The sequence below is a fragment of the Borrelia duttonii Ly genome (assembly GCF_000019685.1).
Classification (GTDB): Bacteria; Spirochaetota; Spirochaetia; order Borreliales; family Borreliaceae; genus Borrelia; species Borrelia duttonii.
In genome coordinates this window covers 634,386-692,056 of the sequence record NC_011229.1, presented here as the reverse complement: position 1 = coordinate 692,056, position 57,671 = coordinate 634,386, and the positions used below count along the sequence as shown (strand labels likewise).

Genomic DNA, 57,671 nt, shown 5'->3' with positions numbered 1-57,671 from the left:
GTAAGGAATAATAAGTATGAATAAAATAATGTTAACATTATATAGTCTCTTCTTATTAATCTTCATTATCTTCCCACTAGTCATAATAATAACTCTAGGGTTTCTTAATGAAAGAAACGAATTTACATTTGCAAATTTTATAAGATTATTAGAACCAAGTTACTTAAGAATTTTTTCAAGAAGTATAAATTTTGCATTAATTACAACAATTTTTTGCATATTAATTGGATATCCTACAGCATGGTTTATATCTATGTCAAAAAAAAGTACTCAAAACAATTTAATTATAATGATAATACTCCCTATGTGGATTAATACCCTACTTAGAAGTTATGCTTGGATTAGAATACTTGGAAAAAATGGCATTATCAATAATTTATTTATAGCAATGGGATTTAAACCCATGGATTTACTTTACAATGAAAAAGCTGTAATAATTGGTATGATATACAATTTTTTACCATTTATGATTTTACCAATATATATAGGGCTCTCAAAAATAAAATATGAATACATCGAAGCAGCAAGGGACCTAGGAGCTAGGATGTGGCAAATATTAATCTATATCAAAATACCATTAACATTATCATATCTTGCTACAGGAATAATAATGGTATTTATTCCTTCAATCACAGTGTTCATTATCTCAGATCTTCTAGGAGGTTCTAAACAAATTTTACTTGGAAATTTAATTGAAAAACAATTTTTATTTGTACCAGATTGGAATACAGGATCTGCTATATCATTTATTTTAATGATAGTCATAGTAATATTTAATTTAACAATAATTAAATTAATGCAAAAAACAGAAAAAATATGAGGTATTAACATGCTTAAAATATTTAAAAATACTTTTTTATTTTTGACACTTAGCTTTATTTATGCTCCCATAATAATTTTAATAATTTATTCTTTCAACGCAGGAGACAATGGATTTTTTTTTGAAGGATTTAGCTTAAAATGGTACAAAGAAGTATTTGCATCAAAACAAATAAAAATTGTTATATATAATACCTTGCTGGTAGCAATAATATCATCTTTCATTTCTATTATAATTGGAATTTTAGGAGCCTACAGTATCTATAAAATAAAAAATAAAAAAATAAAAACTATACTCCTATCAATAAATAAAATACCAATAATTAATCCTGACATTGTAACAGGAATTAGTTTAATGACATTTTATTCTTTAATTAAAATACAACTAGGATTTTCTACAATGTTAATGTCACATATAATCTTTTCAACACCTTATATAATAATAATAATTCTACCCAAGCTATATTCTCTCTCAGACAATATCATTGATGCAGCTCGTGACTTAGGAGCATCAGAAACCCAAATTTTTACAAACATAATACTCCCAGAAATACTTGGAAGTATAGCAACAGGGGGACTTATTGCATTTACGTTATCAGTTGATGATTTTTTAATATCATTTTTTACAACAGGGCAAGGATTTAATAATTTATCAATATTAATAAATTCTTTAACTAAAAGAGGAATCAAACCCATAATTAATGCCATTTCCTCCATACTATTTTTCGTAATACTTAGTCTTTTATTCATTATCAATAAATGCGTAGGAATTAAAAAATTAACGGTAGATACAGAAATTTAATTAAAAGGAGTTTGATTTTGAAAAAAGTTTTAATACTTATAATAATTTTAATTATTGTGTCTTGTTCCTCACAAAAAAAACAAAATGTTCTGAATATCCTTAACTGGGCAGAATATATTGATGAAAATTTATTAGCTCAATTTGAAAAAGAACATAATGTAAAAATAAATTATGACTGTTTCAACAATACGGAAGAAATGATGGCAAAATTTAATAACACAAAAAATTATTATGACATCATAGTTCCATCAGAATATCTTATTGGCGATTTAAAAGATGAAAACAAAATTGAACTTTTAGATCATTCAAAACTACCAAATGTAAAAAAAAATATACTAGATGAATTAAAAAACCTAGAATATGACCCTGGAAACCTTTATTCCGTGCCTATTTTTTGGGGAGTACTAGGAATACTTTATCATAAAAATAAAATTGATATAAATGATATGAATGAATTTGATATATTATTTAATGAAAAATATAAAAAAGAAATTGCAATGTTAGATTCTCCAAAAGAAAATATCGGGGTTGCACTTAAAAAACTTGGTTATTCATTAAATGAGCACAGCATACCTATCATAAAAGAAGCTGAAAAACTACTAAAAAACCAAGTCTCCTTAGTAGTAGGCTATTTCTCAGATATTGCTGCAAAATCACTAATGCTAAACGGTGAAGCATCTATTCAACTAACATGGGGCGGAGAAGCCATAGATGCTATGCTTAAAGATCCAAATTTAGATTTTTACACACCTAATAGTACAAATCTTTGGTTTGATGTCCTTGCAATTCCATCAGACGCACCCAACAAAGAGCTTGCTTATAAATTCATAAATTTTCTTTATGAAAACGAAGCATCTTATGCTAACTTTGAAGAAACAAAATATAATTCTCCAAATAAAAATGTTCTTAAAAGACTAAAATCAGAAGCAACAAATAAACCTGAAATGAAGCTATATTTGGATGATAGATTTGTTCCAAAAAATTTTTCAAAACATGAAGTATTTAAAAGAATATCTAAAAAAGTGAAAGAAGAACAAATGAGAATATATGTAGAAATATCATCTTAACATAGGCACTTTAAAAAAGTGCCTATTACATTTAAAAACTGATTTTTTTCAATTTAAAAAAGGCTATAGAAAAAATAATAATAATACCTAAAAAAACCTGATAAAACAAAAATGGCATAATATCAAGTGGAGATATGGCTCCCTTTGCAATATTCATAACACTTATCATATGCATTCCATATGGCAACGCACCAATTAAAGCACAAGAAGAAATTGAAAGCAATGCTGCACAACGTTTAGGGCAAACAGAATTGGCCTCAGATATTCCCTTAGTAACAGTCCCATTAACTAAAATTGCAAGACCACTATTTGATAAAAATCCTGTTACCATAATTATTAAAAAAGTAATTGTAAATTCAGCACTTCTTCTACATCTAGCTAAATATTTTAATTTGGTTAAAATCCACTCAAAACCTCCATGATTAATAGTCATATAAGAAATTCCACCTGTAAAAATAACAATAATAAGCATCTCACTTAAATCCAAAAGTCCTTCATTAATCTTTTGAGCCATTAAAAGCAAAGTTAAATCACCATTAACAATGCCAATAAATCCAGCAATCAATATTCCAAAAAATAAAACTAAAAAAACATCTACTCCTAAGAATGCAAAAATCATAACAAAAAGATAAGGAATTACTTTAAAATAATTTATATCACCAAGTTCAAACTCAGCACCAATACCACTCATATAAGAACCTAAAATAGCAAATGCTACGGTTGATAAAATAGATGCAGGAAATGTAAAAAAAGCACCATTTCTAAAAACATCTATAATTTTGACTCCCTGGGTACGACTTGCAATAATAGTTGTATCTGATATTAAAGACATACTATCACCAAAAGCACCACCTCCAAGAACAGCTCCTGCAACCACTGGCAATGGAATGCCGCTCTTATCCGCTATCTCAAATCCAATTGGGGTAATAGCAACAACAGTTCCAAGAAAACTACCAGTTGCCGTAGAGAGGAAAAGACATATTAAAAATATTCCAGCCACTAATAAATTGGCAGGTATATATTTAAGACCAATATTTGCCACAGTTTCAACGCTACCTATTTCTTTACAAACAGCAGAAAAAGCACCTGAAATCATAAATATAAAAGATATAAATATAATATCATTCTGTGCACACCCTTCAACAAATTCATTCAATTTATCTATAAATGAACCTTTAAATAAAAGAAATGCCGTGACAACAGCTAATAACATAGCAATTATTGGTGGCATTTGATAAAAAGCCATCTCTACACCTTGAATCTCTAAAACTATTCCTGTTCCTACATATACAACAATAAAAACAAGAAAAGGAACAAGCCCAAAAAAGTTTGGTTTTATATGACTATCTGTGTTCATTTTAACCCCCTATATAATCCACAAATTGATGTAAATTACTATTTAGATCTCTTTCTTTTTTAATTTTAAGAAATCTCAATAAATTTAATTTTTCATAAAAAATCAAAAAATATCTTTATTTATCTCAAAATAAACTATAAGTAAAATCATAAAAACAATTAATAAATAAAAACTATAATTACCTAATAAAAATTTGAGACCTGTAAAATGCAAATAAACACTTCTTAGAAAGAATAACTCATATCAATAAGAAATATTATCAATAAATATCACCTTGTCTTCTTACTACAAACATGTTAACAAATAAGAAAATATTATCTCACTATAACAAAACAAAATGATCATTATACAAACCTTGTCAAGTCACCATCCCATCCTCACTCTTAACAATTTACTCTAACCATTTATTTATTCATCATAATAAAAGTGTGCTCTTCAATAACATCTAGATCATAACTCAGACTTACAACGTTTCCTCTAGCTAATTTGCATAAGCTTGCATAAGATATAAAGGATCACAAATCTATACCAAATTTCAATATATCTATAAATATTTCCCTGCAATATCTCCCATCCAAGAAAAAGTAAAACAAATAATTCAAACATGAATAAAAACAATTCATATGAAATTAACATATACCTTAAGATTAAAAATATTAAAGAATTACAATAATACCCATTTTGATAAAGAATCAAAATTTAACAAAACTACACTTAACTTCATAATCAATAAACCCTAATCAAATCCTAAAACCAAATAATAAACTCTAGATATATATTTCTAATATTATAGCATAAAACAAAATATTAATGGGCTTTAATTGAAAAATTCATATTAAATCTAAAAATTAATGCAAAAAAGAGAATAAATTAAATTTATATAAAATTATTACTTTACATAAGATTAAATACCATATATAATTACATTTTGCGCCAAAAATGATCCTTTTCCAATATCAAATTGGCTTCAATTGGTCCTTCAGATCCATAAAAATAATCCATATTCTCTATATTTCCCCATTTATCAAGAATATCTGACACAAATTCCCAAGAACTATCAATCTCATCATTACGAGCGTACAAAGTTCTATCACCTAAAAAGGCATCAAAAAGTAATCTCTCATAAGACTCACCAAAAAATTTATTAAATGAAGCATGATAAGAAAATTCCATATTAGCTTCTTGAATTTCATAATTATAACCTGGTTTTTTAGTATTAAATTTAATTTCAATTCCATCTCTCGGTTGTATTCTAAAAACCAAAGCATTTGCAAGATTAGATAGTCCAGTATTAAAAATAGTAAAATTAGGCTTTTTAAACTGAATATATATCTCTGAAAATTTCCTAACAAGTGCTTTTCCTGTTCTAATATAAAAAGGAACACCAGACCAACGCCAATTATCAATAAATAATTTCATAGCCAAATAGGTTTCCGTATCTGAATTACACAAAAAATTAGCTTCTTTCCTATATCCCTTTCTAGAAACACCTTGTACTTTAGAACACACATATTGACCTTTAATAATATTATCTTTCATAGTATCTTGATTAAACTTTCTTAAACTTTTCAAAACTTTAACCTTTTCATCATGAATAAAATCAGCATTAAACCCAATAGGAGGTTCCATAGCAATAAGACTTAAGAGCTGCAAAATATGATTTTGAACCATATCCCTTAATGCTCCAACAGAATCATAATATTCAGCCCTACCATCAATACCAATTTCTTCTGCTACTGTAATTTGAACAAAATCTACATAACGATTATTCCAAATATTCTCAAAAATAGAATTCCCAAATCTAAATGTAAAAATATTCTGAACTGTTTCTTTCCCTAAATAATGATCTATTCTATAGATTTGCTCTTCTTTAAATACAGAATAGAGAAGAGAATTTAAAAACCTAGCAGTATCAAGATCACTGCCAAAAGGTTTCTCAAGAATAATCTTAGATAAATATGAAGTATCATCACATAAATACAACTTTAAATTTTCAATTATTGATTCATAAAATTCAGGAGATGTCGCAAGATAATATATTTTCTCTCTATTACTCAAAAGAGATAATAATTTCAAATAAGCATTTTTATCTCTAAAATCTCCTGATAAATAAATAACAAATTGTAAAAAATTATCAACCAAAGCAGTAAACTCTTCTTGCCACAAAGCGTCCTTAATATAATTTTTAAGTTCTTCATCGGTAAAATTTTTTCGTGCAAATCCAATAATTCTAAAATTACTAATATAACCATCTTTATACAAATTAAAAAGCGAAGGAATAAGTTTTTTTCTAGCCAAATTACCAGTAACACCAAAAATTACAACATCAAAATTAGATACATTCTTTCCACTCATAAAACAGCTCCAACAAGTAATTATACTATTATTGCTATATTAAAAACCATTTAAATAATCCCATTTTAGATACTAATAGTTTATTTACTTTTAATCCAACCAAAAAGTTGATTAAAATAGACAGTATAAAACACACAAATCAAATATCTCTTGGTGTATAATGTAAAACAATGAATAATTTATCACTCTTTACAGACTTTTATGAACTATCAATGATGAATGCTTACTTTACAAAAAATATCAATCCAAAAGCAAAATTTGAAATGTTTTTCAGAAAAACACCATTTAATAATGGATATATAATTCTATCAGGAATCCACACACTAATTAATATTTTAAAAGAATTACACTTTAACAAAGAAGAGATTGAATACCTAGAAAGCCTTAACTATTTTGATAAAAAATTCTTAGAATATCTAAAAACATTTAAATTAAATATAAAAATAAATTCAATTGCAGAAGGGAGAATTGTTTTTCCTCATGAACCCATACTAATCATTGAAGGAAACTTAATTGAACTTTTACTAATAGAAGGACTAGTATTAAACACAATAAACTTTGAAAGCTTAATTGCAACAAAAACAGCAAGAATTAAAGAAGCTGGTGCTAAAAATCTAGCAGAACTTGGACTTAGAAGAGCACAAGGAATTAATGGCGCACTCTCAGCAAGCAAAGCTGCTTATATAGGAGGTGCTAATTTTACAAGTAATGTGCTTGCAGGATATAAATATAATATTCCTATAATTGGCACAATGGCTCATAGTTGGGTAATGAGTTTCCCAAACGAAGAAGAAGCTTTTTGGGAATATGCAAAAACATATCCAAATAATGTCAATTTATTAATTGATACCTATGACACTCTAAAAAGCGGACTTAAGAACGCAATAAAAATTTTTAAACAATTACAAAATCAAGGGAAAAAAAATTTTTCTGTTAGAATTGACAGTGGGGATCTTGAATATTTAAGCAAAGAAGTTAGAAGAAAACTTAATGAAAATGAACTATTTGATGTAAAGATTATAATATCAAATGAACTTGACGAAGAAATTATTATGTATCTAAATTCAATTCATGCTCCCATTGACTGTTGGGGAGTTGGAACAAATTTGGTTACAGCAAAAGGAGAATCTAATCTTTCGGGAGTATATAAAATGATATCTATTCAACAAAATGGCAAATTTATCCCCAAAATGAAAATATCAAATAACATTGATAAAGCAACACTACCTTCTCAAAAAGGAGTTGTTAGAATATATTCAAACAACCAAATGATTTTTGACCTAATTTTTTTAAAAGAAGAAGAAGAAGAAATAAAAAAAATTTTAAATTTAAAAAAACAATTTACAATCTTTCATCCTACACAAGATAATACTTTTAAAGAAATAAAAACTTACGATAGTTTCGAATTTTTAATACATACAATTTTTGAAAACGGCAATATCCTCCAACCCGACGAATTAAAATTAGAAAATATAAGGGTAAATGTTCAAAATGATCTTAAAAAAATTGATCATACCTATAAAAGACTCATAAACCCACATATATACAAAGTAAGTATTACTGAAAAATTAAAAAATCTAAAAAACACACTTGCTAAAGCAAATAATATAATTCCATGTACAAGATATATAAAACAAACAAAATAAGCAATATTTACAATAAAGTTAACGAGCTAATTCGAAATGACAATTTATTTAAAAAAGAAACTATTATCCTTGTCAAAAATAACATTTTAAGTGATGAAATCAAAAAATATCTAGCAACCATAAATGGGATTTCATATAATCTCAATATCAAACACAACACTATTAAAACGATATATAATATTTCAATAGAAAATCCAAATATAAAAAAATTTTTAGAAAACAATACTTTACTTTTTTATACAGAAACAGAAACATTAGTTTTATACTATATATTAAAAGATAATCAAACACAAAACACCTCACAATTTCAATCAACAAAAAACAGATATGCATTTGCATCAAAAATGATTAACCTATTTCACAAATACTACTCTAAATTTTCATATCTAATTGATACTTGGAGATCAAATAACTTTTTATTTGAAGATAAAAATAAACATTACTATGAGTCAATACAAAAAGAAATATTTGAAAAACTATTTGTAAATCAAATCAATATTCTTGATTTACAAGAAAAAATCGAAAAAGAAATAACAAATATCAAACAAGATATTGAAACAAAAAGAATAATAATAATTGGAGAGAGTAGAGAAATTGACAGGAAAATTCTTCACTCTCTGCAACAAATTTTCAACATTACAATATATGAATTAGTACTCGAAGACATAACACAAATTCACTCTAATCTTATAAATGAACTAATACCAATAAAAATCACCAAATTGCAACCAACCATACAATTCACAAAAGAAATTGATATTCAATCATTTAACGAAATAAACTTCTTATCAAGTTTAAAAAATAATATTATTAAAGATACACCTCTATCAAATTTGGACGATAGTTTTAAAATCATACAAGCAAAAACAAAAAAACGAGAAGTAGAAATTTTAATAAATAACATCCTACATTCAACACAAAATAACAATATTAACATAAATGATATAGTGATAACCTATCTTGCAAAAGATATGGACATGTATTTACCATATATCGAAGAACTTTTAAGTAAATACGAACTTGCTTTTACTATTCTAGATTCTCAAGATATCTTAAAGAGCAAAAGCATAATAGCATTAAAACAATTAATGAAATTATTCATTTCAAATAGAGGAACTATTAGTAATTTTAACAGAAAAGAAATAATTGAATTTTTAAGTAACATAAAAGTAATGAATAAATTTAATATTTCAACAAATGAATTAGAATATCTAATCAAATTTAGTGATGCTATGAATATAAATTTTGGCATGAACAAGACACATAAAGAAAAATTATCCTATGACCAAAATTTTTTAAACTCATGGGAAGATGGATTTAATAGATTTTTAATGTCTTTAATCTTTAATGATAAATATGAATGCAACAATTGTAATGAAAATACAAACTTTCAAGATCCAGAATCAATAATAAAATTAATAAGCATAATAAGAAGCCTATATGAAGATATCATGTATTTTAAAGACCAAAAATACACAATACATGAATGGGCAGAAATAATAGATATATTTATAGACAAATATATTAAGCTTGATGACGAAAATAGAATTGATGCATATATAAGTACAAAAATACAACACCTAAAAACTTTTTCAAAAGATGCTAATGAAAATCTTTATAAAGATTACATAATAAAAATCAAAGAAAAAAAAGTTGATTTTTCACTATTTAAAGCAATCTTTGAAGACACCATAACACAAAAAACACATCAATTAAATAATAAAAGTACAGGTATACTTGTAGCAAGCTGTGATAAAATTGAATATCTACAAAAATCCGAAATTCATTTTTTAGGAACTCACGAATTAGACTCAAATATTTATTTTGATAATATGGATTTATTAAATGAATACTATGATTATATAAATCTGGAACAAGAAAATATTTCAAACCTAATTAAAATAATTTTTGCAGCAACACAAAAATTGTATCTTTATTACTCACAAAGCCAATATCTAAATCCAGATATCAATAATCCTAAAATAATAAACAAAATAATAAATCACATCAAAGATACAGGATTAGATATAAAAATCGAAACACACCCAAATGAAAATTATGATCCTGAATATTTTAAATGTAACAAAGCCAATTACCTAATTAACTATGACACAGAAGCTTTTAACATTGCAAAATCACTACAAAAAGGTCAATCTTCAAATTTCAAACAAAAAAGACTTACCTTAAATAAACAAATTACACTTGATATAGAACATATCAATAAAGCCATAACCAATCCATACAAATATTTTTATGAAGAAATACTAAATGTACAAATTAAAGATACAAGTTATATTAATGATATTAAAGAGAAACAAGAAGAACAAATCATTGATATTGATAATTTCAACTATAAACTAATGAGTATAATATCAATACATGAATATATCAAAAATAACACTAACGAACACATATTAGAAAGAATAAATAATATAATCGAAAACCAAATTCAAAGAGGAATAATTCCCATAAACATCAAAAAAACAAAAATAAAAGAAGAATTCATAACAAAATTATTGCAAATCAAAAATAATATTGATATTAATTTTCAAGATTTTTTTAAAATGCAAAAGACTGATATTACATTAAATAAAAATATATTTATTGATTTTGAAGATAAAACAGTGGAATTCAAATTAAATGGCAAACTTAAAAATATATATAAAATAGACAATCAATATTTTTACATCTATCTAGAAAAAAAAGACTATGGTCAAGACAAAATTATAAAAAAAATAAATCTATACATGCTAGGATTAATGATAAAAACTGCAATTACAAATATAAAATCCATTAAAGAAATAAAAATAAATTACGAAACTTCTAAATTATCAATTGAAAATCAATACACAAATGAAGAAATAAATCATCTAGACATTGAAAATTTATTAAAACAAATAGCATATATTTCAAGCCACCCTACTCCCATTTACAAAGATTTAATACAAAAAAGTTTGCTTAAAATAGAAAACATAAATGAATTACCCATAGCACTAAAAACACAAATAAAATATCAACAAAAAAGTATTAGTATCAACAAAAATATGGAATTCATTCTTAAAGATAAAGACATTACATGGTGTCCATATTACAATCGCTTTAGAGACACTCATGATTTAAATATAGAAGCTAATTTAGAAACATTACTTCAAAATTTTTATGCTAAATTTATTAAGGTATAAAATAATATGAAAGAAATAATAGATAAAATCAAAAACAACGACAAAATATTAATTGAAGCTTCAGCAGGAACTGGAAAAACATATACACTAGAACACATTATCACAAATTTACTTACAACTACAATGTATACTCCAAACGAAATTCTGGTATTAACATTTACAAAAAAAGCAACGGAAGAAATGCATACTAGAATATTAAAATCAATTGAACATATATATCAAAATGCAAAAACAGACAATTTATTAAAAAATATTTATGAACAATCAAACAAAATATTTATATCAACCATAAATAAATTTGCATTATACTCTCTAAACAATTTTCAAATAGAGACAGAAAATTTTTCAAAATACACAGTAAAAGAAAATTTTACATCAGAAATAGACGAAATAATTTATGAATTTTTAAGAAAAGAAAATTCACTCAAAAAAGAATTAAAAATTAAGGATGATGAATTTGAAATTTTCAAATCTAAATTTACAAATACAAAAGACATGATTCAAGCTTTAAGACAAAGTTATAAAAGACACAAGACAGAAGAACTTGGAGATTGGCTAGAAGCTCAAACAACTTTTAAACAAATACTTCAAAATAAAGAAAGATTACTTTGCAATTACAATACAATAATAGATGAATTAGAAGAAATGAGCACAGAAGAAAAAAGGACTTTCCTAAATAAACATAATCAAGGAATAAAAATATCAGAAATAGAATATAGCCACGCAACGGATATAATACACATTACAGAAATACTTACAAACAATAAATTTTTATGCAAAATAATAGAGGCTAATTTAAAGAAAAATGTTACTCTATCACCCAAAGAATTAAGCATACAAACTTCTCTCATACAACTTAGCAATGAAACAAACACAAATAAAGAAAATAAAAACACACTAAAAAGATTTGTTATTCTCAAAGTTGAATACAAAATACTTCAATATATAGAAAAAGAACTTGAAAATATCATTAATACAACAAACGTAATAGACCAAAAACATATAATGACAAACTTTAAAAAACATTTAGAATCTTCTGAACATAAACTATTAACTTCAATTAAAAATAGACATAAAATCATACTAATAGATGAAGCACAAGACTTAGATCAAACACAAATAAAAATATTTGAATTGCTTAACTCTTGTGGAATCAAAATAGTATTTATAGCTGATCCAAAACAAATAATTTATACATTTAGAAATGCTGATATATCATTTTACAACCAAGACATAAAAGATAAAATTAAAAAAGATGCAAGGATAACTCTATTAACAAATTACAGATCAAATAAAAAGTTAGTCAAACCTTTAAATATTATGTTTGAACGTATCTATAATAAAACACACACAGATAAAATTGAACAAATAGAATTTGTTCAACTGCAAACTGAACCTAAAAATGACAACAATAAAATCTTTATAAATGATCAAGAAATAAAAGCAATAAATATAATACAAGCTGAAGAAAATGATAATGTATTCCAAAAGACAGCATTAATAACAAAATATTTATTAATAAACGGAAAAATCTATGATAATAATCAACTAAGACAAATTGAAAAATCAGATATAAAAGTACTATGCAGAACAAGCAAAGAAATAAATTTCATAGACAGAGAACTTAAAAAGAATAATATAAAAACTCATAAAACCAAAGAACCTTTTTTTAAAACAAAAGAATTTAACGAAATTTTCTATCTAGTTAAATGTTTAAGTAGAAAGCAAGACTTTAAAACTTTAAATTACGTCTTAACTAGCAAAATGATCAATTTGCCATGGGAACTACATCTCAATTTAATTCAAAATAACAAAATAAAAAATATAGAAGAAGCCATTAGTGACATAATATATTTACTTGAAAATCAAGAAATAACATTAATGCAAGCAATAGATGAAATCATCTCAAAACAAGATTTATGGATCAATCTTGCAAAAGATCTCAATAATGATGAATTCACTAAATTTGCACAATCAAAACAAAATTACAAAGAAAATTTGATAAATGAAAATAAATTTGAAGAACTTCAAAACTATGAATCAAGCCTAAATTTCATTTTAAAAACTTACTATAAAGACAAAAACATAGAATCACTAATTTGTATTCTAGAAGATCTAATACTTGGAAGAGATATTGAAAATATTGAACAATATGAGGAACAAACTAATAATGACAATCAATCCATAGAAATTTTAACCATTCACAAATCAAAAGGTTTGGGTTTTAATATTGTATTTTTAATAGGTGATACTCAAAATAACGATACTCTAATAAAAAAAACAGACATATTTTACAAATATTACTTAAACAATAAAATAAAATATGATTTTTTGAAATTAAAAGAAAATCAACAATTGGCTAAAAATAAAATTTTAAATGAAGAAAAAAACATTTTTTATGTAGGAACAACAAGATCCAAGTTTGCACTATTTATTATCAATCAAGGCACAATAATAAATAAAATGTTAAGATTAGCAGAAATAAATACAATTGATGGAATAAATCTAAATTTTAATATACCTAACCTAAATAACTATAATCAATATAACCAATCAGACATCAATAATGATCAACAAAAAGCAATAACATTAATCCCTCCACCACCAATAAATAAATATCTATTTAGACAAGAATATATACATAGCTATACAAGTCTTACATCAAGCTATAATACTGTAAATCAAAATATAACAGATGATGAAACTTATGATAATGACGCAATTCACAATAAAAATACACTTCCAAAGGGAAAAGATATTGGAAATATTTTACATGAAATAATGAAAGACATAAATTTTAATGATGCAAAAGACAGTTTAAGCAATTTTAAAAAAAACAATAGTATGCTTATACAACAAAAAATAGAATATTTCAATTCAAAATTAAATACACCTATAATACAAGAACTACTGATAAAGATGATTTATAATATGCTAAATAAAAAAATTAATTTTATTGATACAAAATTATGTGAAATTCAAGAATTACAAAAAGAAATGGAATTTTTAATCAAAATAAATACAAAAATTTATAAACAAATGTCCCTATTCAAACAATATAATAGATTAGATTTTATGTTAAATAACGGATATATAAAAGGAATTATTGACCTAATATTTAAAATAAACAATAAAATATATATTTTAGACTATAAAACAAACTATCTGGGAGAAAATCTGCAAGATTATCGATTATCCCACTTAACAAAAAAAATGAAACAAGAAAATTATGACTTGCAGTACAAAATCTATACATTAGGAATAAAAAAAATACTCTTTAAAAATAAAGAAGAATATGAAAAACATTTTGGGGGAGTAATATATCTCTTTACAAGAGCATTTCAAGAAGACATTCAAACACAAGATCAAATACAAAATGGAATTTACTCTACCATACCAAATTTTCAAGAAATAGAATTAGAACAAATATATTTACAACTAAAACATTAAAGGAACATATGAGAAATTATTTAGTCTTAAGAGAATTCCTACAAGAAGAGCAAAAAAACTACTTAAATCCAGAACTCAAAATTTATGAAATAATTGAAATTTTAAATATAAATGTAGAACAATATTACAAATCACATTTACTTACACAAAAAATACAAAATGACAAATATGAAGAACTTACCATTTTTTTAATATTCATATTTAATTACTTCTCTAAAGGACACTTAAGAGCAAATATTGATCTACTAATACAAGATATCCAAAACACAATCGACTGTGCTTTACTCGAACTAGAAGAAGAAAATCAACACTATCAAAAATCAACACACATATTACAAGAACTTACAAAATTTTCAAAAGAAACTAAAATAAAAGAAATGATATTATATTTAGAAAAAAATAATATAATAAAAAATTACAATCAAAATGAAAAAATAACAACTCCTTTAATATTAGAAAATAATATTTACATTTACACTCAAAAAAATTTTAGAGAAGAAGAAGAATTAATAAAACAAATAGACAAAAGACTTAAGAACAATAAAACAGAAATAAGTGATGATAGAATACAGAACATCATGGATCACTTAAATATTACAAATTTAAGTAAAGAACAAATAAACTCAATTAAAAAAGCTTTAAAAAGTAATTTTTTTATATTAAGTGGTGGACCAGGAACAGGCAAAACAACAACAATTAACTATATTCTCAAAGCAATTGACATACATTTAGATTGTAAACAAAACGTAGCTCTTGTAGCACCAACCGGAAAAGCAAGTCAAAAATTGAAATCAAGTATTAAAGAATCATTTAAAAACCTTGAAACACAACATAGCACAATACAAAAACTATTAAAAATGTCATTCATAAATAAAGACGACAAATATGATGAGAATAATCCTTTAGAATTCGAAATAATTATAATAGATGAAGCATCTATGATAGATGCAAATACCTTTTTAAGATTATTAAAAGCATTAAAGATAAATACAAAAATTATAATAACAGGAGATAAAAACCAACTTCCATCAATAGCTGGAGGAAATGTGTATTCCAGCCTTACAAAAATAAAAAAAATAAATGATGATAGTGTAGAAATACTGAAAAAAAATTTTAGAAGCAATGATGAAATAAATTTATTAGCCAAAGCAATATATAAAGAAGATATGGACTTAATTGAAACTCAATTTAATGATAGCAAAAACATAATTCTAAAAAACCTAAATAAAATAAATATTGAAAATGAATTACTAAAACATACAAAAAAATTATACAATAACATTCCCAATTTCAATCTTAACTCGTTAAATGACAAAGAAATTGAATCAATAATTCATACACTGCTTAGTAACACAATTTTATGTTCAAAAAATCTTGGAAAATTTGGCACACAAAAAATAAATGAAATAATTAAATTTTATTTAAAAAAATTATATGGAAATTTAATTGGACAAATAATTTTAATTACTCAAAATGATTATAAAAATGACCTATTTAATGGGGAGAGAGGAATACTTTTTAAAGAAAATTCTAAAATTTATGCTCTATTTAAAAGAGAAAATGAAAAATACAAAAAAATAAACTTTAACTTAATAAATAAATATGAGCTGAGCTTTGCAACGACAATACATAAAAGTCAGGGCTCTGAATATCAACACATACAAATTATAATAGAAAATCACCCTTTCTTAACAAAAGAATTACTCTACACTGCAATAACAAGAGCTAGAGAAAGTATAGAAATAATATCAAACAAAGAGATAATTAAAAATGTCAGTTTAAAGAAAATCAATAGAGACTCCAAAATTACAGAATACATAAACACGTTAAAATAAATTGACAAATAAAAAGAAAAACAATATAATCATAAGGTATTGCATTTGGGGGTGTAGTTCAGCTGGTTAGAATGCCTGCCTGTCACGCAGGAGGTCGCGGGTTCGAGTCCCGTCGCTCCCGATAATGAATTTCTAAGGCACAAAAACTTTAACAAAGATCATATAAAAAATTAATGTTTATGAATGCTTAAATTAATCTAAAGAAATCTTTTCAAGATTTACCTTGCTTAAAATACCCTTAACATCATCCAAATTGCAAAGTTGTCCCTTAAATGCTGTTGCGGTACCTGATGCAACTGCAAACTTAAAAGAATCGCCAAAAGAATGTCCCTTGTGATAAGCATATACAAATCCAGCAACAACAGAATCTCCTGCACCAATAGTACTCAAAGAATCAATTTTAGGCACACTAGCTATATAAACATCCTGATTATTTATAAAAATAGCCCCCTCACCTCCCATTGAGATTATGATATTTTGAACACCCTTTTCTACAAGTTTATGGCCAACATTAATTAAATCTTTATCAGAAGTCAAATTTATACCCAAAAGTTCTTTAAGTTCATTAATATTTGGCTTTATCAAAAAAGGCTTAATTTTTATAATTTCTTGTAATGCAGGACCACTAGTATCAACAATAACCCTCAAATTACTTGACAAATTCTCAACTATCTCATTATAAGCTCTAAACCCAAGTGAACTTGGAATACTCCCAGACATAACTAAAATACCCACATCTAACTCTTTCAACTTCACAATTAAAGATCCAAAATCTTTCTCAAGAATAACAGGCGAATTACCATTAATTTCTGTTTCTTTTCCATATGACATCATTTTAATATTAATTCTAGTATTGTCAGATATATTAACGAAATTATGTCTTATTTTCATTAAATTAAGATAGCTCTTTATATAATCACCTGTAAAACCACCCAAAAATCCAAAAGCAATACTTTCCATTTGAAAATTTTTAAGCACATTACTTACATTTATTCCCTTTCCTCCAGCAAGAAAACTACTCTCAACAACATGATTAAGATGCTCCTGCTGAAACCCTTCTACAACTATCTTATAATCAATAGCAGGATTAAGCGTAAGAGTATATATCAATTAAGTCTCCTTTATTATTAAGTTGTTTAATTGTATTACTTAATTACTTAAGTAATACAATTAAACAACTTAACATATTATAATTATATGATATAATTGTAATATATAATTTCTATTATAATAGGAATTATACACTATATCAAGGAGCTTCCCTATGCAAGATTTATTTTCTAAAAAATTAATATTATTGAATTACGAAGCCAAAAGCAAAGATGACATAATTGAAAAAATGGCCGACATGCTAAATGAAAATGGATACCTAAGAAACAAAGAAAATTTTATAAAAGACATTAAAAAACGAGAAGAAATAAGCGGAACGGGTCTTGAAGAATATATTGCAATGCCCCATGCAAAAGGCAATTTTGTTGAAAAACATGGAATAGCAATATTAAGGGTTAAAGACAAAGGATTTGACTTTGGTGCTGCTGACTTAAAACCCTCAAAACTATTTTTTATGATAGCTGTTCCTGAAAATACAACTGGTAATGACCATATTAAAACAATTTCTTATCTTAATAACATATTTAATAACGACATCCTAAGACAAGAAATTATGAATACAAACGACAAAAATAGATTTTTAGAAATTATTTTAAATACTCCTAACAGTGATACAATAATGAATAAAACGAATCTTGAAAATTTTATTTTAGCAGTAACTGCATGTCCCACAGGAATTGCCCATACATATATGGCAGCCGATAGCTTAAAAAGAGCAGCAAACGAATTAAACGTCGAAATTAAAATAGAAACTAATGGCTCTAGTGGAATTGAAAATCCAATAAACGAAGAAGATATCAAAAAAGCAAAAGGAATCATTATTGCATCCGGTAAAGCCGTTAATAAAACAAGATTTAATGGCAAACCACTAATTGAAGTAGGGGTTAAAGACGGTATACATAAGGCAAAAGAACTCATTCAAGATATCATCAATAACAAAGCAAAAATCTACAGAAGCAACACATCACAAAAAACAGAAAGCTCAATAACAAATAATACAAGTAATACGGAAATATATAAACACTTAATGAATGGTGTATCTTTCATGCTTCCATTTGTAGTATCTGGAGGAATAATAATTGCAATATCATTCATGTTTGGTATTAAAGCTTTTGACCCAACCGATCCAAATTACAATAAAATAGCAGATATTTTAATGCAAATTGGTGGTGGTAATGCTTTCTTCCTAATGATTCCAATACTTGCTGGCTACATTTCATTTAGTATAGCAGAACGCCCTGGCCTTGCACCTGGAATGATTACAGGACTAATGATGAGTAAAGGAAATGCAGGATTTCTAGGGGGAATATTAGCAGGGTTTATTGCAGGATATGTCACATTAACAATAAAATCAATAAGTCAAAAAATAATACCAAAAAACATAAGCAGCATTAATCCTGTCTTAACTTATCCATTTTTCTCAGTACTAATAGCTGGATTTTTAACATATATATTATTAGCACCAATTGCATATCTTAATTCATCTATAACAAATATATTAAATTCACTAAGTGGAACAAATATGGCATTACTAGGTGCATTACTTGGAGGAATGATGGCAATAGATATGGGTGGACCGGTAAACAAGGCAGCTTATGCATTTGGAATTGCAATGATAACCGCAGAAAACTATATTCCTCACGCAAGCGTAATGGCAGGAGGAATGATTCCCCCAATAGGAATTGCACTTGCAACCAGCATTTTTAAGAACAAGTTTTCACAAGAAGAACATGAAGCTGGCAAAGTTTGTTATGTTTTAGGAGCATGCTTTATAACAGAAGCCGTAATTCCTTTTGCAGCATCAGATCCTCTAAAAGTAATACCTGCTTGCATAATAGGTTCATCTATTGGAGGTTTTCTATCTGCATTATTTCAAGTAAAACTTATGGCTCCACATGGAGGTATTTTTATTCTACCAATAATAACTAATCCATTAATGTGGATAGTATCAATCCTAATTGGAAGTTTAATAACAGGAGTATTAATAGGATTTATGAAAAGAGATAAGAAATAATTCTTATCTCTCATTTATATTTGAAATAAACATTTCAACAAAGTTAATAAACTAATCTCAACTTTATTGGTTTTTGAAGACTTACAGTCTTAATCATATCTAAATTAAGTTCTAAGGTATTTGAATTAATTTGATTAAATCCAAGCTGCTCTTGAATTTTTCTTGATGTCTTAATTTTAATTTTAAAGTTAGAATTATCAATCAGAGCACTTGCATTATCAGTAAAATCTGATAAAAAATACATCAACACATCTCTATATTCTTTTTCAGACATTGGTATTTCTTCTGAAGGCAATAATGCCGCAAGTGCATCATTTATATATTCTTTATTCTCATTAATCACCTTAGTAACATTCTTTAAATTTAAATCAATATCAATAATATTCTTCCCATTTTTATTTTCTATCTTAAACAAAGGCAGATTTTCTTTTGCAAGATAATCTCTTGCAACTTTTATCAAACTATCAAACTTAACAACTAATTTCAGAGAATCACCATTTGATTTAATATCTAAAAGTTTTAAACCTATTTTCTCCCCATCATCACGAAAATACTGCTTTATCTCATCAACAGGAAAAAGCGACATCTTGGCAACATCACCTCCTACAAGAGTTGTAACAAGCTCTCTTCTGATCCTTTCAAATTCTTTATTAACATTAAACACTACCGATATTGTTCCGCTAGAATCATCTTGTAAATCAATTTCTGAAGACGCCGTACAAGCAATAAAGATCAAAGTAAAAAATATCAAGTTATAAAATTTATCCATTTAACAATCTCCTTAGCACATATACACAAACCTATATACATGTACAAGCTATTATAATAAAATATTAAATATTAAAACAATAAAACCAAAGGGGAAAGAACAAATGCATGATGCAACATTAGATATATCACATTTTCAAAATTTACTAGATAAAAGCTTAACACCATACCATCTAATCAATTATATCGAACAAAAATTATTATATTATCTTAATGCCAAAGAACTTAAACTTAATGAAAAATGGAAATTAGAAACGGGATATTATTACATAAAAAAAGAAGGAACAAGTCTTATTGCATTCAATATTAACACCAATAAAATACACGAACCATTTCTAATATCATCAGCCCATTCTGACAGTCCTGCATTAAAACTTAAAATAGAATCTAGCAAAAACGAAGGTAATGTATTCTCTCAACATATTGAAATTTACGGTGGCCCAATAATCTCAACTTGGACTGATAGAGACTTAAGTTTAGCAGGAATTGTATATTTCATGAAAGAAGGAATAATTAATTCACAATTAATCACAATTGACAATATCGGTACTATACCAAATGTAGCGATACACCTAAACAGAAAAGCAAATGAAGGATTTACATATAACACTCATGAAAATATAGTTGTTATAACAAGTTTTAAAAAAAGTATTAAAGAAATTATCCTAGAAAAATTACAAATATCTCAACAAGATTTCTTATCATGTGATTTAATATTCACAGCCTCTGAACCTTCTAAAATTATAGGCAGTGAAGGTGAATTTTTAGCATCAAAAAATCTTGACAACAAATCAGGATGTCATGCCATAATGAATGCATTTGTTCACACAAATAACAAAAAAAACAAAGTGGCTGTATTTTTTGACAATGAAGAAATTGGATCTCTAACGTCTAGAGGAGCTAATTCAACACTACTAACAGAAATTTTAGAAAGAATAGATTATGTCTTAAATTTAGGACAAGAAGAACATATGATCAAACTCCAAAAATCATTTAATATCTCAATGGATGGAGCACATGGAATACATCCAGGATACACATGTAAACATGACCCCTACTACAAAACAAGTCTAGGGAAAGGTGTGGCTATTAAAAGCAATGCCAATTTTAAATATGCAACAACAGCAAATGGATGGGCAAAACTTAAAGCTTTAGCTATAAAAAATAATATTAAAATTCAAGAAATACTAATGAAAGCAGATACAAATTCCGGAAGCACAATTGGTCCAATTGCAAACTCAAAAACAGGTATTGAAACAATAGATATTGGCACTCCAATGTGGGGAATGCACTCTTTAAGAGAAACTATTGCAATATCAGATCACATAGAAGCAATTAAACTTTTAAGAACATTTTTTGAAAATTGGAATTAAAATCTGAAACACATAAAAGAAATAATTGTAGTTGAAGGCAAAGACGATGCTAAGAAAATAAAAGCTCTATTTAAATGCACTATAATTGAAACTGGTGGGTTATATCTACAAAGAGCAACTATTAATGTTTTAAAAAAAGCAATAGAAACAAATGGTATAATTATTTTTACTGATAGCGACAAAGCAGGAAGTATTATTAGAAAACAAATACTTAAAAGAACAGGTTATTTAAATGATAATAACAAAATTAAGCATGCCCATCTTAAAACTCAAAATCAAGAAGTTGAAATATCTTCTAAATCTGAACTAAAAGAAATTTTACAAAAAATAAGCACCTTTTATAATGAAAAACAAAAAGAAAATTTAAGTTTAAAAGACTTAATAGAACTTGGAATAACAGGACCCCAATCAAAAAAGAAAAGAGAACAAATACAAAAGCATTTTAACTTAGGAAATGGAAATAACAAAAAATTACTTGAAAGACTCAATTACTTTAATATAAAACGAAAAGACATAGAAAAAATAATTTTACAATAAAAAAACTCCCCCAGAAGGACTTGAACCTCCGGCCAAGTGGTTAACAGCCACCTGCTCTACCGCTGAGCTATAGGGGAATGAATACCTAAACATTATGCTAAATTGAAAATCTTTTGTCAAGTAGCCAAATTAATAACAAAAAATTAACAAATCTACAAAATTTTCAAAATGGCATCAGCAAGAATTTTAGAATCTAAATTTCTAAGCTTGGAAGACCTAATCGCCCAAGCTTCTTCATCAAACGCTAAATTTCTAACTTCAACCAACAATTTGGTTTTCACAATATTATTTTTCAACATGTAAAGATTTTGTCCTTTAATATAAGGAGGTCTTTTAAAATCTGCTGTCATTTTTTCAATAATACTCTTCGAATGAGTATCAAATCCTCCTTCATCCTCAGAATGATAATAAAATCCCATACATCTAGGAGCGCCAACACTATTATCAGCATGCAAACTAATATAAAGCATATCCTCTCTCTTAATATTTCTATATTTATTTACAAATTTATTTACAACAGATAATCTTTTCTTCAAACCTTCCAAAGTACCATTTATCCAAGAATCAACCGTATCTGTCTTATTTAAATCATAATCATTATAAACTTCATTCTTAACATTAACAAAAGTATTATTAGCCGTCACACTATCTCTAATTAAATGATCGGGAGATAAAATTGTCAGTTCAACATTAGCTCCATGTTCTTTAAGATAAACATAAAGCCTTAAAGCAATATCATAAACATATTCATCCTCAACAACAAAAATTTCATTATTAAGTCCATCTTTAGCCTTAACAATAGCACCAGGATCAAGTCCCCCATGTCCAGGATCAATTATTATTAATTTATTTTTTAAACTATTATTTTTAATCGGACGAGATTGAACAAGATTTTCAAAACTTTTAAAAAGCTGACTTGCTTTCTTATATGCATTAAGAGGAGAATGCCAATCCTCTGAATAAAATTCACTTGGCTGGCTTACTTTTTTAGGCTTATACCAATAATAAAAAATTCCATTAAATTCAAAGATAGGTATTTTAGGCTCAAGCACAACTAAAGAACTAATATCAAAGGCATTTCTATGCTCTAATACATTAGAAAAATCCAAATTCAACTTCTTATTCTTGGCAGAAACAACATTTGCAATAGCTTTAACTTTACTCTTAGAATTATCATCATCACCTACAATTCCATCTAAAACTTTATCATCAATAATTGAGCTTTTGCTCTTATCATAAATTTTAAGTTCCTGATTATACACGATATGATTTCCATTTAAATTATTCCAACTTTTTAAATCTTCAAGCAAAATTCCATATTGACGAGCAATACTATATAAGGTCTCACCAACAGACACTTTATGAGATATAAAAGTTTCATTATTTTTAGCCTTTTCCTCCAATTTCAAAACACTAGGAGTTGCTAAATCTGATTCTACCAATCTAGAAACATCTAAAATCGAATCTGCCTTTAAATTTATTGCATTATCTCCATTTAAACGAACAAGATGTTTTGCGGTAACACCATAAATATATGCTATCTTACCAAGTGTCTCCCCCCGTCTTACATAATGAAAATGCACATTGCTAGAAGCTTTCTTTAAATATAATTTTTGTCCAATTACCAAATTTTTACTATCTAAAAAATTAAATCGCATAATATCTGAAATACTAATATCAAAATCAACAGAAAGTTTTGAAAGTGAATCACCTCTCTTAACTAAATATGGCTTTAAAAAATCAGGCTCATCTAAATTCAACCTAGAACCAACCTTAAGAATTTTAGAACTTAAATTATTCCAAGCAATCAATTCCTTTTCTTTTACGCCATATTTCTTTGATATATCTTCAATAGTATCCCCAACTTTAACAATATAAATTTTACTATCAGTGCCATATTTAACAACCTTTGCTTTCTGATTATATTTTTTAGTATTAACCTTCTTAGTATTAAGCTTATTTTTAGATTTAGAAGAACTTGGAATAAATAATATACGTCCAATCTTAATATTTTCTGATTTTAAATTATTTGCAATTTTAAGTTCTTTTACTGATACCTTATATTTAATAGAAATTGAATATAAAGTATCTCCTTTGACAACTTCATGCTTAAAATTAGCATACAAATCAATAAAAGTTATTATATATAAAATACTCCAAAACCATTTAATTTTCAAAATAAAAGGCCTAGTATTTCTCCTTAATTCCAGTATTTTGAACAGTATAATCATAAATGATCCAATAATAATCATACTTTTTTAAAAAAAAGGTATATCGCTTGGCAACATAAAAATGACCATCCTCAAAATACACATCAGAGACAACTCTACCCGTAGAATCTGTATAAGAAGTCTCAACAATAGAAAATTTACTTGGAACTTTTGAAATATAAGAATTACCATTATTCCACAAATATTCCTTATATTCTTCAATCATATTGTTAGAACCCGATTTAAGCTCTTGTTTATAAAGATATGATTTATTTTGATCATTTAAAATAAGACTTTCAATATCAATATATAAAAAGAATTTTTCTCTCTCTCCAAGTCGCAATGCTGAAAACAAATATTCAATAACCTTATCAGGAGATAAATTTTCTCGTTTTAAAACATTTTGTACCTCACGATTGGAAGCTAAATTAGAAAAGTCAAATTCTTCTGCAAGATTATCCACTTTAGGTTTCAAAAATAAGGTAATAACATTAGATTCTACACGTTTTTGAGGGTCTGAAATATTTGGGAAAAATACACCTTTAACAAAGTAAACACCATCTTTATCAAATTGTACAAATTGATTTAAACTCATTACTACAGAAAATCTCTCATTAGGTCTTAAAATCAGAGTTCTAACAGGAATTGCAATATTTTTTGATCTATTTTTTACATATTCAAGTGATCTCTTAACCTTTATATTAGTAGTATCTGTAACATCAAAATCAAAACCAAAAGTATTAACATCTCCTACCTCAAGGGTAATTAAATCATCAGATGCATTACTAAGCAAAACTTCAATAGAAACATTACTATTCACACGATAAATTGATTGATTGAAAAATTTTATCTTAAAATCAAGCCCCTTATAATCCCTAGGAAAAAATATCGAAGGAATAATCATAAAAAATATAACAAACAATAGCTTTCTAAATTCCATAAACTCCTCAAAATCTAACTAATATTATACATAACGAAACAGAACATATCTATTAATATATAATATTATACTAAACTACAAAAACAAAAAGGTAAAAAATGAATATAGAAAAAGAATTGACCACCAAATTAAAAAACAATCAAAATTTACAAAAAATGCAAAAATTTATTGAACAAAATATACATTTTACACTAACAGGATACGAAAAATTTTTTAAAGCTTTCTTAATTCACAAAATAAAAAAATATAGTAATAATAAAGTTATACTAATAGTTAAAAATGAAAATATATCAGATAAAATTAAAAATGATTTAACACAAATCACAGATCAAATATACGAACTTAATTACTTCAGCCCTCTTATATACAAAGGAATTGGCTCAAAAAGTAAAGTTTTCTGTGATCGAGTAAAATTTTTAATCAACTTTTATGAAAATAATCCTGGCATATATATTGTTTCATTAAAATCCCTACTTAGTAAAATTCCTACAAAAAAGGATCTATTTAATAACATATATAAAATCCAAACAGATAAAATAATTAACATAGAAAATTTTGAAAAAAAACTTATAAAAATGGGATACGAAAAAACAATGAGGGTTACATTACCCGGAGAATTTACAATAAATAACAAAATAATAGATATACATTCATTTAATCACAAAGAACCAACAAGAATTTCACTTAATAATGACAAAATAAAGCAAATCAATTATTTCAATCCCCTAAATCAATTAAAACAAAAAAATGCTATTTATGAATTTAACATAATTCCAAAAAAAGAAATAATTTGGAACAAAGAAAACATAGATAAATTAAAAAACTACATCAAAGAATCTGAATATAAACAATTCTTTAAACAAATTGAAACAAAATACAACGCAAGAACAGAAGAAGTATTTTATCCATTCTTAGGAGAGACTCTCTTAAGTCAGGAAATAAATGAAAATACAATTACTATAAATTTTGAAATACCAAATTTAAAAGAAGAAATCAAACAGATATATAAAGAATACGATAGGCTCTACACTCAAGCAATAGAATCAGACATAAAAATAGTATCACCAAAAGAAATCTTTATAAATCCCAACGATTTAAAATTAAAAAGCAATATATATTTTATAAAAACTCCTATAAATCAGCAAACAGAAAAGCCTACAAAAGAAATTATAGAATTTAAAATTGAGAGCGAACGTAGATTTTTTTCAAATATTGTACTTGCAAAACAAGAAATACAAAATTGGATTGATAATGGATTTCAAGTAATTATTACAGCAGAATCCAACTCACAAAAAGAAAAATTAAAATACATTTTTCAAGACATACCTAAAATCAAAGTTGAAGTTATTAAGATATCAAGCTCTCTTATAATAAACGAAGAAAAAATAGCTATTATTACTGAAGCAGATATTTTTAACAAAAAACAAAAAACAAATAAAACTTTCGAATCATCAAAAACAAAACCTATAGATTCATTTATTGAGATTGAAAAAAATAGTCATATTGTCCATATAAATCATGGAATTGGAATATTTAGACAAATAAAGAGAATCAAAACAAGTCTTATTGAAAAAGACTATATTGAAATTGAATATGCTGATAATGAAAAATTATTTATTCCTATTGAACAAACACACCTTATTCAAAAATACATTGGAAATGAAACTCAAAATATAAAACTAGATAGAATCAGTTCAAAAACCTGGGAAAAGAAAAAAGTTTATGCAACAAAAAAAATTGATAAAATTGCAGATCAACTTGTTTCACTTTATGCAGAAAGAGAAAATATTACAGGATTTCAATATCCTCAAGATGATGAATGGCAATTATTATTTGAATCAGAATTTCCATATGATGAGACTCCAGATCAATTAACAGCAATATCAGAAATCAAACAAGATATGATGAGTTCAAAAGTAATGGACAGACTTTTATGCGGAGACGTTGGATTTGGAAAAACTGAAGTTGCAATGAGAGCAGCATTTAAAGCTGTTATGGGGAAAAAACAAGTAGCAATACTATCTCCAACAACAATTCTTACAGAACAACACTTCAATACATTTAAAAAAAGATTTAAAAATTTCCCAATCCAAATTGCAATGATTAGCAGATTTATAACAAAATCAAAAGAAAAGGAAATTCTTCGCAATTTAGAAACAGGAAACATTGACATAATAATTGGAACACATAAGATACTATCAAAAAAAATAACATATAAAGATTTGGGTCTCATTATTATTGATGAAGAACAAAGGTTTGGTGTTAAAGAAAAAGAAAAACTAAAAGAAATAAAAGTCTCTGTCGATTCTCTTGCATTATCAGCAACTCCAATTCCTCGTTCTCTTCACATGTCATTAATAAAACTAAGAGACATTTCTGTTTTAAAAACTCCACCCCAAAACAGAATTAAAATAGAAACTTACGTTGAAGAATTTAGTGAAATATTAATTAAACATGCAATCGAAAATGAACTATCAAGAGATGGACAAGTTTTTTTTGTACACCATAATATTCAAGAACTAGATTCAATAAAAGCAATGATAGAAAAAGTAGTCCCTTATGCAAGAATTGCAACTATCCATGCAAAACTTACGGGTGAGCAAATTGAAAACATTATGCAAGATTTTATAAATAAATCATATCAAGTATTACTAGCAACAACAATTATTGAAAATGGAATAGACATTGAAAATGCAAATACAATAATCATCAACAATGCAAATAGATTTGGGCTTGCACAATTATACCAACTAAGAGGAAGAGTTGGCAGAAGTTCAAAAAAAGCATTTGCTTATTTTTTATATAAAGAAAATTCAAATCTCAATGAAGGTGCCATTGAAAGACTAAGAGCAATATCTGAATTTTCAGAACTTGGAGCAGGATTTCAAATTGCAATGAAAGACATGGAAATAAGAGGCGTTGGTAATTTACTTGGAAGAGAACAACACGGAGAAATTGAATCTATTGGACTAGATTATTATTTAACAATGCTAAATAAAGCAATTGAAAAACGTATGGGAAAAAATTCAAAAAAAAACGAAATCAACATTGAAATTAATTACAATGGATTTATCCCTAATAGCTATATAAATAATGAACAACATAAAATATCAATTTACAAAAAAATTTCAGCAATTCAAAGTGAAGAAGAAAATAACAAAATAAGATCTGAAATTTATGATCGATTTGGACCAATTCCTAACGAACTAAATAGCCTACTTATTTTATCGGAACTAAAATTACTTGCACAAAAACTCAATATTACAAGCCTTAAAGAAAGAAATGGATTACTTGAAATTGAATATTTAGACATAAATAGCATTCCTGCAGAAAAGATCATGAAAATTATTAAAGACAATCCTAATATCTTAAAATTAAATCAAGAATATCAAAACTCGGTTTTTTTAAATTTAGGAAATATTAAAGAAACAGATAAAATAAATTGGATATACAAAAATTTATATCTATTATTATAATAATAATTAAATGAAAAATATAATAATACTAATAATAAACACGGGAAGTTCTTCATTAAAATTTACACTTTATGAATATCAATATCAAAGTGAACAAATATTAGCATCAGGAATAATTGAAAAAATCAAAACAACCCAAGCAATAATCAAAATTAAGTTTAAAAACAAATTTTTAGAATTAACAAATTTAAACATTAAATCTCACAAAAAAGCACTAAAACATTTGATTAAAACTTTAACAAACAAAAAAACAAAAATTATTAATTATTTAGATCAAATTCAAGGAATAGGACACAGAATTGTACATGGAGGTGCAAAATTTAAGAACTCAGTAATAATTAATCAAAATGTATTAAATGAACTAAAAAAAATATCTCATCTTGCACCTCTTCATAATCCAATTGCAATAAAAGTAATAGAAGAAATGTTTATATTATTTCCAAATGCAAAACAAGTCGCATGTTTTGACACATCATGGCACCAAACCATGAATCAAAAGGCATTCTTATATGCCACACCATATTCTTGGTATAAAGACTATCATATTAGAAAATATGGATTTCATGGTCTCTCATATGCATATATAACAAAAAGAACTGCAATAATACTCAATAAAAATATAGAAGATCTAAATTTAATAATATTACACCTAGGAAATGGAGCAAGTATTAATGCTGTTCAAAAAGGAAGATCTTATGATACAAGCATGGGCCTCACTCCACTTGAAGGCCTTGTAATGGGCACAAGAAGTGGAGACATAGATCCTACCATTATCCCCTTAATGAGCAAAATACTAAAAAAAACTACAAAGCAAATTGAAAATATTCTTAACAAAGAAAGTGGTATGCTTGGTATATCATGCAAATCAAATGATTTAAGAGATATTTGGATAGAAAGTAACAATAATGAATATAATTCTAAACTTGCGGTTGAAATAATGACTTACAGAATAAAAAAATACATTGGTTCTTATCTTGCAGCTTTAGACTTTAATATTGATGCAATAATATTTACAGCAGGAATTGGTACTAGCGATTATGAGATAAGAAAATTATCCCTTCAAGGATTTGAAAAAATTGGAATTAAAATTGACTTTCAAAAGAATAATTTAGCAATAGATAAAAACACAGAATATGACATATCAAGTAATCAAAGTAATATAAAAATACTTGTAATCCCAACAAACGAAGAACTAACTATACTTGAAGATACCTATGATCTAATCAAAGACAATTAATCATAAATATACAAAAAATGGCTCTTTACTATAAAACATTTTTTTAAATTAGACAAATAACATTAATAGCAATTACTTATTGCATATCTCATATTAAAGCAAAGCTTTATTTTTAACATCCTCAAGTATACCCTCTCCCTTAACAATCTTTAATAAAGCAAAAGCAAATTCAAAAGACGTGCCAACACCCTTAGAAGTAATAAAATTATTACTAATAACAACATCTTCATTAACAAATTCACCATCAGTAATATCATTTTCAAACCCTGGATAACACGTAAATTTACTCTCACCCAAAAGTCCCTTTGCAGCCAGAACAACTACTGGCGATGCACAAATAGCCGCAATCAACTTGCCCTGTAAATTCATATTTCTCAAAATACTATCTAAATCCTTAGATTCAAAAAGATTTATAGCACCTGGCATTCCCCCAGGAAGTATTATCAAATCAAAATGATCTGCTGTGCAATTTGATATCTTCTCATCTGCCCCAAAAACAAAACCCCTAGAACTTGAAACAAGTTTACTATCATTTAAACTTACAACTTTCAAATCAACATCACCACGCCTTAAAATATCCATAGGAACTACAGCTTCAATTTCTTCAAAACCATCTGCAAGTATAATTGCTACTCTCATAATACAAACTCCTTAATGCTGATGGAGGGATTTGAACCCACGACCTCTCGGATATGAGCCGAATGCTCTAACCAACTGAGCTACATCAGCCTGTAGCCATTAAAGTGTATAAATTCAAAGATATTTTGTCAATATAAATAGTACTATCAACAAACAAAACATTTGATATAAATTGGAAATAATAATTAATTTATAATTACAATATATTCAAAAAATTTTAAAATAATAAGGAACTTGAAATAAGTAAACTTAAAACAATATGATATACTTATGAATCAAAAAAAGATTAGTATGGTTTCAAATGAAAAAAATTATTTATATAATTGTTTTTTTAATTAATAATAATTGTTTTTGTTATGACTTTTGGAGTACAGAAAATAAAGAAAAACTAATAGAACAAATAGTAAGTCAAATGAATGACAAAGAATTATTGGGACAAATGTTTATGATAAGTTATCCAAAAGAAAAAATAACAAACTTCACCCTAAACTTCATCAAAGAAAAAAATTTAGGTGGAATCAAAATTTTTGGATGGAATGCAAAAAATTTATACAACTTAATAGAAAGTATAAATAAAGCACAAACAATTTCTCAAAAGAATAGATTTAAAATTCCCTTATTTATAGCAACAGATCAAGAAGGTGGATGGACACAACATATAAAACTTAAAACATCAAAAACAATAGGAAATCTTGGAATCACAGCAACTTTATCACCAAATGATGCCTACTTTACTGGATATCATATAGCAAATGAATTAAAACAACTTGGAATTAACATAAATTTTGCCCCAATAACAGATATTTACAGTAATGAAGAAAATTTCATAATAGGCCCAAGAACATATTCAAATAATCCACAAATCGTATCTCTATTTGCATTGGCTTTCTATAAAGGACAAAAACAAGCAGGCATCATCTCAACAGCAAAACATTTTCCCGGACATGGCAATACTGTTATTGATTCTCATATAAAAATGCCAATAATCAATTCCGATTTAAAAGAAATTAAAACAAATGAATTGCTGCCATATAAAATACTAATACAAGAAAACATTCCAATGATTATGAGCGGACACTTAGCATATCCAATGCTTACAAACGGAAAAGAAATACCTGCATCCTCATCAACTAAAATTATCAAGGAAATTCTTAGGCAAGACTTAAAATACGACAATTTAATAATAACAGACGACCTACTAATGAATGCAGTAAGATATCAAAATGAAAGCATTTATGACACAATTGAACGAATTATTAGAACAGAAACTGATATTTTATTAATATCATTAAATGAAGATATACAAAATAATGCTTACAATCAACTATTAAACCTCATGCAAAAAGACAATACAATAAAAGAAAACATTATTAAATCTAACAAAAGAATACTTAGAATAAAATTAGAATATCTAAAAGAAAAAAGAAACAAAGAAGAACTTTTCCCAAAATATGACAATGCTAAAGAAATACCTACTAAAGAAGCTGAATTTTTTTTTGAACAAAATACATTAAGAAGTATAACAAAAATAAAACTATCAAAAAAAATATCAAAGCATAAAAAAACGCTATTAATATCACCTTATAATACAATGATTAAAGAAGGTAAAAAAATATTTCAAAATAGTTATGGCTATTATTATAATTATTATCCACTAAATAGCATAAATACCACACAATTAAAAGAAATAAAAAATTTAATTGCACAATATGAACAAGTTATTTTTAATGTATCAACACCTGCTAGTTTAGAGTACATAAAAAATTTAAAAGAATATAAAAATAAAATAAGCATCATTGTATCTCTTACCCCCCAACACATTAAACAACTGAACTGGATAGAAAACATAGTAGTAGTATATGGAACTACAACACTATCATTTAAATCTGGATTTTTAACTTTAACAGAAGATTTTAATCCAAAAGGACAAATACCTTTAATGAATCTCAAGAATTAATAGCATCTTTAATATATGCAATTATTTGATTTTCTAAAAGGTTTAAAGCAGTATTTTTAATCTTAAATCCACTAGCATGTTTATGTCCCCCTCCTCCAAAATATTTTGCAAGTTCTCCCACGTCAAAATATTCCTTAGAACGAAGTCCTGCTAAAATAGAACCATCTTCTATTTCTTTCAAAATAATTAATATTTCATTATTTTCTACATTAGCAAGAAGTGAATAAAATAGTTCATTAACTCCACTAACATTATTGTCTCTCTTAGCATTAAAGGGTAAAACCGTTAACAATACCTTACCATCAAAATATGTTCTAAGATTATTTAGCATCATACTAAGCACATCTATTGAGGCTAAACTTTTAACAGATTCAATATAATTATAAATATCTTTAAGAATCAAGCCTTTAGATACAAGTCTAGATACCATTTCAAAGGGTGCAGGATCATCTCTTGAAATAAATCTAAAAAATCCTGTATCTGTACAAAACCCCACTAAAATATACCATGCCTCTTCCTTAGTAACTTCATATCCAAATGCTCTAATTAATTTTTCAATCAAAAAAGTTGTTGAAGGTGCACCAGAATCAATATATCCAAGGGTATCCAATTTGTCTCCTGAGGAATGATGATCAATAACAAGAATAGGCATATCTTTTACATAAAAAACAAATTCATCTCCAATGCGATCAAATACGGAGCAATCCAAAATAATAACAGCATAATCTAACAAATTAACATTCGGCCATTTAGACAAAAACTTCTCTTTAAAAGGAATTATTTCCTTTCTCACAAATGGACCTTCATTTAACAGAATAATTCCTTTGCCTATTCTGCGCAAAAAAGAAGCTAACGCCAAAGATGAACCTATACAATCAAAATCGGGATCCTTATGCCCAACAATGATAAAATTGTCATACTTTTTAATAAATTCAATAACATCAATCATAAAAAACATTAACAAACCTTTCACATAAATCAATAATTACATCTCATAATTAAACATTTTACAATATTTTAATATAAAATTATAAACATTATGTTATAATTGAATACGTTATAAATTCAAGAGGTTTTATAAATGAATGATAATGGACAGGATGCAATTATAAAAGCATTTCAATTAGCTGAAACTGCAAGAAATAACGCATATTCTCCTTACTCAAAATTTAAAGTTGGAGCTTGTATTAAAACTAAAGACAATTTATTTTTTCAAGGTTCAAATATTGAAAACGCAAGCTTTGGAGCAACTAGATGTGCAGAACAAGCTGCAATAATAAACATGATATCATCTGTTGGAGTCCAAAAAATAGATTTCATATTAGTCACAACAATCCCAGCAAGTGTCCCATGCGCAATATGTCGTCAAGTAATGTCAGAATTTTTTGAAGAAGATACTAAAATATTAATAACAGATCCTAATCAATTTAACATGAATAAAAAAGTTTTTAAAATTTACACACTCAACGATCTACTTAAATTTCCATTCAATAAAGAAGAACTATCAAAAATATTTAAAGCAAATAAAACAACATGACATATAAATCTTATATAAAAAATTAAGTCTCAATATCAACTCAAAATACCAAGAGAAACGATAGCCTTTGCAAACTCGCTTAACTGATTGGATTTCATAGTACATGCAGATGCATCAAAAATATCTAAAATAATTCTTTTCTCATCAAAATTAAATTCATGTTCCAAAATTTCTAATGACAAAAAATCAATCATTGGAATAAATTTATCAATAAAATCATATATTCCTTTATCAAAATCAAAATTTTCATAATAATAATTAAACATATTCTCTAAAGCTTTTTTATCAAAAACTTTAAGAAAATCGTAAAAAACATTTTCGACATTCTTTACATTATTCATTAAAACTTCATCTTTAGAAATACATCTTTTGCATTTTTTAACAAATAATTGAGATTGCAACATAAGACATCCCTCCAATTCCCTTTAGTGATATAATGAAATTAATTGAATATTAAAAAAAATAATGTTATCTTTACACATAATAGGATTATGCAATAAACTAAAGGAAAAGTGCAAATATGATTAAAATAATTAATAGCAAAAATATCAATAAATGCACTCAATTCAATCTTGAAAACCTACAAAAAAATGAAATTTATATAATTTATATAGAAAATAACGTTAATGCGATTTCATATTTAAAAGCAAAAATACAAGATAAAGAAATTCAAATCAATAATTTTTATATGGATCCAAATTTTCACTCAGAAGGAATAGAAAAAATATTAATTCGTAATCTAATCCACTATGGAAAAAAAAATAAAATACACAAGATATTATGCAAAATCAATGATATCAAAGAAGAGCTTAAAAATTTAGGATTTGTCAATAACAATAATGAATACGAAAAAGATTTAACTCATGAAATAAAAAAAGATACAATAATTATGAGAATAGGATTAATTTCAGTACTAGCAGAAGTAGCATCAATAACATCTAAACTTACCGTTGGCATTCTTTTTAATTCATTTGCTCTCATAGCAGATGCACTTCATGTTACATCGGATTTCATTTTATCGACAATTACATATTTTAGTTTAAAAATTACAAATAAACCAGAAACAATTCATTATCCTTACGGATATAAAAAAATGGAAAATCTAATAGCATTAATTATAGGAATCGCCATAATAATCTCAGGATTTACAATATTTATAAACTCAACAGGACTAAATCAAATAATCGATTTTCACAAAGAACCTGAACTGCATATGAATCATGAACATCATAGTAAAAAAAACATATTAGAAATATTTTCAAATAATTCTTTTAAAAAAAGCATTTGGATACCATTAATACCTTTTATATTCTTTTTAGTAAAGATAATCGAGCATGTAGTAAAATTCCAAATCGGTAAAAGATATAACAATTACTTACTTCTAGCATTATCATCATCCGACAAGAATTGCATATTCTCTCATGGAGGTACCACATTAAGTTTATTACTTGCAACTTATGTATGGACAGGTTTTGACAAAATAATATCCATATGTATTGGCTTTATAATGATTAAAGAAGGATTACACGTAATTATCGACAATGCAAATCATCTTCTCTCAAAACAAAACATAAACTTAAAAAGAGAAATAAAAAATACATTAAAAAATATTAATATCAATTTTAGAGAACTGAATTTTTATCATCAAGGAAATGAAATAAATCTTTACATCAAACTAGATTTAAAGTATGAAGATAACTTAGAAAAGTTAATACAAAAAGTAGATAAAATAAAACATACAATCAAAGAATGTCATCAAGAAATATGCGAAACACATATATTAATATAAGAATATAAAATTAATTGACACTACAAACAAAATTATGTTAGACTATGTTTCAAGACGCAGGGTGGAGCAGCTGGGTAGCTCGTCGGGCTCATAACCCGAAGATCGCAGGTTCAAGTCCTGTCCCTGCTATTTAAATGTGAGGAATTAATGAACAGGAAAAGTATAGCTAAAGGAAAATTGGTTAGACGATTTGGGGTTAATATCTTTGAACAGCCAAAATATGACAAATTACTAAAAAAAAAACCCAATCCACCTGGAATGCATGGAAGATCTAGGCGAACTAAAGTTACAGAATATGGAAAACAATTAATAGAAAAACAAAAGGTAAAGTTTACTTATGGTGTTAGTGAAAGGCAACTCACTAATGTTTTTAAAGAAGCAAGAAGACAACACGGAGTCACTGGTGACAATCTCTTGGCATTACTTGAGAGAAGGATTGACAATATTGTTTATCGAGCTGGATTTGCCATTTCAAGAGCTCATGCAAGACAAATAGTTTCACATGGCATTATTATACTTAATGGAAGAAGAGTTACAATCCCATCCATTACTTTAAGAGCAAACGATATAATACAAGTAAAGGAAAAAGATAGCTTAAAAAAATTAGTCAGGTCTAATATAGAAAAAACATCTACTCTTAGAAAATTACCAGATTGGATAGAAGTAAACGCTGACGCCCTCAATGTCAAAATAATTCGAACTCCATCAAGAGATGAAATACCTACTCTTGCAAATGAACAAATGATTGTAGAATATTATTCCAAGAGAGCGTAATGTAACAAATAGCATGACTCTAGTCATGCTATTTACCTTTCTTTTTTTTAGTAAAATTCTTACCAAAGTTGCTATTTGAAAAGTTTAAAAAGTTATTTTTTGTTGGGTTTTTAATAGTGCCTTGAAAATTCAAAGATGCCCTACTGCCTGAAGGTTTTCTAATTCCATCTTTCATAGCCCCTCCTTTAATAAATTTTATCACATAAACTTTAAATAATGTTTAAATAATCAAATACTTCTCTTAAATGAGAAACATACTTAACATCAATATTATCTTTAATATCTTCTGGAAGCTTAACATAATCTTTCTCATTATCTCTTGGAAGAATAATTTTATTTATACCATTTCTATAAGCCGCAAGAACCTTTTCTTTGATACCTCCAACAGAAAGAACTGAACCTTTAAGAGTCACTTCTCCAGTCATAGCAACATCCAAAGGTACTTTTTTATCAGATAAAACAGAAGCAATAGCTGTTGCAATAGTAATCCCAGCAGAAGGTCCATCTTTTGGTATAGCTCCCTCTGGAAAATGAAGATGAATTTCTGGAATTTCATTTATATCTAAATTAAGTTTTGAAGAATAAGTTTTAACAACAGAATACGCCAATTGTGCACTTTCTTTCATAACAGCTCCAAGACTACCTGTTAAAATAATGTCACCTTTCTTATCAAACTTAATAGCTTCAACAGGAAGTACAGCACCTCCATAATTTGTCCAAGCAAGACCATAAACAAACCCAGAAGAATCAATGCGCATCAAATTAAACCTACTTTCACAATTTACATAACAATGAAAGTTATGCATATTAATTATCTTATAAATACCACGAATATCAGGATCATGAGTAAAGAGTAAATTATTACCATGTATCAAGGAACTTGGAAAATAAAAATTGCCTTCAATAATATCTTCCTTGGAATAACTATAAAGAAATTCCCTTAAAACCGTTCTAAACAAATTGGTCAATACTCTTTTTAAATTTCTAACTCCAGATTCCATAGTATAGTTTCTAATTATATGTAAAATAACATCATCTTCTATTCTGATATAAACTTTACCTAAACAACTCTCCTTAATAATATTTGGTATCAAAAAATTTTTTGCAATTTCTAACTTTTCAACACAAGAATACCCTTCTATCTTAATAATCTCCATTCTATCAAGAAGAGGCCTAGAAATTTCATTTATCGAATTAGCTGTTGCCACAAACAACACATTAGAGAGATCATAAGGAATCTCTAAATAATGATCAACAAACCTGGTATTTTGTTCGGAATCTAAAACTTCCAAAAGAGCAGCTTCTGGATTTCCTTTATAAGTACTATTAATTTTATCTATCTCATCAAGAAGAACAACAGGATTGGATTTACCTGCAACTTTGATTGCATTAATAAAAACCCCAGGAAGAGCTCCAACATAAGACCTACGATGTCCTCTAATTTCTGTCTCATCTCTAAGCCCACCAAGCGAAATTTTTGCAAATTCTCTAGAAAGAGATTTAGCAATAGATAAAGCAACAGAAGTTTTTCCAGTTCCAGGTGGACCTACAAGACACAAAATAGGAGCTTGGACTTTAGAATTAATATGATAAACGGCTAAAAAATTCATTATTTTCTCTTTAGCCTCATTCATACCATAATGAGAATTTTTTAAAATAATCTCAATTTCTTTTAAAGAATTCTTCATCACAGTATTTTCATTCCAAGGCAACTCAAGCAATAATTCAATATAATTCCTAATAATATTCACATCTGGTGAATTTGCATTTGTACGAGCCAATCTAGATATTTCTCTCTCAATTCTAGATTTAATATCTTTAGGAATATCTTTTACATTCAATCTCTCAAAATAGTCAGTCTCATCTTTACCTAATCTTTTTTGAATCTCCTTAACTTGTTCAGTCAAAAAATATTCTCTTTGTCCTTTATCAAGCTTAGACTTAACTTTACTCTTAATATCTTTCTTAAGCATTAAAAGCTCAGTCTCAATATTTAAATTCATGATTAATTTTTCTATTCTAACCTTAACATTTAACTCTTGTAAAAGTTCTACTTTAACTCTATATTCCAAATTTACATTAGAAGCTATAACATCAACAAATTTAGCCGGACTATCAAAAAAATTTACATTCTCATCATCTTTTGATGTTGCAGGAGGCAAATAAGATTTGTAAGTATCATAAGTCTCTTTTAAAAATTTAGCATAAGTAAAAAGTTCACCATTAAATTCACATTTATCAGATATAAAATCAACTCTTGCTCTAAAATAATCATTTTTCTTTAAAATACTCTTAAGAACAACTCTATCATGGAAATCAACCAAAATTTTTACCAAAGTCTCAGTAACTTTTATAACCTGAATAATCTTTGAATAAGTACCAATAGAATATAAATTATCTAAATTAATCTTAGCATTAGCCGAAACAGATTCAAGATCCTTAACACAAAAAAATAAAATCAACCTGTCTTCTAACATAGACTGATGTATTGCATTAATCGAAGCATTATCATCAAGACTAACCCACAAAGACACATTGGGAAAAAAAACATTGTCTTTTACAAGAATAATGGGAAGATCATCTTTTTTAGCATTAATTAGATTTAGAATTGATTTCATAAAGTTCTTTTGCCCAAGGCTTATTAACATGCCTTCCCGTTAAAATTAAGGGCTCAACGTTAGTATTTAAAACAGAATCTTTAGTCACAATAACTTTTTTAATTTGCTTACTAGAAGGAATTTCAAACATCACATCTTTAAGTAATTCTTCTAAAATAGAACGTAAACCTCTAGCACCCGTATTTTTAAGCATAGCTTCTTCTGCAATTGCATCAAGAGCATCTTTTTCAAATAAAAGATCAACATTATCCATCTTAAACATATGATAGTATTGCCTTACAATAGAATTCTCGGGCTCAACTAATATTTTCATCAAATCTTTTTTTTCTAATTTATCAAGATAAGAATGCACAGGAAGTCTACCTACAAACTCTGGAATAAGACCAAATTTAATCAAATCTTCCATTTCTAAATATTTTAAAGAATTATCTCCACCTGTATCCTTACAACTAGAAGATGAAAAACCAATAAAACTCCTATTAATTCTTTTCTTAATAATATTTTCAAGTCCAACAAAAGCTCCACCACATATAAATAATATATCGTGAGTATTAATTGCAATAGTTTCTTCATAAGGATGTTTTCTACCACCTCTTGGTGGAACATTTGCAATAGTACCTTCAATTATCTTAAGTAAAGACTGTTGAACACCCTCTCCAGATACATCTCTTGTAATTGAAACATTCTCACCTTTTTTTGCAATCTTATCTATCTCATCTATATAAATGATACCTCTTTCTGCAAAACTCACATCTCCATTAGCAGCATGAATTAGTTTAAGCAAAATATTCTCAACATCCTCTCCCACATATCCAGCTTCAGTAAGAGTTGTAGCATCAGCAATTGCAAATGGAACATTCATCTCAGCTGCCAATTTTTTTGCAAGCAATGTCTTACCACTACCAGTAGGCCCTACAAGCAGTACATTAGACTTCTCAAGCTCAACTCCAGTCTCTCGCTTACTTCCCTTAAAGATCCTTTTATAATGATTATAAACAGCAACAGATAATACCTTCTTGGCATCTTCTTGCCCAATAATATACTTATCTAAATGACTCTTAAGCTGCTTAGGAGTTGGAAGCCCTCTTGGAGCCTTATTACTTGCTGGTTTGTCTGACTCTTCTTTAAAAAGATTATGACATATTTTAGAACATTCAAAACAAATGGCAACAGACTTTGCTGAAATAATCTTACCTTCAGCCTCAGCTCTAGTACGACCACAAAAAGAACACCCTTCAATTTTTTGACTTTTACTTCTTGCCATATAATCTCACCTAAAACTCAAATTAATTCCTCACCAAAATGCTATCAATGATTCCATAATTCAAAGCACCTTCTGGTGTCATAAAATAATCTCTTTCAATATCAAGAGCTAATTTTTCCTTAGAAACTCCTATTTTTTCAGACATAATATCTATTATTAACCTCTTAAGTCTTATAATTTCATTCGCTTGTATACTAATGTCACTAGCTTGGCCACCTATTCCACCCCAAGGTTGATGAATCATTATCCTTGAATAAGACAACGATTCCCTCTTACCTACAGCTCCTCCCGCAAGTAAAAACGCAGCCATTGAAGCCGCTTGACCAATGCAAATCGTTCTCACATCTGGCTTGATATACTGCATAGTATCATAAATTGCAAGTCCTGCAGTAATACTACCTCCTGGAGAATTTATATAAAGATATATATCCTTTTTAGAGTCTTCAGATTCTAAAAATAAAAGTTGAGCAATGACTGTATCTCCTCTTAAATCATTAATCTCACCACTCAAAAAAATTATTCTATCTCGTAATAATCTTGAATATATATCAAACACACGTTCATAATTTCCAGTATGCTCTACAACAGTAGGCACCAAATTATGCATACATTCTCTTATCATTATTCACCTGTTTTATAATTAACAAAATCTCTAAAGGAAACTTTTTCAAGCTTAATTTCTTCCAAATCTTGTAAAATTTTCTCTTTAACCTTTTGTCTCTTAATTTCATCCTTTAAAAGTCCAAATAAATTTCTTTCTTTATAAAATTTCTTAACATCCTGAGGAGCCATTTTTAAATTTTGAGCCTGCTTAATAAGTTCATTCTCTAAATCAAGCTCCGTAACTTCGCTTGAATCATTATCTACCATTTTCTGAAAAACTAATTTAGATTTCAATTTATTAAGTACATTTTCCTTAAAAACATCATTAACACCCTCTAAACCTGTAGAAGAATTTTGCAACTGAGTAATGTTAATCTTATTTTGATGTGAAAATTCATTAATAACATTTTTTAATTCAGCTTCAAACATAGAAGATGGTACATCTATATTTACTTTTTCTGCAATACCAGATAATAACTTTGAAAGCTTGAGAGAGTTGGTCTTTTCCTGAACAACTTTTAACATATTTTCTCTTACATAATCCCTAAGATCTTCCAAAGTATTCAAACTATCTTTAACATCTTTTGCAAAAGCATCATCAAGCTCAGGAATATCACGTCTCTTTATATCCTTAACACCTATCTTTAATCTCTTAGAAGTATTAGCAAGTTCACTAAACTTATAATCACTACCATAATTTTTTTCCACTATTTTCTCTTCGTCTTTTTTCATTCCAATAATATCATAACCAAACCCATAATAATCATCAGACTCACCAACGGTAAGAACAAAATCTTGTCTTTTAGTTGCTAAAATCTCATTTAAAGAATCATCAAGTTCCACAAAATCGACTCTAACAATACTACCTACTTTAACACTACCATTATCCTCAACAATTATTGAATTTTCAAATTGTAACAATTTAAGCTCATCCTCTATATCAGAATCAGAAATAACAACTTCTGGAATTTCCACTTTGAAATTTGAAATATCAGAAATTTCAAATTCAGGATAAGATTCATAAACAAAAGTAAACTCAAAATCTTTATCAAAATTTATTTCCAATTTTTCATCTAATATTTTAGGAACAGCATAACTTAATGGCTTATAAATTGCACTTTCAAAGAATTCTTCCAAAGATTTATGAATTAGATTCTCTATAGCAAGAGCCCTAATATTGTCAGAATATTTACCTTCAATAATACTAAAAGGAACTCTACCCGTCCGAAATCCTTTAACTTTAAGACGAGAAGAATAATCTTTCAAGATTTCATTATATTTTGCCTTAACAAATTCTTTTGAAATTTGAATAACAGCTTCAACTTTAGAACCAGGCATTAATTTCACATTACTAGTTAATATCACAATATTCCTCTAATTAAAATGATTTAACATTAATAATTCCCAAAATTAAGCGAAAGACGGGATTCGAACCCGCGACTTCCACCTTGGCAAGGTGATACTCTACCCCTGAGTTACTTTCGCACTTTTGCAGAAGGTGGGACTTGAACCCACATGCCTAAGGCACTAGATCCTAAGTCTAGCGTGTCTGCCAGTTCCACCACTCCTGCATACCTTAGGTAGTATACAAAACTTAAAAAGCTTTTGCAAGTACAAAACCAACACTTCACACCCAGCAGGATTCGAACCTGCAACCTCTGGATCCGAAGTCCAATGCTCTATCCAATTGAGCCATGGGTGTATTTAACAAAAAATAAAAGGTGACTGACGGGACTCGAACCCGCGACATCCGGAACCACAACCCGGCGCTCTAACCAACTGAGCTACAACCACCAATTACTCAATTACATGCAAATTTCATTTTATATATATTCAAAAATTAAGTCAACCAAAATATATATTCACAACCAAATAACATCAAAAAAACTCACATCTCACAAAGTTTCCAAGCTTTTCTTTAAAAAATCATAAACTCTAACAACTGAAGCAATATCAACACGTTCTCTTGGTGTATGAGGATAATTGATCCAAGGCCCAATTGTCACCGCATCTATTTCTCCAAATTTTTCAGATATTACTCCTGTCTCAAGACCAGCATGAACCATTACCGTCTTAGCTTCTTTCAAATACATATCTTTATATACATTTTTCAAATGACTTAGAAGTTTACTATGTTTCGATGGTTGCCAAGAAGAATAATCATAAATCATTTTAAAATTAGCACCTGCAAGCTTGCTAATAGATTTTAAATGACAACAAATATATTCCTTTTCAATATCTAATAAAGATCTTATTGTAAATACAAACTGATATTCATTCCCAACTTTCAACAGACTAGCAAAATTTAAAGATGTTCTAACAAGTTTTTCATCATAATTTTCAACCTTTTGAACTCCATGAAAAAACGCCATTCCCATATCTAAAAGTTTGCACTGATCTATGTCATCTAAAACATCACCACAAAAATTCACTCTCTTTAAAACAATTTCAAAACCAACATCAAGATTATGCATTTCGTGAACATAACACTTAAACATTTTTAATTCTCTCTCTAATAAAGAATAATCTTCATCTTCAATCAGTATTAATGCCTTCGACTCTCTAGGAATGGCATTACTTTTACACCCACCAGATATATGTCCAATCTCAAATGATATTTTTTCTCTAAGTGAATTTAATGCAAAAAAAATCAATTTCAAAGAATTAGCAAAATCAATATGAATATCTACGCCAGAATGGCCTCCTTGAAGTCCTGTAAATAAAATTTCAACACATGTCTTTTTTTTAGATTTTCTATATCGTGGCTCAAAATCAATATGAACAAGTCTAGAACCAGCACAACCAACCAAAAAATAGCCTTCTTCTTCTCCATCAAGATTAATTAACATCTTGCCACTGCATAAATTAGGATCAAGTCCAATAGCTCCTATTAATCCTATCTCCTCATCAACAGTAAATAGAAGTTCTAAAGCAGGATGTTTAAAAGCAGAAGATTCACTCATAATGGCAAGCATCATTGCAACCCCAATTCCATTATCAGCACCAAGAGTAGTACCTGATGCAAAAAAATATCCATCATCTTCGATGATCTTTATAGGATCTTTTTCAAAATCATGTACAACAGATTCATTTTTTTCACAAACCATATCTGTATGAGCTTGTAAAATAACAGGCAAAACATTATCACATTCATTAGCCTTAATCTTCACAACAATATTCCCAACATTATCTTCTTTAAAAGAAAATCCAAATTTTATGGCTTCTTGTTTAACAAAATTACTAATACCTTTCAAATTCTTTGAACATCTAGGAATTTGAGATATCTGCTTAAAATAATGTATTACAATATTTTCCATCTATTATTTCCAATAAAAATTTACAATTACGAACAAGTATAGTTACCATATATCAAATATAACACAACTTAAAAAATCAATTTTTAACAAAAACATACTAAATAACACATACTCAATTTATCAAGTTGATACATATTACAAATAAGATTTAAATATACACTAAATTGCATATAAAAAATTAAAAAACTTTAGCACCATCTGGATATTCAACAACAACCCTAAAATCCTCAGGATAAACAAAAATCTTTCTAGATTTAGAATGCCCCAAATCTTTAGCTAAAATTGGAATACCACATTTCTTTAATTCACTAAGTGCAAACGACGAATTTTCAACACCCACCTTTATTGTCCCTTTGGCCATAAAATTCGAACCTCCAAAAAGCTTGGCTTTAAGATTACTTTTTGATGCACCATTTTCTATCATAGCATCAATTAACATAGGAATAGCATAAACACCATACCTACCCTTTTTAAGGTCATCTACCACTAAATCGGATTTCACTAATACATAATGATTTAATCCTATAAGCTTACGAAATTCATCATAAAGAACAACAGAAACACAAGACCCAAGTATTGTAGATATAACCCTATCATTTGATACAAAAGCCTCACCCGGTATGATTATCGTAACATCTCTCTTTAATTTAAAATTAAAATGATTTAACATAAAATTAATCACTCTCTCAAAAAATTTTTATAAAACCATATAAAATACTGTTAAACGTTTTACTTTTCAAATACAATTAAACAAATAAACCTAATATTTATAATTGAAAAGTATTCAGGAATCAACCCTCTAAATCTTTAATCACTTCTCAATATAGCACGCAATATTTTAATGTTAGAATTTATTATCTAAAATAACCTCTCTTCAAAATCTATTCAAAACTATTTTAAAGAAAAAATAAATCACAACCCCATTATATCTTTTTTCATTTATTTTTGCCAATGCAAAAAAATTTAGAATAATGATCAAATCCATATTCAAACAATTTCTGTGCAATTAATGAACGTTTCTTCTCTCCAATATTATCAACTCCCTTACTAACCCCTAAAATAACAGCTATTAATCTTATATCATCTTTTTTAGCTGTGGCAACTAAATTTAAACCAGATGTCTTAATATAACCCGTTTTCAATCCATCAGCATAAGGATAATTCAATATCAAAATATTTTTATTATCTTGTTTCAAATTTAACATCTTTGAAGAAGAAGTACTACCCAAATTTTCAGGTTTTGGATAAATAAAATCTTTAAGAGAATGTATCTTCAGCATAAATTCAAATTCATCTATATAAGTTTTTGCAAATAATGCCATCTCTAATGCTGTAATTTTATTATTTTTACTATAACCTGATGTATCAACAAAACTTGTATTTATAAGTTTCAATTTAAAAACATTATCATTCATCAAATTAACAAAATTATTTAAATCTTTACCAACTATAAATTCTGCAATAGCAATAGCAGCATCATTACCAGAAGAAACTACAAGCCCCTTAAGCAATTCTTCAAAAGTTACCTTATGACCTTCTTCTAAAAACATTAATGAAGAATCTAAAGGCAAATTATAATATGAGGCAGAACTACTAATGGGAACAATAGCATTTAAATCTATATTTTGCTTTTTTGCCTCAACTAAAGCAGTATAAATAGTAACAAGCTTAGTAAGCGATGCTGGAGGAAAAACCAAATTTGGATTCTTGGAATAAAGAACGCATTTAGTATCACAATCAAGCAAAACGACTGACTTGGCATCCAAAACCACTTTTTCAATTTGCAACAAAGTAATTGAAAATAGTTTATAAGCATTAAATAAAAGAAACATGCTCATAATGATAAAAATAATTTTCATACAATAAATATTGTATATTATTGCATAAAAATTTGTTATAGAATTAAATGGTAAATAGAAAAAGGAGCTCACATTCAATTATGAATTTATATAATTTCATTAAAGCAGTAATTCCAATTATAATAATTATTATTGGGCTTGGAATAATAAAAAAACCAGCTTATTATGTCATACCAATATGTTTAATAGTTACTATTGCAATAGTTTTATTTGACAAAAACCTAGGAATAAGCAATACAAGTCTTGCAATTCTTGAAGGAACAATAATGGGAATATGGCCAATAATTATTGTAATAGTAGCTGCTATTTTTACATATAAAATGGCTGAAAGCCAAAATGACATGCAAATCATAAAAGCAATGTTATCAAATGTATCTTCTGACAGGCGAATAATCATTTTGTTGGTAGCATGGGGATTTGGTAACTTCTTGGAAGGAGTTGCAGGATATGGAACTGCTGTTGCAATTCCTGTATCAATACTAATAGCAATGGGATTTGAACCATTTTTTGCATGTCTTTTATGTCTAATCATGGATACATCTTCAACTGCTTATGGTTCGGTAGGAATTCCTATAATATCTCTAGCACAAGCAACAGAGTTAGACGTTAAAATGTTATCTTATGACATCTCTTTACAACTAATAATTCCAACACTTTTGATACCATTTATATTGGTTATTCTTGTAGGAGGAGGAATTAAAAGCCTTAAAGGAGGAATGTTTATACTAACACTACTATCAGGTGCATCTATTGCAATATCGCAAGTTTATGTTTCAAAAATCCTAGGACCAGAACTTCCTGCAATAATTGGAAGCATACCGGTAATGGCAATAATAATAATCTATGCAAAATTTTTTGACAAAGAAAATAAAACTTGCAATAAAATAAAAGTATCAAAAATGCAAGGATTCCTTGCCTGCATGCCATATATTTTAATAGTTTCACTTATAATAATTGTTTCCCCACTGTTTCACTCAATAAATAAATACTTATCAAACTTTAAAACAATTCTCGAAATTTATCCAGGAGCAAAGCCACTACAATTTAAATGGCTAACTTCACCAGGACTTCTAATTATTCTTGCAACCATAATATCTTATTCAATAAGAGGTGTCCCTATACTTGATCAACTAAAAACATTCCTCCTCACAATAAAAAAACTAGCATTGTCTTCATTTGTAATTATATGCATAGTATCAATATCAAGATTAATGACACATAGTGGAATGATCAAAGATCTTGCAGATGGCATCTCAACATTAACAGGCACATTATATCCACTATTTAGCCCATTAATTGGCGCTTTGGGGACTTTCTTAACAGGAAGCGATACTGTTTCAAATGTTTTATTTGGACCTTTACAAACACAAATTGCAACCAATATTGATATTAATCCATATTGGCTATCAGCTGCAAATACAACAGGAGCAACAGGAGGAAAAATGATTTCTCCTCAAAACATAACAATCGCAACAACAACTGCAGGACTTATTGGACAAGAAGGAAAATTATTATCTAAAACCATTATATATGCTATTGGATACATTTTAATATCGGGAATTCTGGTTTACTTCTTATTATAATAAATAATAAATTTAGATATATCATAATATTAACAAATAAGACTAACAAATAGTTGGTCTTATTTGAATAATCTATACATACCTTAAAATTACTTGAATTTTTACATAAGAATTAATATTATAAAATCATAAAACCCTTAATACCTAAAATATATAATAAATATATAATTATTAAAAGAAACTTCCAAAGAAGTTTATATCTTATAACAAAGGAGATATCATAATGACAAAAACAATAATATGTCTACTCGTAATAATATTAAGTCATATAATGGCTTTTGCTGAAGATAATGAGACTGATACTAATGGTAATAACTCAAACAATACAAATACAAGCAATAATACACCCGAACTTAATCAAAATCTCAAACTCCCTATTACATTAACTTTTGACAACAGTAGCCAATTTAGATTTGATATGGATGAACTTGTTCCTGGTTTAGAAAATAAAACCAATGTGGGAATTAAAATTACACCATATATAAATACAAAAGAAGTAGGTAATAATGATCCTCTCTCAGCTTATGTTAAAGTAGAAAGTCTATGCTTAAACGCTAGTGGAAAAAGTAATACACCAATAAAATTTAGCGTAGGAAATATTACAGCACAAATTAATATGTACGATTTTTACCTTAAAATGGAATCAATGACTGATTTTAACTTTAATCAAGAATCATTATTTAGTTTTGCACCAATAAGTAAAATTCAAAGCCAATATTACGGTTTTCCAAACAAGGAAAATGCAACAACAAGAACAATTCTTTCAAGAAGTACAGCTAAAAAAATAGGAACTCTTCAATTTGGATACAAACTTCCATCACAATTAGAACTCATACTATCAATTGGAGCAACAGGAACAGGAAATAGAAATAATAAAAAAAATGACAAAGATTCTGAAGAGGATAAAAAAAATAAAGAGGCAATTCCTTATAACGATACTTACAAAGGTATACTTTATGGTACGCAAGTCAAATGGAAACCAATACAAAACAATTTAACACAATATAATTCAAATATCAGTGTCAAAAATCCTCTTGAGTTAAATTTTGGAATATCAGGAGCAATCGGAAACTCAACATTCAATAATTCCTCAATAACATATGGTCTTAAAGATACATCTGTCACAGACTCAGATCTTGTAAATCCAACTCTATCAAATGCATCTATAATAACTTCCATTGGAGTTAGTTACAAACTTGGTCTTACAAAAATTAACAATAAAAATACTTATCTATTACTAAATGCCGGTTCCGATTTAGGAATAGACCCATTTGCAAGTGATTTTTCTATACTTGGACACATATCTAGAAAAGCAAACACAGATGAAAAAAAGCAATTTGATCCAGTAAGCAATAAGCTTCAATTCGATACAAAAAGAACCCCCAATTTTGAATTCTCTGTGGGAACTGGTATAGGACTTGCCTGGAATACAAATGAAGGAGAAGAAGAATCTTGGGAAATTAGTGGAAGTAAATCTTATAACAAACGAATATTTGGCGCACAAGATAAAAAATCCGGCATCGGATTTGGAATTAATTATGGAAAAAGTCTATATAGACCTACATCTTCAAATACGTTAATACAAAAAATCGCCCAAAAATCATTTCAAACATTGAATGCAGAACTTTCAACTTACGAAGATAATAAAAAAGGTATTATCCCTGGACTTGGTTGGATAGCCTCAATAGGAATTTATGATCTCTTAAGAGACAAACCTAAATCAGATGACATAATAGCAGCTCTTACTCCAAACACTACCACCACAAATAAAACCAACATTGAATTTGCTAGCGCAACTCAACTTGGAGGTGCATTATACCTTGATTATGCAATACCTTTAAAATCTATGTCACCAAATACATATATAATTCCATATGTAGGTGCTCATATGCTAGGAACCCTTAATTTTCCAAAAAACACCTTATATCTAAAAGCTGGACTAGAATTAGAAAACTTAATTAAATTAACAAACATAGTTATTGGATGGGATTCAAACAATATCCTGGCATCTAAAGATCAAAATGGAAGTGTATTTATACTATTTAAAATATCTATTTCTTAATAAAAAAAATTGTTTAAAGAGTAAATTTACTCTTTAAACAATTTTACCCATAAAATTAACAAAACCTACAAATTATTTAATTTATGCCAATTCATTCCTACTTTAAATTTCTCTCTTTAGAAATTTTTTCATAAGCATCCTGAATCCTAATAAATTTTTCATTTGCCTCTTTTTGTTTAACAGGTTCATTTTCAAATTTATCTGGATGGTATTGTATAACCAATTTTTTATAAGCTCTCTTTATATCATCATCACTAGCATCATATTTTAACCCCAATACTTCATAAGGACTAACAACCTTTATATCAACATTCTTATAAGAATCATAACTTTCAAAATCAAGTTCAAGAAATGAACTAACATATGAAATAAATTTATCACCTTCTAAACTTTTACATCTAGCTAAATTATTAATTTCTTTTAAAACCGACACAAGCCACACAAAAAGGTCTTTACGTTGAAAATAGCCAAGTTTTAGAGTATATAATATTTTGTCTGCATTCCTATTCTGTGTTACAGAAAAATGAAATAGATTATAAAGTTCACTCTTATCTCTTTCAGATAAATTTAATGAACTCATTATAAAACTAATATAATTTAATTGCTCACCGGTCATCGATCCTAAAATAGAAATTAATTTAGCCATTAGTAAAAATGATAATTTATAAAACTCAAATTCCCTTGATTTAGAATAAAAATAATCCCTTGTAGTAGTAGATATCCTAAATCCACCTAAAATGCTATAAATTATACTTAAAATAAAAAATATAAAAAATATGCCTAAAATAAAAGGACTAAAAATCAAAATAAATGGCAACAATAAAAAGATAATCTGAAATAAATTATACACTGCAACAATCAACCTATAAATGCAAACTAAGGCATATCAAAACTACTAATAAACCCTATAACTTCTTGTTTTATCTTTCTAAGTTCATCAGTAGATTTTGTCTTTAAAGCTCTAATAATAAAATGAGCAACTTTAATAGAATCATCTCTATTTAAACCTCGTGAAGTAATAGCAGGAGCACCAATTCTAATTCCAGAAGCTACAGAAGGATTTTTAGAATCAAAAGGAATTGCATTTTTATTAAGCGTAATATTTACACTTTCAAGAATCTTCTCAGCATCAGCTCCCGTAATACCTAAACCACTAAGATCAACCAAAAACAAATGATTATCTGTACCACCACTAACTATTCTAAGACCCTCTGAAATAAAATACTCAGCCATAGCTTTAGTATTCTCTATAACCCTAGAAATATAATCTTTAAACTCTTTATTTAATGCCTCTTTGAAAGCCACTGCTTTGCCCGCAATAACATGCATTAAAGGTCCCCCTTGGGTTCCTGGAAAAACACAAGAATTAACAGCTGAATCTAAAGTTCTCTCTTTATTATTATAATTGATCATTGTATTAAACTCTTTACCTGCAAGAATTAAGCCTCCTCTAGGACCTCTTAAAGTTTTATGAGTAGTACTTGTAGTTAAATGTGCAACATCAATAGGAGAATTATGAAAACCCGTAGCAACAAGACCTGCCGTATGAGCAATATCACATAAAAGATAAGCTGAAACTTCATTTGCTATTTCACGAAACTTCTTAAAATCAATTTCTCTTGAATAAGAAGATGCACCAGCAATGATCAAATTTGGTCTACATGCCTTAGCTATGTTTTTAACATCATCGTAATCAATCATCTCAGAATCTCTTGAAACACCATAAGAATATGCATCAAAAAACATACCAGAAAAACTAACCTTACTACCATGAGTCAAATGACCACCATGAGACAATTCCATCCCAAGAATTTTATCCCCAGGCTTAATAAGTGACATTATAGCAGCCATATTAGCTTGAGAACCACTATGAGGCTGAACATTAGCATAACTTGCACCGAATAATTCCATAGCTCGTGATATGGCTAAATTTTCAATATCATCAACAACAGAACATCCACCATAATATCTCTTTGAAGGATACCCTTCGGCATATTTATTGGTCAAAACACTTCCAACAGCTTGTCTAACATCTGATGAAACAAAATTCTCTGAAGCAATTAACTCAATATTTTCTCTCTCTCTTTTAGCTTCTCTTTCAATTAAATCAAATAGAATGTTATCTATCATTACTATTTTCCTCCAAAGTAATCTTATAATTCAAAGAATGATCATGACTTGTTAAGCTTTTATATTTAAACAACACCAAATCAACATATTCATCTAATAATAAATCATTATCATAATCTTCTCTATATCCATAATGGATATAATTCTCTGACATATTCAAAAAATAATTTGAGCTATCCTTAAATAATACTGCATTTATTATATCAAAATAAATAAAACCAATATGCTCTAAAAAAAACTCACACCAAATATGTTTTTGAAGTTTGGAAGACTTATTATCGAAATAAAATCCAACAGCATTTCTTAAAGGTATATTATGTCTAAAAAACAATAAATTAGTAAGCAAAATTAAATTATCAACTGAAATTTCTTTCATCTCAATAGATTTATCTAAAGCTAAATCATTATTTACAAGTGTAAAATATGATACTAAAGCATCAATAATAGATTTTGCTAATTCATAAGCGGAATCTTTATTATTGACATTCAAATTAATTGAAGTTAAATCAAACGAATCATAAGATAAATAATGATCTCTTTTATCTAAAACATAAGTTTTAAACTCACGTATATTAGCATCTGTACTTACCCTAATACCCTCCAAAGCTTTCACATCAAAAATATCTAAATTTAACTGAAAAGTCTTAACTTCAAAGTTAAAATGATACTTATCTGATTTCAAATTTTTAAAAAACAAATTATCTAAATTCAATAAAGTTCCATTATTATCTACAAACTGAATTTTTTGTCTTTCATTTTCAACTGGACTTAAATAAAAAATATTAAAATTAATATTATCTAATATTTCATTAGAACTATCATTCTTATTCTTTAAAAAAGAAATTTCATGGGAAATTTTAAAATTTCTACCCTTCTTTAAATTCCATGCAAAAAAATTTTCATTAAATTTAAAAGGAAGTTTATTGCTCTTAAGTTCATCAACCACTACAAAAATTTCACCATTAATATTCAAAGTTTTAGGGGGAATAAATCTTATCTCCATCTCACTTAAACTCAATATATCTCTAGAGAGCACTTTATAAAGTTCATGTTTGGTTTGAATAAATATCTCAACAACTCCAGAATCTGACGTTAAATTTTTACCCCTCAATACAATAGGAGTATTTGTCATTACAACTAAATTTTCCTCAAAAAAAAGAAAAGGACTATTGTCTTTTTCAAGTTTTATTGGCACTTGTCTACTAATAACAAGAAAAAGCTCATTACTAATACCTTGCCTATTTTTTATAAAAACAAGCCCAGAATTAATTTCATTAGTAATTTTAAAAACTACTCTCTCATTGCTCCAACTAATAATACTACTTTTCACTAAATAATGATCATTAATATTAACTTCTCCAATTTTATCACCCAAATTACGTCCTTTAATCACAATTACATTTTCATGAGAAGCAGGCATAGGTGATATTTCATAAATTACAGGCTTTAAATAAAACAAAAATCCAGAAAAAACAAATAAACCAAAAAAAATTAAAAAAATTAAACTTAAAATAAAATATTGTCCCCTAATAAATACTGCCAAAAACTATCCTCGCTTAACTTTAGTACCCTCTTCAGTATCAATTAATATAAAACCTTTAGAACGACAATATTCTCTAATCTCATCAGCACGTTTAAAATCTTTTTTCAATTTGGCAAGTCGTCTCTCTTCAATCAAAGAATTCATAACATCATCAATAACTATCCTACTCCTGTCAATTTCTCTCAAAATTTCTTCCCGTAATCCAAGAGACAAAACTTCATCAAATTTAAATGCAAGTTTAAGTTTTGCAAGAGAGCTTAAATTATTATCCCTCACAATATCCCAAAGCAAAGCCAACACTTTAGGAATATTCAAATCAAAAGCTATTCTTTCTAAAAAACTATCATAATATTTATGTTCCAATATAAACTCAATATTTTCATCATCCTGACTAAGTAAACTAATATCAAATTGACTTAATGAAGAATAACAAGAGGTCAACTTACTAAGCAAATTTTCTCTAGCCACTTTGCAAGCTTTTAAACTATGAAATGTAAATTTAAGTTGTGTCCTATAATGAGCAGTTAAACAAAAATATCTAAAATCTAAAGGTGAAAATCCCTCATCTTCTAAGTTTTTTATAGTAATAAAATCATTATTTGACTTTGACATCTTTTCATTTTCCATAATCAAAAATTCACCATGAATAAACATGTCACACCAGTTTTTACCTAAATAACATTCCATTATAGCTATTTCATTTACATGATGCACTCTAATATGATCAATACCCCCCAAATGAATATTAAGAGTACTATTAAAATAATTCAAATTCATTGTTGCACATTCTAAATGCCAACTTGGATAGCCAAATCCCCAAGGAGAATCCCACTTCATTTCTTGATTTTGAAATTTTGAATTTGTAAACCATAAAACAAAATCTGATTTATTCCTTTTTGAAAGATCTAACTCAACTCTAGAAACGGAATTTTCATTAATATCATTTAGATTAATGCCAGCCATCTGCCCATAATTTTTAAAACGAGAAATATCAAAATAAACATTACCATTTACAAAATAAGTAAATCCATTCTTTTCAAGAACTTTGACTACTTCTATCATATCCAAAATGTATTCACTTGCAACAAGTACTTTATCAGGATGTAAAATATTTAACTTTTTACAATCATCAAAAAAAGCTTTTGTAAAAAACTTGCCAATCTCACAAACAGTAAGACCTCTCTCTTTTGCAGCCTTTACTACCTTATCTTCTCCATCATCAAAATCACCTGTTAAATGCCCAATATCAGTAATATTCATTGCATAATTAACATTATACTTAAATAACTTTAAAGATTTAATAAGAAGATCCTCAAAAATATAAGTTCTAAGATTGCCTATATGGGCATAATTATAAACAGTAGGACCACAAGCATAAATCTTAGTTTCACTTAAGTTCTTTACTTCAGATAAACATTTTGTTTTTGTATTGTATAACTTAAGAAGCATAAATACCATCAAAAATTAAGTTTAAAATTCAAAAGATATCCTAAAAAAATTAGGACTGACACAATCTTTATATAACTTATTATAACAAGTCTATTACATTTGAAACAATTTGACAAATCTAAATTATTCTATATAACCATATTACATCTAAAATATAATTAAAATTTGAAAAAAATAATAATCCAATATAAAATGAATAACATGTTAGAGAACATAAATAATTTTCTTAAAAAGATAAATATTCAACCTCAAACAACAAATCTGGCAAATTATACAACTTATAAAATAGGGGGTATTTCTAAATTATTCTTAATCCCTAAAACAATCGAAGATGCAAAACATATATTTAAAACAGCAATACAAGAAAAAATTAAAATATTTATTTTAGGGGGAGGCTCAAATATATTAATAAACGATGAAGAAGAAATTAATTTTCCTATTATCTATACTAAACATTTAAATAAAATTGAAATTCATGACAATCAAATTACTGCAGAATGCGGAACCAATTTTAACGATCTATGTAACTTTGCATTGAAAAATGAATTAAGCGGACTAGAGTTTATATATGGACTTCCTGGAACACTTGGGGGCGCAATTTGGATGAATGCAAGATGTTTTGGAAGTGAAATTTCTGACATATTAGATAAAATCATCTTTATAGATGAAAATGGAAATTTTATATGTAAAAAATTTAACAAAAATGAATTTGCATATAAAATTTCGCCTTTTCAAAACAAAAATACTGCAATATTAAAAGCAACGCTAAATTTAAAGAAAGGTAATAAAAAACATATTGAAAAAATTATGAAACAAAATAAGCAAATAAGAATCAATAAAGGACATTACCTCTTTCCAAGTAGCGGAAGCACATTTAAAAACAATAAAAATTTTTTAAAACCCACTGGACAAATAATTGAAGAATGCAATTTAAAAGGACTTCAAATTGGAGGAGCAAAAGTATCACATTATCATGGCAATTTTATTATTAATAATAATAAAGCTACCTCTAGAGAGGTTAAAACACTTATTGATAAAATAAAAACTCAAGTTCAAATAAAAACAGGATTTTTACTTGAAGAAGAAATACTATATATAGGATTTAATCAAAAAAATTAAACTACACATCCCAAAATTCATTATTCATATTCTCAACAACATTTCTCATTCTAGCAATTTTTTCTTTAAACTCATTAATCAAAAGTATATGTTCACGCAAAGTTTCTAATGCATCTAAACTCATTTTAGAAACCTCAAATTCACTCAGATCACTATTCAAATTATGAAATTTGCCACTAATAACAAAATAACTATTAAATATTTCTTTACACATATTTTTAGTATCTTTAATTTTAATGTCATGAGCTAAATACTGCTCTTTAAATTCACCTATTTCTCTCACATGTTTAGCAAGAGTAACATTAATTCTCTCATGTTGCATAGAATTATTATTAATGTTATCTTGAATATCAATGAAATCTTTATAAATAGAATCAATTTCTGCACTTATAACTGAAATGATATTATTAACCTTTTTAAGTTCATCCTTGATAGTCGTTGAGTACTTACCAGAATTAATAGCAAGTTTTCTAATTTCTTCTGCAACAACCGCAAAACTCTTACCAGCATCCCCTGCTTTTGCTGCCTCAATAGCTGCATTCATTGCAAGCATATTAGTCTGAGCTGATATTAACACCAAAAGCTTATTTGCACTTTGAAGATTATTGGTTTGAGACAAAAGGTCGGAGAAATTTTTATTTACACTATCAAATACAGAATTCAATTCAGAAACTTTACTCTTTACTGTATCAATACTTGCAGAATTTGACACTACAACTTTATTAAAAACTTCTAAATTTTTATCTATTGAATAAAAAGCATTAGTATTCTCTTCAAATTTAGCAGCAATATCCAATATATTTTTATTATGCTCATTAATTGGATTAGATGTCGATTCAAAATCTTTTAAAATATTCATAACTGCTTTTTCAAATTTAGAAAAAGCATCTCCTATACCATCATAAGTAGTAAGACTATTATGCACTCTTTCTATACTTTCTTCTGGTATATTAATTTCGTTTAAACGTCCTCTTAATTCCTGTACATAAAATTTAATATTATTAACGATATTAGTAGTCTTTGAAAACAAATTATCAAATTCAGTATTAATATAAGAGAAGATAAAAGATTTATATTTGAATTCTGAGGTAGAATCAAGCTTTAAAATATCCTCTCTTTCCTTTTTTTGCTCAATTAACATTTTAAAATCACTAAAAAAGGGTAAAACAAACTTGATACATAGACAAAATATGATAAGACAAGCAACAAATACAAAACCTAAGAAAAATATTGCATTTGATTGAAATTTC

General features: G+C 27.2%; 41 protein-coding genes, 8 tRNA genes and 1 pseudogene (2 of these 50 cut by a window edge). 22 read left to right on the top strand and 28 right to left on the bottom strand.

Going from position 1 to position 57,671, the window contains the following annotated elements; genetic code table 11:
- The 4 genes in view from BDU_RS03210 to BDU_RS03195 are tightly spaced (at most 17 nt apart) and all read left to right on the top strand, a layout consistent with a single transcriptional unit that may run on beyond the window.
- Positions 1–11, top strand: partial view of an ABC transporter ATP-binding protein gene (locus tag BDU_RS03210; protein ID WP_012538383.1) — the 3' portion only. Its footprint begins 1,033 nt before the window's first position; only the last 11 of its 1,044 coding nucleotides appear in the window; its start codon lies off the left edge, out of view; its stop codon occupies positions 9–11.
- 5 nt (positions 12–16) lie between these two features.
- Entirely contained in the window at positions 17–820 is an 804-nt protein-coding gene (locus BDU_RS03205; RefSeq protein WP_012538382.1) for an ABC transporter permease, read from the top strand.
- A 9-nt stretch (positions 821–829) separates the two neighbouring features.
- Entirely contained in the window at positions 830–1,621 is a 792-nt protein-coding gene (locus BDU_RS03200; RefSeq protein WP_012538381.1) for an ABC transporter permease, read from the top strand.
- Positions 1,622–1,638: 17 nt separating this feature from the next.
- A complete protein-coding gene (locus tag BDU_RS03195; RefSeq protein ID WP_041177734.1) occupies positions 1,639–2,688 on the top strand; it encodes an ABC transporter substrate-binding protein in 1,050 nt (349 codons plus the stop codon).
- A gap of 31 nt (positions 2,689–2,719) precedes the next feature.
- Here the strand turns inward: BDU_RS03195 and BDU_RS03190 are convergent, their stop codons facing one another.
- Positions 2,720–4,045 (bottom strand): Na+/H+ antiporter NhaC family protein, encoded by a 1,326-nt coding sequence (locus tag BDU_RS03190; protein ID WP_012538379.1) that lies wholly within the window; start codon positions 4,043–4,045, stop codon positions 2,720–2,722.
- Between the two features lie 921 nt (positions 4,046–4,966).
- A complete protein-coding gene (zwf, locus tag BDU_RS03185; RefSeq protein WP_012538378.1) occupies positions 4,967–6,400 on the bottom strand; it encodes a glucose-6-phosphate dehydrogenase in 1,434 nt (477 codons plus the stop codon).
- A 170-nt stretch (positions 6,401–6,570) separates the two neighbouring features.
- Between zwf and BDU_RS03180 the strand changes: the two genes are divergently transcribed.
- The 5 genes from BDU_RS03180 to BDU_RS03160 all read left to right on the top strand — a co-directional run bounded on the left by BDU_RS03180 (position 6,571) and on the right by BDU_RS03160 (position 16,634).
- Complete coding sequence (locus BDU_RS03180; protein WP_012538377.1) at positions 6,571–8,046, top strand: nicotinate phosphoribosyltransferase; 1,476 nt, start codon at positions 6,571–6,573, stop codon at positions 8,044–8,046.
- A complete protein-coding gene (locus BDU_RS03175) occupies positions 8,016–11,228 on the top strand; it encodes a PD-(D/E)XK nuclease family protein (protein WP_012538376.1) in 3,213 nt (1,070 codons plus the stop codon). The genes BDU_RS03180 and BDU_RS03175 overlap by 31 nt, the downstream gene beginning before the upstream one ends.
- Before the next feature lie 6 nt (positions 11,229–11,234).
- Positions 11,235–14,678: an exodeoxyribonuclease V subunit beta gene (recB, locus tag BDU_RS03170; RefSeq protein WP_012538375.1), complete on the top strand. Its 3,444-nt coding sequence runs from the start codon at positions 11,235–11,237 to the stop codon at positions 14,676–14,678.
- Positions 14,679–14,686: 8 nt separating this feature from the next.
- Entirely contained in the window at positions 14,687–16,513 is a 1,827-nt protein-coding gene (gene recD, locus BDU_RS03165; protein WP_012538374.1) for an exodeoxyribonuclease V subunit alpha, read from the top strand.
- Positions 16,514–16,560: 47 nt separating this feature from the next.
- A tRNA-Asp gene (locus BDU_RS03160) sits at positions 16,561–16,634 on the top strand.
- A 71-nt stretch (positions 16,635–16,705) separates the two neighbouring features.
- On the opposite strand, the gene pfkB is transcribed toward BDU_RS03160, so the two are convergent.
- Positions 16,706–17,623, bottom strand: a complete 918-nt coding sequence (gene pfkB / locus BDU_RS03155) for a 1-phosphofructokinase (RefSeq protein WP_012538373.1) — start codon at positions 17,621–17,623, stop codon at positions 16,706–16,708.
- Positions 17,624–17,777: 154 nt separating this feature from the next.
- Here pfkB and BDU_RS03150 point away from each other — a divergent pair, with 154 nt between their 5' ends.
- Complete coding sequence (locus tag BDU_RS03150; protein ID WP_012538372.1) at positions 17,778–19,637, top strand: fructose-specific PTS transporter subunit EIIC; 1,860 nt, start codon at positions 17,778–17,780, stop codon at positions 19,635–19,637.
- A gap of 43 nt (positions 19,638–19,680) precedes the next feature.
- Here the strand turns inward: BDU_RS03150 and BDU_RS03145 are convergent, their stop codons facing one another.
- Complete coding sequence (locus BDU_RS03145) at positions 19,681–20,406, bottom strand: hypothetical protein (RefSeq protein ID WP_012538371.1); 726 nt, start codon at positions 20,404–20,406, stop codon at positions 19,681–19,683.
- A 103-nt stretch (positions 20,407–20,509) separates the two neighbouring features.
- Between BDU_RS03145 and BDU_RS03140 the strand changes: the two genes are divergently transcribed.
- Both BDU_RS03140 and rnmV read left to right on the top strand, forming a co-directional pair.
- Positions 20,510–21,778 (top strand): M18 family aminopeptidase, encoded by a 1,269-nt coding sequence (locus BDU_RS03140; protein WP_012538370.1) that lies wholly within the window; start codon positions 20,510–20,512, stop codon positions 21,776–21,778.
- Positions 21,779–21,781: 3 nt separating this feature from the next.
- Positions 21,782–22,315: a ribonuclease M5 gene (gene rnmV / locus BDU_RS07705; protein WP_081434519.1), complete on the top strand. Its 534-nt coding sequence runs from the start codon at positions 21,782–21,784 to the stop codon at positions 22,313–22,315.
- 5 nt (positions 22,316–22,320) lie between these two features.
- Here the strand turns inward: rnmV and BDU_RS03135 are convergent.
- The 3 genes from BDU_RS03135 to BDU_RS03125 all read right to left on the bottom strand — a co-directional run bounded on the left by BDU_RS03135 (position 22,321) and on the right by BDU_RS03125 (position 25,465).
- Positions 22,321–22,392 (bottom strand) — tRNA-Asn (locus BDU_RS03135).
- A gap of 75 nt (positions 22,393–22,467) precedes the next feature.
- A complete protein-coding gene (locus tag BDU_RS03130; protein WP_041177733.1) occupies positions 22,468–24,546 on the bottom strand; it encodes a LysM peptidoglycan-binding domain-containing protein in 2,079 nt (692 codons plus the stop codon).
- Positions 24,503–25,465 (bottom strand): hypothetical protein, encoded by a 963-nt coding sequence (locus tag BDU_RS03125; protein WP_012538368.1) that lies wholly within the window; start codon positions 25,463–25,465, stop codon positions 24,503–24,505. The genes BDU_RS03130 and BDU_RS03125 overlap by 44 nt, the downstream gene beginning before the upstream one ends.
- A gap of 98 nt (positions 25,466–25,563) precedes the next feature.
- On the opposite strand from BDU_RS03125, the gene mfd reads away from it, so the two are divergent.
- Positions 25,564–28,941, top strand: coding sequence for a transcription-repair coupling factor (mfd, locus tag BDU_RS03120; RefSeq protein WP_012538367.1), 3,378 nt, complete (start codon positions 25,564–25,566; stop codon positions 28,939–28,941).
- A gap of 19 nt (positions 28,942–28,960) precedes the next feature.
- Positions 28,961–30,178 carry an acetate kinase gene (locus BDU_RS03115; protein ID WP_041177788.1) on the top strand — a complete coding sequence of 406 codons (1,218 nt, stop codon included), beginning with the start codon at positions 28,961–28,963 and terminating at the stop codon, positions 30,176–30,178.
- 93 nt (positions 30,179–30,271) lie between these two features.
- On the opposite strand, the gene BDU_RS03110 is transcribed toward BDU_RS03115, so the two are convergent.
- Both BDU_RS03110 and BDU_RS03105 read right to left on the bottom strand, forming a co-directional pair.
- Positions 30,272–30,817, bottom strand: coding sequence for a DJ-1 family glyoxalase III (locus tag BDU_RS03110; RefSeq protein ID WP_012538365.1), 546 nt, complete (start codon positions 30,815–30,817; stop codon positions 30,272–30,274).
- Positions 30,818–30,833: 16 nt separating this feature from the next.
- Positions 30,834–30,907: transfer RNA gene (locus tag BDU_RS03105), tRNA-Met, on the bottom strand.
- A gap of 322 nt (positions 30,908–31,229) precedes the next feature.
- Between BDU_RS03105 and BDU_RS03100 the strand changes: the two genes are divergently transcribed.
- Complete coding sequence (locus BDU_RS03100; RefSeq protein ID WP_049752257.1) at positions 31,230–32,774, top strand: glycoside hydrolase family 3 N-terminal domain-containing protein; 1,545 nt, start codon at positions 31,230–31,232, stop codon at positions 32,772–32,774.
- Here the strand turns inward: BDU_RS03100 and BDU_RS03095 are convergent.
- The gene (locus tag BDU_RS03095; RefSeq protein WP_012539036.1) at positions 32,764–33,723 is read right to left on the bottom strand and encodes a DHH family phosphoesterase; all 960 of its coding nucleotides are present in this window, start codon (positions 33,721–33,723) and stop codon (positions 32,764–32,766) included. The genes BDU_RS03100 and BDU_RS03095 overlap by 11 nt on opposite strands.
- A 132-nt stretch (positions 33,724–33,855) precedes the next feature.
- Here BDU_RS03095 and cdd point away from each other — a divergent pair, with 132 nt between their 5' ends.
- Positions 33,856–34,311, top strand: a complete 456-nt coding sequence (gene cdd / locus BDU_RS03090; RefSeq protein ID WP_012538362.1) for a cytidine deaminase — start codon at positions 33,856–33,858, stop codon at positions 34,309–34,311.
- A 35-nt stretch (positions 34,312–34,346) separates the two neighbouring features.
- Here cdd and BDU_RS03085 read toward each other — a convergent pair whose 3' ends face one another.
- The gene (locus BDU_RS03085; protein WP_014696446.1) at positions 34,347–34,715 is read right to left on the bottom strand and encodes a hypothetical protein; all 369 of its coding nucleotides are present in this window, start codon (positions 34,713–34,715) and stop codon (positions 34,347–34,349) included.
- 116 nt (positions 34,716–34,831) lie between these two features.
- On the opposite strand from BDU_RS03085, the gene BDU_RS03080 reads away from it, so the two are divergent.
- The 3 genes from BDU_RS03080 (at position 34,832) to rpsD (ending at position 36,874) form a co-directional block, all read left to right on the top strand.
- Complete coding sequence (locus BDU_RS03080) at positions 34,832–36,100, top strand: cation diffusion facilitator family transporter (RefSeq protein WP_012538360.1); 1,269 nt, start codon at positions 34,832–34,834, stop codon at positions 36,098–36,100.
- 55 nt (positions 36,101–36,155) lie between these two features.
- Positions 36,156–36,229, top strand: a tRNA-Met gene (locus BDU_RS03075).
- Between the two features lie 18 nt (positions 36,230–36,247).
- Positions 36,248–36,874 carry a 30S ribosomal protein S4 gene (gene rpsD, locus BDU_RS03070; protein WP_012538359.1) on the top strand — a complete coding sequence of 209 codons (627 nt, stop codon included), beginning with the start codon at positions 36,248–36,250 and terminating at the stop codon, positions 36,872–36,874.
- A 28-nt stretch (positions 36,875–36,902) separates the two neighbouring features.
- On the opposite strand, the gene BDU_RS08450 is transcribed toward rpsD, so the two are convergent.
- The 12 genes and pseudogenes from BDU_RS08450 to BDU_RS03015 all read right to left on the bottom strand — a co-directional run.
- On the bottom strand, positions 36,903–37,049 hold the full coding sequence (locus tag BDU_RS08450) for a hypothetical protein (protein ID WP_193333508.1): 147 nt from the start codon (positions 37,047–37,049) through the stop codon (positions 36,903–36,905).
- Positions 37,050–37,083: 34 nt separating this feature from the next.
- A complete protein-coding gene (gene lon, locus BDU_RS03065) occupies positions 37,084–39,492 on the bottom strand; it encodes an endopeptidase La (protein WP_041177732.1) in 2,409 nt (802 codons plus the stop codon).
- A complete protein-coding gene (gene clpX, locus BDU_RS03060) occupies positions 39,467–40,756 on the bottom strand; it encodes an ATP-dependent protease ATP-binding subunit ClpX (RefSeq protein WP_012538357.1) in 1,290 nt (429 codons plus the stop codon). Before clpX ends, lon begins: the two co-directional genes overlap by 26 nt.
- A gap of 22 nt (positions 40,757–40,778) precedes the next feature.
- A complete protein-coding gene (gene clpP / locus BDU_RS03055; protein ID WP_025400847.1) occupies positions 40,779–41,363 on the bottom strand; it encodes an ATP-dependent Clp endopeptidase proteolytic subunit ClpP in 585 nt (194 codons plus the stop codon).
- A gap of 14 nt (positions 41,364–41,377) precedes the next feature.
- A complete protein-coding gene (gene tig, locus BDU_RS03050; RefSeq protein WP_012538355.1) occupies positions 41,378–42,724 on the bottom strand; it encodes a trigger factor in 1,347 nt (448 codons plus the stop codon).
- A gap of 48 nt (positions 42,725–42,772) precedes the next feature.
- A tRNA-Gly gene (locus BDU_RS03045) sits at positions 42,773–42,844 on the bottom strand.
- A gap of 5 nt (positions 42,845–42,849) precedes the next feature.
- Positions 42,850–42,930 (bottom strand) — tRNA-Leu (locus BDU_RS03040).
- A gap of 57 nt (positions 42,931–42,987) precedes the next feature.
- Positions 42,988–43,061 (bottom strand) — tRNA-Arg (locus BDU_RS03035).
- A gap of 17 nt (positions 43,062–43,078) precedes the next feature.
- Positions 43,079–43,154 (bottom strand) — tRNA-His (locus BDU_RS03030).
- Between the two features lie 100 nt (positions 43,155–43,254).
- Entirely contained in the window at positions 43,255–44,676 is a 1,422-nt protein-coding gene (gene pepD / locus BDU_RS03025) for a beta-Ala-His dipeptidase (RefSeq protein ID WP_012538354.1), read from the bottom strand.
- Between the two features lie 178 nt (positions 44,677–44,854).
- Positions 44,855–45,346: a chemotaxis protein CheD gene (locus BDU_RS03020; RefSeq protein WP_038366465.1), complete on the bottom strand. Its 492-nt coding sequence runs from the start codon at positions 45,344–45,346 to the stop codon at positions 44,855–44,857.
- Between the two features lie 243 nt (positions 45,347–45,589).
- Positions 45,590–46,535: pseudogene (locus tag BDU_RS03015) on the bottom strand (D-alanyl-D-alanine carboxypeptidase family protein); the annotation flags it as partial.
- An 80-nt stretch (positions 46,536–46,615) separates the two neighbouring features.
- Here BDU_RS03015 and BDU_RS03010 point away from each other — a divergent pair.
- Positions 46,616–48,118, top strand: coding sequence for a lactate permease LctP family transporter (locus tag BDU_RS03010; RefSeq protein ID WP_041177731.1), 1,503 nt, complete (start codon positions 46,616–46,618; stop codon positions 48,116–48,118).
- A gap of 223 nt (positions 48,119–48,341) precedes the next feature.
- Positions 48,342–50,180, top strand: a complete 1,839-nt coding sequence (locus tag BDU_RS03005) for an integrin-binding adhesin P66 family protein (RefSeq protein ID WP_012538350.1) — start codon at positions 48,342–48,344, stop codon at positions 50,178–50,180.
- Positions 50,181–50,277: 97 nt separating this feature from the next.
- On the opposite strand, the gene BDU_RS03000 is transcribed toward BDU_RS03005, so the two are convergent.
- Genes BDU_RS03000 through BDU_RS02985 form a run of 4 tightly spaced genes read right to left on the bottom strand, consistent with a single transcriptional unit; the run spans position 50,278 to position 55,302 of the window.
- Entirely contained in the window at positions 50,278–51,030 is a 753-nt protein-coding gene (locus BDU_RS03000; RefSeq protein WP_041177730.1) for a J domain-containing protein, read from the bottom strand.
- Between the two features lie 26 nt (positions 51,031–51,056).
- Positions 51,057–52,310, bottom strand: a complete 1,254-nt coding sequence (gene glyA / locus BDU_RS02995) for a serine hydroxymethyltransferase (protein WP_012538348.1) — start codon at positions 52,308–52,310, stop codon at positions 51,057–51,059.
- Positions 52,300–53,853: a DNA-binding protein gene (locus tag BDU_RS02990; RefSeq protein WP_012538347.1), complete on the bottom strand. Its 1,554-nt coding sequence runs from the start codon at positions 53,851–53,853 to the stop codon at positions 52,300–52,302. Before BDU_RS02990 ends, glyA begins: the two co-directional genes overlap by 11 nt.
- Positions 53,854–53,856: 3 nt before the next feature.
- Complete coding sequence (locus BDU_RS02985) at positions 53,857–55,302, bottom strand: cysteine--tRNA ligase (protein ID WP_041177786.1); 1,446 nt, start codon at positions 55,300–55,302, stop codon at positions 53,857–53,859.
- Between the two features lie 201 nt (positions 55,303–55,503).
- Here BDU_RS02985 and murB point away from each other — a divergent pair, with 201 nt between their 5' ends.
- Positions 55,504–56,421, top strand: a complete 918-nt coding sequence (gene murB / locus BDU_RS02980) for a UDP-N-acetylmuramate dehydrogenase (RefSeq protein WP_041177729.1) — start codon at positions 55,504–55,506, stop codon at positions 56,419–56,421.
- A 1-nt stretch (position 56,422) separates the two neighbouring features.
- Here the strand turns inward: murB and BDU_RS02975 are convergent, their stop codons facing one another.
- Positions 56,423–57,671, bottom strand: partial view of a methyl-accepting chemotaxis protein gene (locus BDU_RS02975; RefSeq protein WP_041177728.1) — the 3' portion only. It continues 950 nt past the right edge of the window; the window shows 1,249 of its 2,199 coding nt (coding positions 951–2,199); the start codon falls outside the window, past its right edge; the stop codon is at positions 56,423–56,425.

Excerpts from the sequence above, each read along its gene's own strand:
- BDU_RS03205 (WP_012538382.1), top strand. The coding sequence starts at position 17 with ATGAATAAAATAATGTTAACATTATATAGTCTCTTCTTATTAATCTTC.
- BDU_RS03200 (WP_012538381.1), top strand. The coding sequence starts at position 830 with ATGCTTAAAATATTTAAAAATACTTTTTTATTTTTGACACTTAGCTTT.
- BDU_RS03190 (WP_012538379.1), bottom strand. The coding sequence starts at position 4,045 with ATGAACACAGATAGTCATATAAAACCAAACTTTTTTGGGCTTGTTCCT.
- zwf (WP_012538378.1), bottom strand. The coding sequence starts at position 6,400 with ATGAGTGGAAAGAATGTATCTAATTTTGATGTTGTAATTTTTGGTGTT.
- BDU_RS03180 (WP_012538377.1), top strand. The coding sequence starts at position 6,571 with ATGAATAATTTATCACTCTTTACAGACTTTTATGAACTATCAATGATG.
- BDU_RS03175 (WP_012538376.1), top strand. The coding sequence starts at position 8,016 with ATGTACAAGATATATAAAACAAACAAAATAAGCAATATTTACAATAAA.
- recB (WP_012538375.1), top strand. The coding sequence starts at position 11,235 with ATGAAAGAAATAATAGATAAAATCAAAAACAACGACAAAATATTAATT.
- recD (WP_012538374.1), top strand. The coding sequence starts at position 14,687 with ATGAGAAATTATTTAGTCTTAAGAGAATTCCTACAAGAAGAGCAAAAA.
- BDU_RS03150 (WP_012538372.1), top strand. The coding sequence starts at position 17,778 with ATGCAAGATTTATTTTCTAAAAAATTAATATTATTGAATTACGAAGCC.
- BDU_RS03145 (WP_012538371.1), bottom strand. The coding sequence starts at position 20,406 with ATGGATAAATTTTATAACTTGATATTTTTTACTTTGATCTTTATTGCT.
- BDU_RS03140 (WP_012538370.1), top strand. The coding sequence starts at position 20,510 with ATGCATGATGCAACATTAGATATATCACATTTTCAAAATTTACTAGAT.
- BDU_RS03130 (WP_041177733.1), bottom strand. The coding sequence starts at position 24,546 with ATGATTATACTGTTCAAAATACTGGAATTAAGGAGAAATACTAGGCCT.
- BDU_RS03125 (WP_012538368.1), bottom strand. The coding sequence starts at position 25,465 with ATGGAATTTAGAAAGCTATTGTTTGTTATATTTTTTATGATTATTCCT.
- mfd (WP_012538367.1), top strand. The coding sequence starts at position 25,564 with ATGAATATAGAAAAAGAATTGACCACCAAATTAAAAAACAATCAAAAT.
- BDU_RS03110 (WP_012538365.1), bottom strand. The coding sequence starts at position 30,817 with ATGAGAGTAGCAATTATACTTGCAGATGGTTTTGAAGAAATTGAAGCT.
- BDU_RS03100 (WP_049752257.1), top strand. The coding sequence starts at position 31,230 with ATGAATGACAAAGAATTATTGGGACAAATGTTTATGATAAGTTATCCA.
- BDU_RS03095 (WP_012539036.1), bottom strand. The coding sequence starts at position 33,723 with ATGATTGATGTTATTGAATTTATTAAAAAGTATGACAATTTTATCATT.
- cdd (WP_012538362.1), top strand. The coding sequence starts at position 33,856 with ATGAATGATAATGGACAGGATGCAATTATAAAAGCATTTCAATTAGCT.
- BDU_RS03085 (WP_014696446.1), bottom strand. The coding sequence starts at position 34,715 with ATGTTGCAATCTCAATTATTTGTTAAAAAATGCAAAAGATGTATTTCT.
- BDU_RS03080 (WP_012538360.1), top strand. The coding sequence starts at position 34,832 with ATGATTAAAATAATTAATAGCAAAAATATCAATAAATGCACTCAATTC.
- rpsD (WP_012538359.1), top strand. The coding sequence starts at position 36,248 with ATGAACAGGAAAAGTATAGCTAAAGGAAAATTGGTTAGACGATTTGGG.
- BDU_RS08450 (WP_193333508.1), bottom strand. The coding sequence starts at position 37,049 with ATGAAAGATGGAATTAGAAAACCTTCAGGCAGTAGGGCATCTTTGAAT.
- lon (WP_041177732.1), bottom strand. The coding sequence starts at position 39,492 with ATGAAATCAATTCTAAATCTAATTAATGCTAAAAAAGATGATCTTCCC.
- clpX (WP_012538357.1), bottom strand. The coding sequence starts at position 40,756 with ATGGCAAGAAGTAAAAGTCAAAAAATTGAAGGGTGTTCTTTTTGTGGT.
- clpP (WP_025400847.1), bottom strand. The coding sequence starts at position 41,363 with ATGCATAATTTGGTGCCTACTGTTGTAGAGCATACTGGAAATTATGAA.
- pepD (WP_012538354.1), bottom strand. The coding sequence starts at position 44,676 with ATGGAAAATATTGTAATACATTATTTTAAGCAGATATCTCAAATTCCT.
- BDU_RS03020 (WP_038366465.1), bottom strand. The coding sequence starts at position 45,346 with ATGTTAAATCATTTTAATTTTAAATTAAAGAGAGATGTTACGATAATC.
- BDU_RS03010 (WP_041177731.1), top strand. The coding sequence starts at position 46,616 with ATGAATTTATATAATTTCATTAAAGCAGTAATTCCAATTATAATAATT.
- BDU_RS03005 (WP_012538350.1), top strand. The coding sequence starts at position 48,342 with ATGACAAAAACAATAATATGTCTACTCGTAATAATATTAAGTCATATA.
- glyA (WP_012538348.1), bottom strand. The coding sequence starts at position 52,310 with ATGATAGATAACATTCTATTTGATTTAATTGAAAGAGAAGCTAAAAGA.
- BDU_RS02985 (WP_041177786.1), bottom strand. The coding sequence starts at position 55,302 with ATGCTTCTTAAGTTATACAATACAAAAACAAAATGTTTATCTGAAGTA.
- murB (WP_041177729.1), top strand. The coding sequence starts at position 55,504 with ATGTTAGAGAACATAAATAATTTTCTTAAAAAGATAAATATTCAACCT.